Annotated in this window: 63 protein-coding genes and 1 pseudogene (2 of these 64 only partly in view); 54 read left to right on the forward strand and 10 right to left on the reverse strand. The window is 67.8% G+C overall.

Annotation, left to right across the window (positions count from 1 at the left end):
* From rplW to ACOQPE_RS06435, 27 genes and pseudogenes are all read left to right on the forward strand, one after another.
* On the forward strand, nt 1-125 hold the 3' end of the coding sequence (rplW, locus tag ACOQPE_RS06305; RefSeq protein WP_420610997.1) for a 50S ribosomal protein L23. The gene continues 166 nt to the left of window position 1, outside the view; the window shows 125 of its 291 coding nt (coding positions 167-291); its start codon lies beyond the left edge, outside the window; its stop codon occupies nt 123-125.
* A 10-nt stretch (nt 126-135) separates the two neighbouring features.
* Complete coding sequence (rplB, locus tag ACOQPE_RS06310) at nt 136-972, forward strand: 50S ribosomal protein L2 (protein ID WP_420610998.1); 837 nt, start codon at nt 136-138, stop codon at nt 970-972.
* A gap of 4 nt (nt 973-976) precedes the next feature.
* Nucleotides 977-1255, forward strand: coding sequence for a 30S ribosomal protein S19 (rpsS, locus tag ACOQPE_RS06315; RefSeq protein WP_323671047.1), 279 nt, complete (start codon nt 977-979; stop codon nt 1253-1255).
* 61 nt (nt 1256-1316) lie between these two features.
* On the forward strand, nt 1317-2027 hold the full coding sequence (gene rplV / locus ACOQPE_RS06320; RefSeq protein WP_420610999.1) for a 50S ribosomal protein L22: 711 nt from the start codon (nt 1317-1319) through the stop codon (nt 2025-2027).
* Nucleotides 2028-2029: 2 nt separating this feature from the next.
* Complete coding sequence (gene rpsC, locus ACOQPE_RS06325; protein WP_420611000.1) at nt 2030-2917, forward strand: 30S ribosomal protein S3; 888 nt, start codon at nt 2030-2032, stop codon at nt 2915-2917.
* Nucleotides 2917-3333, forward strand: a complete 417-nt coding sequence (gene rplP, locus ACOQPE_RS06330) for a 50S ribosomal protein L16 (protein ID WP_323671046.1) — start codon at nt 2917-2919, stop codon at nt 3331-3333. Before rpsC ends, rplP begins: the two co-directional genes overlap by 1 nt.
* The gene (rpmC, locus tag ACOQPE_RS06335) at nt 3333-3722 is read left to right on the forward strand and encodes a 50S ribosomal protein L29 (protein WP_420611001.1); all 390 of its coding nucleotides are present in this window, start codon (nt 3333-3335) and stop codon (nt 3720-3722) included. Before rplP ends, rpmC begins: the two co-directional genes overlap by 1 nt.
* On the forward strand, nt 3719-3997 hold the full coding sequence (rpsQ, locus tag ACOQPE_RS06340; protein WP_419854743.1) for a 30S ribosomal protein S17: 279 nt from the start codon (nt 3719-3721) through the stop codon (nt 3995-3997). The genes rpmC and rpsQ overlap by 4 nt, the downstream gene beginning before the upstream one ends.
* An 18-nt stretch (nt 3998-4015) precedes the next feature.
* The gene (rplN, locus tag ACOQPE_RS06345) at nt 4016-4384 is read left to right on the forward strand and encodes a 50S ribosomal protein L14 (RefSeq protein ID WP_419854742.1); all 369 of its coding nucleotides are present in this window, start codon (nt 4016-4018) and stop codon (nt 4382-4384) included.
* 43 nt (nt 4385-4427) lie between these two features.
* Nucleotides 4428-4736, forward strand: a complete 309-nt coding sequence (rplX, locus tag ACOQPE_RS06350) for a 50S ribosomal protein L24 (protein ID WP_420611364.1) — start codon at nt 4428-4430, stop codon at nt 4734-4736.
* Nucleotides 4737-4813: 77 nt separating this feature from the next.
* The gene (rplE, locus tag ACOQPE_RS06355) at nt 4814-5371 is read left to right on the forward strand and encodes a 50S ribosomal protein L5 (RefSeq protein ID WP_419856423.1); all 558 of its coding nucleotides are present in this window, start codon (nt 4814-4816) and stop codon (nt 5369-5371) included.
* A gap of 45 nt (nt 5372-5416) precedes the next feature.
* The gene (locus tag ACOQPE_RS06360) at nt 5417-5602 is read left to right on the forward strand and encodes a type Z 30S ribosomal protein S14 (RefSeq protein ID WP_323671042.1); all 186 of its coding nucleotides are present in this window, start codon (nt 5417-5419) and stop codon (nt 5600-5602) included.
* Nucleotides 5603-5615: 13 nt separating this feature from the next.
* Nucleotides 5616-6020 (forward strand): 30S ribosomal protein S8, encoded by a 405-nt coding sequence (rpsH, locus tag ACOQPE_RS06365; RefSeq protein ID WP_419854741.1) that lies wholly within the window; start codon nt 5616-5618, stop codon nt 6018-6020.
* Between the two features lie 9 nt (nt 6021-6029).
* Complete coding sequence (rplF, locus tag ACOQPE_RS06370; RefSeq protein WP_420611002.1) at nt 6030-6611, forward strand: 50S ribosomal protein L6; 582 nt, start codon at nt 6030-6032, stop codon at nt 6609-6611.
* Nucleotides 6608-6961, forward strand: coding sequence for a 50S ribosomal protein L18 (gene rplR / locus ACOQPE_RS06375; RefSeq protein ID WP_419917198.1), 354 nt, complete (start codon nt 6608-6610; stop codon nt 6959-6961). The genes rplF and rplR overlap by 4 nt, the downstream gene beginning before the upstream one ends.
* Nucleotides 6962-6971: 10 nt before the next feature.
* The gene (rpsE, locus tag ACOQPE_RS06380; protein WP_420611003.1) at nt 6972-7697 is read left to right on the forward strand and encodes a 30S ribosomal protein S5; all 726 of its coding nucleotides are present in this window, start codon (nt 6972-6974) and stop codon (nt 7695-7697) included.
* Nucleotides 7694-7936: a 50S ribosomal protein L30 gene (gene rpmD / locus ACOQPE_RS06385; protein WP_420611004.1), complete on the forward strand. Its 243-nt coding sequence runs from the start codon at nt 7694-7696 to the stop codon at nt 7934-7936. Before rpsE ends, rpmD begins: the two co-directional genes overlap by 4 nt.
* Nucleotides 7920-8411 carry a 50S ribosomal protein L15 gene (gene rplO / locus ACOQPE_RS06390; protein ID WP_420611005.1) on the forward strand — a complete coding sequence of 164 codons (492 nt, stop codon included), beginning with the start codon at nt 7920-7922 and terminating at the stop codon, nt 8409-8411. Before rpmD ends, rplO begins: the two co-directional genes overlap by 17 nt.
* A 9-nt stretch (nt 8412-8420) precedes the next feature.
* A complete protein-coding gene (gene secY, locus ACOQPE_RS06395; protein ID WP_419863534.1) occupies nt 8421-9749 on the forward strand; it encodes a preprotein translocase subunit SecY in 1329 nt (442 codons plus the stop codon).
* Complete coding sequence (locus ACOQPE_RS06400) at nt 9749-10309, forward strand: adenylate kinase (protein ID WP_420611006.1); 561 nt, start codon at nt 9749-9751, stop codon at nt 10307-10309. Before secY ends, ACOQPE_RS06400 begins: the two co-directional genes overlap by 1 nt.
* Before the next feature lie 72 nt (nt 10310-10381).
* Nucleotides 10382-10495, forward strand: a complete 114-nt coding sequence (gene rpmJ / locus ACOQPE_RS06405; protein ID WP_323671035.1) for a 50S ribosomal protein L36 — start codon at nt 10382-10384, stop codon at nt 10493-10495.
* 18 nt (nt 10496-10513) lie between these two features.
* On the forward strand, nt 10514-10891 hold the full coding sequence (gene rpsM, locus ACOQPE_RS06410) for a 30S ribosomal protein S13 (protein WP_323671034.1): 378 nt from the start codon (nt 10514-10516) through the stop codon (nt 10889-10891).
* A gap of 58 nt (nt 10892-10949) precedes the next feature.
* Entirely contained in the window at nt 10950-11345 is a 396-nt protein-coding gene (gene rpsK / locus ACOQPE_RS06415) for a 30S ribosomal protein S11 (protein WP_419917202.1), read from the forward strand.
* Between the two features lies 1 nt (nt 11346).
* Nucleotides 11347-11964, forward strand: coding sequence for a 30S ribosomal protein S4 (gene rpsD, locus ACOQPE_RS06420; RefSeq protein WP_420611007.1), 618 nt, complete (start codon nt 11347-11349; stop codon nt 11962-11964).
* Between the two features lie 59 nt (nt 11965-12023).
* Nucleotides 12024-13025 (forward strand): DNA-directed RNA polymerase subunit alpha, encoded by a 1002-nt coding sequence (locus ACOQPE_RS06425; RefSeq protein ID WP_420611365.1) that lies wholly within the window; start codon nt 12024-12026, stop codon nt 13023-13025.
* Between the two features lie 2 nt (nt 13026-13027).
* Nucleotides 13028-13378, forward strand: a pseudogene (rplQ, locus tag ACOQPE_RS06430) (50S ribosomal protein L17); the annotation flags it as partial.
* A gap of 24 nt (nt 13379-13402) precedes the next feature.
* Nucleotides 13403-14122, forward strand: coding sequence for an RraA family protein (locus ACOQPE_RS06435; RefSeq protein ID WP_420611008.1), 720 nt, complete (start codon nt 13403-13405; stop codon nt 14120-14122).
* Nucleotides 14123-14163: 41 nt separating this feature from the next.
* Here the strand turns inward: ACOQPE_RS06435 and ACOQPE_RS06440 are convergent, their stop codons facing one another.
* The 4 genes from ACOQPE_RS06440 to ACOQPE_RS06455 all read right to left on the reverse strand — a co-directional run bounded on the left by ACOQPE_RS06440 (nt 14164) and on the right by ACOQPE_RS06455 (nt 16918).
* Nucleotides 14164-15102 (reverse strand): acyl-ACP desaturase, encoded by a 939-nt coding sequence (locus tag ACOQPE_RS06440; protein WP_420611009.1) that lies wholly within the window; start codon nt 15100-15102, stop codon nt 14164-14166.
* A 122-nt stretch (nt 15103-15224) separates the two neighbouring features.
* Nucleotides 15225-15560, reverse strand: coding sequence for a transcriptional regulator (locus tag ACOQPE_RS06445; protein ID WP_420611010.1), 336 nt, complete (start codon nt 15558-15560; stop codon nt 15225-15227).
* Nucleotides 15554-16186 carry a hypothetical protein gene (locus ACOQPE_RS06450; RefSeq protein ID WP_420611011.1) on the reverse strand — a complete coding sequence of 211 codons (633 nt, stop codon included), beginning with the start codon at nt 16184-16186 and terminating at the stop codon, nt 15554-15556. Before ACOQPE_RS06450 ends, ACOQPE_RS06445 begins: the two co-directional genes overlap by 7 nt.
* A gap of 111 nt (nt 16187-16297) precedes the next feature.
* Nucleotides 16298-16918, reverse strand: a complete 621-nt coding sequence (locus tag ACOQPE_RS06455; RefSeq protein ID WP_420611012.1) for a superoxide dismutase — start codon at nt 16916-16918, stop codon at nt 16298-16300.
* 259 nt (nt 16919-17177) lie between these two features.
* Here ACOQPE_RS06455 and ACOQPE_RS06460 point away from each other — a divergent pair, with 259 nt between their 5' ends.
* Nucleotides 17178-20195, forward strand: a complete 3018-nt coding sequence (locus ACOQPE_RS06460) for a M16 family metallopeptidase (RefSeq protein WP_420611013.1) — start codon at nt 17178-17180, stop codon at nt 20193-20195.
* Here ACOQPE_RS06460 and truA read toward each other — a convergent pair.
* Nucleotides 20152-21036, reverse strand: a complete 885-nt coding sequence (gene truA / locus ACOQPE_RS06465) for a tRNA pseudouridine(38-40) synthase TruA (protein WP_420611014.1) — start codon at nt 21034-21036, stop codon at nt 20152-20154. The two genes, ACOQPE_RS06460 and truA, sit on opposite strands and share 44 nt — an antisense overlap.
* A gap of 103 nt (nt 21037-21139) precedes the next feature.
* Between truA and ACOQPE_RS06470 the strand changes: the two genes are divergently transcribed.
* The 15 genes from ACOQPE_RS06470 (at nt 21140) to guaA (ending at nt 39046) form a co-directional block, all read left to right on the forward strand.
* Nucleotides 21140-22861, forward strand: a complete 1722-nt coding sequence (locus ACOQPE_RS06470; protein WP_420611015.1) for an N-acyl-D-amino-acid deacylase family protein — start codon at nt 21140-21142, stop codon at nt 22859-22861.
* Between the two features lie 117 nt (nt 22862-22978).
* Nucleotides 22979-23425, forward strand: coding sequence for a 50S ribosomal protein L13 (rplM, locus tag ACOQPE_RS06475; protein WP_420611366.1), 447 nt, complete (start codon nt 22979-22981; stop codon nt 23423-23425).
* A 58-nt stretch (nt 23426-23483) separates the two neighbouring features.
* Nucleotides 23484-23876, forward strand: coding sequence for a 30S ribosomal protein S9 (gene rpsI / locus ACOQPE_RS06480; protein WP_420611016.1), 393 nt, complete (start codon nt 23484-23486; stop codon nt 23874-23876).
* A gap of 6 nt (nt 23877-23882) precedes the next feature.
* Nucleotides 23883-25301 carry a phosphoglucosamine mutase gene (locus tag ACOQPE_RS06485; protein ID WP_420611017.1) on the forward strand — a complete coding sequence of 473 codons (1419 nt, stop codon included), beginning with the start codon at nt 23883-23885 and terminating at the stop codon, nt 25299-25301.
* Between the two features lie 202 nt (nt 25302-25503).
* Nucleotides 25504-29160 (forward strand): SIS domain-containing protein, encoded by a 3657-nt coding sequence (locus tag ACOQPE_RS06490; protein ID WP_420611018.1) that lies wholly within the window; start codon nt 25504-25506, stop codon nt 29158-29160.
* A 12-nt stretch (nt 29161-29172) separates the two neighbouring features.
* Nucleotides 29173-29541 (forward strand): holo-ACP synthase, encoded by a 369-nt coding sequence (locus tag ACOQPE_RS06495; RefSeq protein ID WP_420611019.1) that lies wholly within the window; start codon nt 29173-29175, stop codon nt 29539-29541.
* A gap of 27 nt (nt 29542-29568) precedes the next feature.
* On the forward strand, nt 29569-31104 hold the full coding sequence (locus ACOQPE_RS06500; RefSeq protein ID WP_420611020.1) for an NAD(P)H-hydrate dehydratase: 1536 nt from the start codon (nt 29569-29571) through the stop codon (nt 31102-31104).
* Complete coding sequence (alr, locus tag ACOQPE_RS06505) at nt 31101-32282, forward strand: alanine racemase (RefSeq protein ID WP_420611021.1); 1182 nt, start codon at nt 31101-31103, stop codon at nt 32280-32282. Before ACOQPE_RS06500 ends, alr begins: the two co-directional genes overlap by 4 nt.
* Nucleotides 32283-32294: 12 nt before the next feature.
* Complete coding sequence (gene tsaE, locus ACOQPE_RS06510; protein WP_420611022.1) at nt 32295-32798, forward strand: tRNA (adenosine(37)-N6)-threonylcarbamoyltransferase complex ATPase subunit type 1 TsaE; 504 nt, start codon at nt 32295-32297, stop codon at nt 32796-32798.
* Between the two features lie 31 nt (nt 32799-32829).
* Nucleotides 32830-33522: a tRNA (adenosine(37)-N6)-threonylcarbamoyltransferase complex dimerization subunit type 1 TsaB gene (tsaB, locus tag ACOQPE_RS06515; protein WP_420611023.1), complete on the forward strand. Its 693-nt coding sequence runs from the start codon at nt 32830-32832 to the stop codon at nt 33520-33522.
* A complete protein-coding gene (rimI, locus tag ACOQPE_RS06520) occupies nt 33519-34151 on the forward strand; it encodes a ribosomal protein S18-alanine N-acetyltransferase (protein WP_420611024.1) in 633 nt (210 codons plus the stop codon). Before tsaB ends, rimI begins: the two co-directional genes overlap by 4 nt.
* Nucleotides 34148-35155, forward strand: coding sequence for a tRNA (adenosine(37)-N6)-threonylcarbamoyltransferase complex transferase subunit TsaD (gene tsaD / locus ACOQPE_RS06525; protein ID WP_420611025.1), 1008 nt, complete (start codon nt 34148-34150; stop codon nt 35153-35155). Before rimI ends, tsaD begins: the two co-directional genes overlap by 4 nt.
* 178 nt (nt 35156-35333) lie before the next feature.
* A complete protein-coding gene (gene groES / locus ACOQPE_RS06530; protein ID WP_419863559.1) occupies nt 35334-35624 on the forward strand; it encodes a co-chaperone GroES in 291 nt (96 codons plus the stop codon).
* A gap of 34 nt (nt 35625-35658) precedes the next feature.
* Nucleotides 35659-37308, forward strand: coding sequence for a chaperonin GroEL (groL, locus tag ACOQPE_RS06535; protein ID WP_420611026.1), 1650 nt, complete (start codon nt 35659-35661; stop codon nt 37306-37308).
* 160 nt (nt 37309-37468) lie between these two features.
* Nucleotides 37469-39046 (forward strand): glutamine-hydrolyzing GMP synthase, encoded by a 1578-nt coding sequence (gene guaA / locus ACOQPE_RS06540; RefSeq protein ID WP_420611027.1) that lies wholly within the window; start codon nt 37469-37471, stop codon nt 39044-39046.
* A 150-nt stretch (nt 39047-39196) separates the two neighbouring features.
* On the opposite strand, the gene ACOQPE_RS06545 is transcribed toward guaA, so the two are convergent.
* Nucleotides 39197-39487 (reverse strand): helix-turn-helix domain-containing protein, encoded by a 291-nt coding sequence (locus ACOQPE_RS06545; protein WP_420611028.1) that lies wholly within the window; start codon nt 39485-39487, stop codon nt 39197-39199.
* A gap of 441 nt (nt 39488-39928) precedes the next feature.
* Here ACOQPE_RS06545 and ACOQPE_RS06550 point away from each other — a divergent pair, with 441 nt between their 5' ends.
* Both ACOQPE_RS06550 and ACOQPE_RS06555 read left to right on the forward strand, forming a co-directional pair.
* Entirely contained in the window at nt 39929-40180 is a 252-nt protein-coding gene (locus ACOQPE_RS06550; RefSeq protein ID WP_420611029.1) for a hypothetical protein, read from the forward strand.
* Nucleotides 40181-40386: 206 nt separating this feature from the next.
* Nucleotides 40387-41745 (forward strand): hypothetical protein, encoded by a 1359-nt coding sequence (locus ACOQPE_RS06555; RefSeq protein ID WP_420611030.1) that lies wholly within the window; start codon nt 40387-40389, stop codon nt 41743-41745.
* A 70-nt stretch (nt 41746-41815) separates the two neighbouring features.
* On the opposite strand, the gene ACOQPE_RS06560 is transcribed toward ACOQPE_RS06555, so the two are convergent.
* Entirely contained in the window at nt 41816-43075 is a 1260-nt protein-coding gene (locus tag ACOQPE_RS06560) for an ATP-binding protein (protein WP_420611031.1), read from the reverse strand.
* Nucleotides 43076-43176: 101 nt separating this feature from the next.
* Here ACOQPE_RS06560 and ACOQPE_RS06565 point away from each other — a divergent pair, with 101 nt between their 5' ends.
* From ACOQPE_RS06565 to sucD, 5 genes are all read left to right on the forward strand, one after another.
* Nucleotides 43177-43320: a hypothetical protein gene (locus tag ACOQPE_RS06565; RefSeq protein WP_420611032.1), complete on the forward strand. Its 144-nt coding sequence runs from the start codon at nt 43177-43179 to the stop codon at nt 43318-43320.
* Between the two features lie 125 nt (nt 43321-43445).
* A complete protein-coding gene (gene argJ, locus ACOQPE_RS06570) occupies nt 43446-44642 on the forward strand; it encodes a bifunctional glutamate N-acetyltransferase/amino-acid acetyltransferase ArgJ (RefSeq protein WP_420611033.1) in 1197 nt (398 codons plus the stop codon).
* Nucleotides 44643-44715: 73 nt separating this feature from the next.
* Nucleotides 44716-47073 (forward strand): ATP-dependent helicase, encoded by a 2358-nt coding sequence (locus ACOQPE_RS06575; RefSeq protein ID WP_420611034.1) that lies wholly within the window; start codon nt 44716-44718, stop codon nt 47071-47073.
* A 63-nt stretch (nt 47074-47136) separates the two neighbouring features.
* Complete coding sequence (gene sucC, locus ACOQPE_RS06580; protein WP_420611035.1) at nt 47137-48285, forward strand: ADP-forming succinate--CoA ligase subunit beta; 1149 nt, start codon at nt 47137-47139, stop codon at nt 48283-48285.
* Between the two features lie 13 nt (nt 48286-48298).
* Nucleotides 48299-49183 (forward strand): succinate--CoA ligase subunit alpha, encoded by an 885-nt coding sequence (gene sucD, locus ACOQPE_RS06585; RefSeq protein ID WP_420611036.1) that lies wholly within the window; start codon nt 48299-48301, stop codon nt 49181-49183.
* 43 nt (nt 49184-49226) lie between these two features.
* Here sucD and ACOQPE_RS06590 read toward each other — a convergent pair whose 3' ends face one another.
* The gene (locus ACOQPE_RS06590; protein WP_420611037.1) at nt 49227-50486 is read right to left on the reverse strand and encodes a glycosyltransferase; all 1260 of its coding nucleotides are present in this window, start codon (nt 50484-50486) and stop codon (nt 49227-49229) included.
* Between the two features lie 164 nt (nt 50487-50650).
* Between ACOQPE_RS06590 and ACOQPE_RS06595 the strand changes: the two genes are divergently transcribed.
* Both ACOQPE_RS06595 and ACOQPE_RS06600 read left to right on the forward strand, forming a co-directional pair.
* Entirely contained in the window at nt 50651-51646 is a 996-nt protein-coding gene (locus ACOQPE_RS06595; protein WP_420611038.1) for a lysylphosphatidylglycerol synthase transmembrane domain-containing protein, read from the forward strand.
* A gap of 78 nt (nt 51647-51724) precedes the next feature.
* Nucleotides 51725-52252, forward strand: a complete 528-nt coding sequence (locus ACOQPE_RS06600) for a pyridoxamine 5'-phosphate oxidase family protein (protein ID WP_420611039.1) — start codon at nt 51725-51727, stop codon at nt 52250-52252.
* A 53-nt stretch (nt 52253-52305) separates the two neighbouring features.
* Here ACOQPE_RS06600 and ACOQPE_RS06605 read toward each other — a convergent pair whose 3' ends face one another.
* Nucleotides 52306-53526, reverse strand: coding sequence for an aromatic ring-hydroxylating oxygenase subunit alpha (locus tag ACOQPE_RS06605; RefSeq protein WP_420611040.1), 1221 nt, complete (start codon nt 53524-53526; stop codon nt 52306-52308).
* A 47-nt stretch (nt 53527-53573) separates the two neighbouring features.
* Here ACOQPE_RS06605 and ACOQPE_RS06610 point away from each other — a divergent pair, with 47 nt between their 5' ends.
* Nucleotides 53574-54056: a VOC family protein gene (locus ACOQPE_RS06610; RefSeq protein WP_420611041.1), complete on the forward strand. Its 483-nt coding sequence runs from the start codon at nt 53574-53576 to the stop codon at nt 54054-54056.
* Between the two features lie 4 nt (nt 54057-54060).
* On the opposite strand, the gene ACOQPE_RS06615 is transcribed toward ACOQPE_RS06610, so the two are convergent.
* A complete protein-coding gene (locus tag ACOQPE_RS06615; protein WP_420611042.1) occupies nt 54061-55698 on the reverse strand; it encodes an aromatic ring-hydroxylating oxygenase subunit alpha in 1638 nt (545 codons plus the stop codon).
* A 90-nt stretch (nt 55699-55788) separates the two neighbouring features.
* On the opposite strand from ACOQPE_RS06615, the gene ACOQPE_RS06620 reads away from it, so the two are divergent.
* A protein-coding gene (locus tag ACOQPE_RS06620) for an NAD(P)/FAD-dependent oxidoreductase (RefSeq protein WP_420611043.1) crosses the window boundary here: on the forward strand, nt 55789-55823 show its start. Its footprint extends 1300 nt past the window's final position; the window shows 35 of its 1335 coding nt (coding positions 1-35); its start codon is at nt 55789-55791; the stop codon falls past the right edge of the window.

Consider the following 55823-nt stretch of genomic DNA (forward strand, 5'->3'; position numbering starts at 1 on the left):
CGATGAATCGCAAGGGCAAGAAGCGGCGCAATCGGCGCAACAACACCGTCGGCAAGCGGCCGGACACCAAGCGGGCCATCGTCACCCTCGTCGAGGGCGACTCGATCCAGATCTTCAATTCCTAGGCGGGGCGTCATGGGCATTCGAGTACGCAAGCCGACCAGTCCCGGCCGAAGGTTCCAGACGGTCTCGGATTTTGCCGACATCACCGCGACCAAGCCCGAGCGCTCGCTCATCGCCAAGCAGCACTCCACCGGCGGCCGCAACAACTACGGCCGCAAGACCTCTCGCCACCGTGGCGGCGGTCACAAGCAGCGCTACCGGGTGATCGACTTCCGGCGCAACAAGGACGGTGTGCCCGCCACGGTCGCCACCATCGAGTACGACCCCAATCGCAACGCGCGCATCGCGCTGCTGCACTATCACGACGGCGAGAAGCGCTACATCCTGGCGCCGGCGGGGCTGGAGGTGGGCGACAAGCTCGCCAACGGTGCGGGGGCGGAGGTGCGTGTCGGCAACGCCATGCCGCTGCGGTACGTGCCGGTCGGCACCACCGTGCACAACGTGGAGCTCAAGCCGGGCGCCGGCGGCCGCATGGCCCGTTCGGCCGGCGCCAGTGTGCAGCTCGTGGCCAAGGAGGGTGCGTACGCCACCTTGCGCCTGCCGTCCACCGAGATGCGCCGGGTGCCGATCGACTGCCGCGCCACCATCGGCTCGGTGGGCAACGCCGAGGCCGACCTCATCAAGATCGGCAAGGCCGGCCGGAACCGCTACAAGGGCGTCCGGCCCCAGACCCGTGGCGTGGCCATGAACCCGGTCGACCATCCCCTCGGCGGCGGTGAGGGCAAGTCGTCGGGCGGGCGTCATCCGGTGTCGCCGTGGGGCAAGCCTGAAGGCCGCACCCGCTCCAAGAACCGCAAGTCCAACGACCTCATCGTCCGCCGCCGCCGGACGCGCGGGTCCCGGAGGTAGAGCGATGCCGCGCAGTCTCAAGAAGGGCCCGTTCGTCGACGACCACCTGCTCTCGAAGGTGGACGAACTCAACGAGAGCGGCGAGCGCAAGGTCATCAAGACGTGGAGCCGGCGCTCCACGATCATCCCCGAGATGATCGGTCACACCATCGCGGTTCACGACGGGCGCAAGCACCTGCCGGTGTATGTGACCGAGTCGATGGTGGGCCACAAGCTCGGCGAGTTCGCCCCGACGCGGACGTTCAAGTTCCACGCCGGCCAGGAACGTGGAGGCAGGCGATGAGCGGGTTCGCCCCGACGCAGACGTTCAAGCCTCGCGCCGGACGAGAGCAAGGCAGCGGGCGATGAGCGGGTTGATCGACCTCGACGTCATCGCAGGCGCCAAGGCGACGCACAAGTACGCACGCCTGTCCGCGTCGAAAGCGCGGGTGGTGCTCAACCTCATCCGCGACGAAGACTTGGCGCTCGCCCGCGACCGCCTGCGCTTCTGCGAGCGCGGCGCCGCCGAGGTGGTGTCCAAGGTGCTCGAGAGCGCGGTGGCCAATGCCACCAACAACGAGCAGCTCGACGCCGACGAGTTGTACGTGGCTGAGTGCTGGGCCGACGAGGGTCCCGTGCTCAAGCGCTGGCGCCCGCGAGCACGGGGCCGCGCCACCCGCATCTTCAAGCAGACCAGCCACATCACCGTGATCGTGGCTCAGCTCAGCCCCGAGGAGCTCGAGATGCGCGAGGCCCGCTTGGCCGCCTCGGGCTCTCAGACCGCCGCAGCCGCGCGTGCGGCCCGCGTGGCCGCCAGCCGCGCCGCCCCGGACACCGACGAGGCTGACGAGGTTGCGCCAGAAGACATCGACGCCGGAGACGACATCGACGCCGCAGCCGATGAGGTCCCGACCGGCGATGCCGAGGAACAAGGCGACGCAGTCGAACCAGACGACGAGTCTGGGGACATCACGGCCGCCGCAGCCGACGAGGCCGAAGCAGCCGATGAGAACGGCGAAGCCAGCGGGGACGATGCTGCCGACCCCGAAGCTGCCGACCCAGAGGAACGGAACTGATCATGGGTCAGAAGGTCAACCCGTACGGTTTCCGCTTGGGAATCACCACCGACTGGAAGTCGCGTTGGTACGCCGACAAGGAGTACCAGGACTATCTCATCGAGGATTGGAAGATCCGAGACTTCCTGCGGACTGAGCTGCCGCATGCCGCGATCAGCCGCATCGAGGTGGAGCGAACCCGAGATCGCCTGCGCGTCGACGTGCACACGGCCCGGCCGGGCATCGTCATCGGCCGCCGGGGCAGCGAGGCCGATCGGCTGCGCACGAAGCTCGGCAAGATCTCGGGCAACCCGAAGGTCCAGCTGAACATCCAGGAGATCAAGCAGCCCGAGCTCGAGGCGGCGCTCATCGCACAGGGCGTTGCGGATCAGCTCGCCGGCCGCGTCGCCTTCCGGCGGGCCATGAAGCGTGCCGTGCAGAACGCCCAGAAGGCCGGCGCACTCGGCATCCGCGTGCAGTGCTCAGGCCGGCTCGGCGGCTCGGAGATGGCCCGCACCGAGTGGTACCGCGAAGGCCGTGTGCCGCTGCACACGCTGCGCGCCGACATCGATTACGGCTTCCGCGAAGCCCGCACCACGGCGGGTCGCATCGGCGTGAAGGTGTGGCTCTACAAGGGCGACATCCTCCCGTACAAGGTGTCGTCCGACGAGCGCATTCACCGCGAGGCGGCCATGGCCACAGGCCAGACGTCGGGCGACGGTGCACCTCCAGGAGGTGTGGTGTCTTCAGCCGGTCGCCGGAGCGATCTCGAGGATGTGCCCGAGGAGCCCGTGCCGCTGCTGCGCGAGGCCGATCCCGAGTTCGAGCGCCTGCTCGAGGAGGAAGAGCAGATCGAGCGGGCCACGCGCGATCAGTCCCAGACGCCCAACTTCAGGCCGGGAGACGACTGATGCTGATGCCTCGCAAGGTCAAGCACCGCAAGGCGCATCGCGGTCGCATGAAGGGCCGCACCAAGGGCGGCACGGCCGTGCACTTCGGCGACTACGGCATCCAGGCGCTGGAACCCGGCTGGATCACGGCCCGCCAGATCGAAGCGGCCCGCATCGCCATGACCCGTCACGTGAAGCGCGGCGGGAAGGTCTGGATCAACATCTTCCCCGACAAGCCGGTGACCGCGAAGCCTGCGGAGACCCGCATGGGCTCGGGCAAGGGAAATCCGGAGAAGTGGGTGGCCGTGGTGAAGCCCGGCCGTGTGATGTTCGAGCTGGGCGGCGTGAACGCCGAGCTGGCCCGCGGCGCCATGGAGCGCGCTATCCAGAAGCTGCCCATCCGGGCACGGGTGATCTCCCGAGAGGAGGCCATCTGATGGCGAAGGCCGCGACGCTCCGGACCCTCTCGGACGATCAGCTGTTTGATGAGTTGGACAGTGCGAAGAAGGAGCTGTTCAACCTGCGCTTCGCGTTTGCAACCGGGCAGCTCGACAACTCGGCGCACGTGGCTGCCACCAAGCGCGACATCGCCCGTATTCACACCGTGCTGCGCGAGCGTGAGATCGCAGCGGCCGATGTGCTGCTGGACCCATCGGCTGGCCCAGTGCAAGGCTCGGCTGCTGGTCTGGCTGGCCCGTCGAATGACCCAGTGCAGGGCTCGGCCGCTGGTCTGGCTGGCGCCTCGCAGGGCTCGGCCGCTGTGCCGGCCGGCGCTTCGCAGAGCTCGGCCGCGGACAGCGCAGCTTCCACAGGAGATCCGTCATGAGCACCGAGACTGCCGAGACCGTCGAGCGCAACCGGCGCAAGGTGCGCGAGGGCATCGTCACCTCCACCAAGATGGACCGCACGGCGGTCGTCTCGGTGACCGAGCGTGTGCGCCACCCCCGCTACTTCAAGACCGTTCAGCGCACCAAGAAGCTGTACGTCCACGACCCCGCTGGAGACACGCGTCCGGGCGACCGGGTGCGCGTCATGGAAACCCGGCCGATCTCGAAGACCAAGCGCTGGCGCTTGGTGGAGATCATCGAACGGGCCCGATGAGCTGAAGGCAGCGAGGTCATGATCCAGCAAGAGTCCCGACTCAAAGTCGCCGACAACTCCGGCGCCCGCGAGGTGCTGTGCATTCGCGTGCTCGGCGGCACGGGTCGGCGCTACGCCTCGATCGGCGACGTTTTCGTTGCCACTGTGAAGGACGCCATCCCGGGCGCAGCGGTGCGCAAGGGCGACGTGGTGCGCTGCGTCGTGGTGCGCACGCGCAAGCAGCGCAGGCGTCCCGACGGCAGCTACATCCGCTTCGACGAGAACGCCGCTGTGCTCGTCGACGACAACCGCCAGCCGCGTGGCACCCGCATCTTCGGCCCCGTCGGCCGCGAGCTGCGTGACAAGCGCTTCATGCGCATCGTGTCGCTCGCCCCGGAAGTTCTGTGATGGGGGTGACGTGATGGCACGCCAGAAGAACCAGCTGCCGCGGCTGCGAGTCCGCAAGGGCGACACCGTGCGCGTTGTCTCCGGCCCTGACAAGGGCAAGGAAGGCGAGGTCGTGTCGGTGGATCTGGCGCGCCGCCGCCTCACGGTGGAAGGCGTGAACGTGGGGCACAAGCACCAGAAACCCTCCCAGCAGAACCAGGAGGGCCAGATCATCGACTACCTGCTGCCGGTCGACGTGTCGAACGTGGCGGTGGTGTGCCCGCGAACGGGCCAGCCAGGTCGGGTCGGTTTCCGCTTCGAGGGCGGCCGCAAGGTGCGTTACCACCGAGTCTCGGGGGAGGAACTGCCATGAGCGTGACCGAGGCCCAGACCGACGCCCCCTCCCTCGCTTCGTCCGACACCGGCGGCAACGAGCGGCCCGAGCCTCGTATGCCTGAGCCCCGTATGAAGGTGCTCTACCGCGACACCGTCCGCGCGCAACTGCTCGACGAGCTCGGGCTCGCGAACGTGATGCAGGTGCCCACGCTGACGAAGATCAGCGTGAACATGGGCGTCGGCGCTGCGCTGACGAACCGGGGCCTGCTCGAGGGCGCCATCGACGACCTCAGCCGCATCTGCGGTCAGCGGCCGGCGATCACCCGGGCGAAGCAGTCCATCGCAGGGTTCAAGCTGCGCGAGGGCAACGCGATCGGCGCCCGCGTCACTATGCGCCGTGACCGGATGTGGGAGTTCTACGACCGTCTCGTGTCGTTGGCCATCCCTCGTATCCGCGACTTCCGGGGTCTGTCGCCGCGCAGCTTCGACGGCCACGGCAACTACACGTTCGGCCTCACCGAGCAGCTGGTCTTTCCCGAGATCGACTACGACAGCGTCAACCAGATCCGCGGCATGGACATCACGCTCGTGACGTCAGCCGTCGACGACGAGGGCGGGCGTGCCCTGCTGGTTGCGCTCGGCTTTCCATTCCGCCAACACCCAACGACCTAGCACCCGGCTAACTCACCAGGCCCCGATTCAACAAAGGCAGTACCGATGGCCAAGAAGGCACTCGTCAACAAGCAGCAGCGCACCCCCAAGTTCAAGGTGCGCGCCTACACGCGCTGCCGCGTGTGCGGCCGACCGCGGTCGGTATACCGCAAGTTCGGGCTGTGCCGAGTGTGCCTGCGAGAGATGGTCCATGCCGGCGAGGTGCCCGGCGTGACGAAGGCCAGTTGGTGAGGGAGGTGCGCACATGTCGATGACCGACCCCATTGCGGACATGCTCACCCGCATTCGCAACGCCAACATGGTGTTCAAAGACGAGGTGGCCATGCCGTCCTCCAAGCAGAAGGAGCGCCTGGCGGCGATCCTCAAGCGCGAGGGCTACGTGAGCGACTACCAGGTGAGCGACGGCACCGACGGCCCCGCCCCGACGCTCACCATCAACCTGAAGTACACCGGTGACCGCGACCGCACCATCTCGGGGCTGCAGCGCATCTCCAAGCCCGGGCTGCGGGTGTACACCAAGTCCGACAAGGTTCCCCGCGTGCTCGGCGGCCTCGGCATTGCCGTGCTGTCGACGAGCCGGGGCCTGATGACCGACCGCGAAGCTCGCCGTAACCGCATGGGCGGCGAGATCCTCTGTTACGTCTGGTAGGAGGCGGCGATGTCACGCGTGGGCAAAACGCCCATCTCGATTCCCGACGGGGTGACGGTGACGGCCGAACCAGCCCCCGATGTCGCCGGTTCCGTGGCTGGCGACGTGGTGACCGTCAGCGGTCCTGGAGGCGAGCTCCAGCGCGAGCTGGCCGCGGGCATCCGTGCGCGCGTCGACGACGGGGAAGGCGGCAGCCAGGTCGTCGTGGAGCGCGCCGATGACAGCCGCTCGCAGCGGTCGCTGCACGGCCTGAGCCGGGCGCTGGTCGCCAACATGGTGCAGGGCGTGTCGCAGGGCTTCTCCAAGGAACTGCAGATTGTCGGCGTGGGATACCGCGCAGCAGCCAGCGGATCATCGGCGCTCGAGCTGTCGCTGGGATTCAGTCACACCGTGCCGGTGACGGCACCCGACGGCATCAGCTTCGAGGTGCCGAGCCAGACGTCCATCATCGTGAAGGGCATCGACAAGCAGCTCGTCGGGCAGGTCGCGGCCAATATCCGTGCGCTGCGCAAGCCCGAGCCCTATAAGGGCAAGGGCATCCGTTACGTCGACGAGCGCGTGCTGCGCAAAGCCGGAAAGGCGGCGAAGTGAGTGCTCCCACGAGGGCGGCCCGGCGTGATCGGCGCCGCCGTCGCGTCCGCAAGAAGATCACCGGCACCGCAGCGCGCCCGCGCCTGGCGGTGCACCGGTCCAACCGGCATATCAGCGCCCAGCTCATCGACGACGAAACCGGCCGCACAGTGGCTGCTGCGTCGTCGCGCGAGGCCGGCGTGACCGGTGGCGGCAACATCACAGCCGCTGGCGAGATCGGTCGGCTCATCGCCGAGCGGGCTCGGGCGGCTGGCACCACCACGGTCACCTTCGACCGGGGCGGGAACCGCTACCACGGCCGCGTGGCGGCCCTTGCAGATGCTGCCCGTGCGGGCGGCCTGGAGTTCTGAGGGAGGACTCGTGACAGACGCACCAACCTCACAGGCCGGCCCTTCTCAACCGCGCAGCGGCCCCGAAGAGCGCAGCGGCAATGAACGCGGCGGCGGCAACGAGCGCGGCGGCAACGAGCGTGAGCGGGGCGGCCGTCGCCCGCGCGACCGCCAATTCGACAACCCCCGCAACAGCGGTGACGACGGTCTGCGTGAATCGCGGGTCATCGACATCAACCGTGTGGCCAAGGTGGTCAAGGGCGGCCGCCGCTTTTCGTTCTCCGCACTCGTAGTGATCGGCGACGGCGCGGGCCGGGTCGGCTTGGGTTACGGCAAGGCCAAGGAAGTGCCGTTGGCGATCCAGAAGGGCACCGAAGAGGCCCGCAAGAGCCTGTTCGAGGTGCCCCTGGCCGGCTCCACCATCGTCCACCCCGTGCTGGGAGTGATGGGTGCTGGCAAGGTGCTGCTGCAGCCGGCGGCCCCCGGTACCGGCGTCATTGCCGGCGGTGCCGCCAGGGCGATCCTCGAGGAGGCGGGCATCAGCGATGTGCTGGCCAAGTCGCTCGGTTCCTCCAATCACATCAACGTGGCCCGAGCCACGATCGCGGGCTTAGCGGCCCTCAAGCGTCCCGACGAGGTGGCCAAGCTGCGCGGGCTGTCGCCCGAGGAGTGCATTCCCGCCGGTCTGCTCGAGGCATACCGCGAGACAGAGCGCACGCGCAAGCTGAGCGATGCCTCCGCAGGGGCCTCATCATGAGCGCGCCGAGTTCGAACCAGCATGGCACCAGCCAGATCGTGGTGACCCAGGTGCGATCGGGCATCGGGGCCAAGCCCAAGGCACGCGGTGCGCTGCGGGCGCTCGGTCTGGGCAAGATCGGCCGCAGCCATACCCTGCCGGATCGACCCGAGATCCGCGGCATGCTGCGCAAGGTGAGTCATCTGATCACTGCTGAATTTGTTACAGCTCAGGAGGTCAGCGATGCTGAGACTGCATGATCTGGCCCCGCCGCCGGGATCGAAGCGCAAGCGCAGGCGGGTAGCGCGCGGCACCAGCGGCAAGGGCGGCAAGACCGCAGGCCGCGGCACCAAGGGCACTCGTGCCCGCGGCACCGTTCCCGTCTGGTACGAGGGCGGCCAGCTGCCGCTGCAGGTCCGCATTCCCAAGCGCAAGGGCTTCAAGAACCCGTTTCGCGTTGAGTACCAGCCGGTCAATCTCGACACCCTCGAAGACTGCGGTCTCGACGAAATCACACCCGCCGAACTTCTGGCCCGCGGCTTGGTGTCCAAGGGCGCCATGGTCAAGATCCTCGGGCGTGGCGAGATCACCCGATCCGTCGCGGTGAAAGCCCACGCCGTGTCCGGCTCGGCCCGCGCAGCCATCGAGAGTGCCGGCGGGAGCATCGAGATCCTGCCGCCCATGTTCGGCGGTCCCCGGCCACCCGCCCGGGGCAACCAGCACACCAATCGCTAGGGGCTTGTCGTGCTCGGCCACATGCGCAACATCTTCCGGATCGCAGATCTGCGCCGGAAGATCATGTTCACGCTGTTCATCATTGCGGCGTACAGGCTGGGCTCCCAGGTGCCGGTGCCGGGCATCGACTTCGACGCCATCGTGTCGCTGCGCGAGCAAGCCAGCTCGACCGGCGGCGTGCTGGCGCTGCTGAACCTGTTCTCGGGCGGCGCGCTCACCAACTTCGCGATCTTCGCGTTGGGCATCATGCCGTACATCACGGCGTCGATCATCATCCAGATCCTCACCGTCGCGATCCCGCGCTTCGAGCAGCTCCAGCAGCAGGGTGCGGTGGGGCAGCGGAAGCTGACGCAGTACACCCGCTACCTGACGCTGGGCATCGCCTTCGTGCAGGCCACGGGCATCACGTTCATCTTCGGGCGGGGCCAGGGCACCGCCTTGGGCAACACCGCCGGTGTCATCGTCATCCCCGACTTCACGTTCAATCGCGTGGCGCTGGTGATCCTGTCGCTGACGGCGGGCACGGCGCTGCTCATGTGGATGGGCGAGCTGATCAGCCAGCGCGGCGTGGGCAATGGCATGTCGCTGCTGATCTTCGCCTCGGTCGTGTCCACGATCCCGTTCGACGGGGCCCGCCTGCTGGCGGTGCAAGGCACGGTGTACCTGGCGGCCGCGGTCATCGTGGCCACGGGAATGATGGTGGCCATCATCTTCATCGAGCAGGGCCAGCGTCGCATCCCGGTGCAGTTCTCCCGCCGGCAGGTGGGCCGCAGGCTCTACGGCGGGCAGAACACCTACATCCCGCTGAAGGTCAACCAGTCGGGCGTGATCCCGGTGATCTTCGCCAGCTCGATCCTGTTCCTGCCGGTGCTGCTGTCGAACGTGGCGAACTGGGGCTGGCTGCAGACCGCTGTCGACGAGTACCTGACCCAGCCCGACAACATCGCCTACATCCTGTTCTTCGGCGGGCTGATCGTGGGCTTCGCCTACTTCTATACGGCCATCACATTCGACCCGGTGCGCCAAGCCGACAACATCCGCAAGCAGGGCGGCTTCATTCCCGGCATCCGGCCCGGGCCGCAAACCGAGCGGTATCTGGCCAGAGTGCTGAACCGCATCACGCTGCCGGGCGCTCTGTTCATTGCCTTGGTGGCGCTGCTGCCCAGCGTGCTGCTGTCGCTGACCAGTGACCTCGATGCTCTGGGCAGCGGCGGCGCCGGTGCAGCCATCGGATTCGGCGGTGTGTCGATCCTGATTGCCTCCGGTGTGGCGCTGGAGACGATGAAGCAGGTCGACAGCCAGTTGCTGATGCGCAACTACGAAGGGTTCTTGGCCTGATGAGCACGCGACGGCTGGTCATCTTGGGCAAGCAGGGAGCTGGCAAGGGCACGCAGTGCGAGCTGCTGGTGGAGCGCTATGGCATCGCCCACATTTCGACAGGCGACATGCTGCGCGCCGCCGTCGCTGCGGGCACCGAGCTGGGCCGGCAGGCCAAGGCCGTCATGGACGCAGGTGACCTGGTCAGCGACGAGCTGATCCTGGGCATCGTGGCTGAGCGGCTCACCGAACCGGATACCGCTGCCGGTTTCCTGCTCGACGGCTTCCCTCGCACTGAGGCCCAAGCCGACGGTCTATTTGCACTGCTGGCGCCGAGCACGGTGGAACGGGCGATCGACTTGGATGTGCCGGACGAGGTGGTGACCCAGCGGATGCTGGAGCGGGGCCGAGCCGACGACACGCCGGAGGCGATCTCCCGGCGGCTGGAGCTGTACGAAGCCGAGACAGCGCCGCTGCGGAAGCTGTTCGCCGACCAGGGAGTGCTGGTCTCCGTTGACGGCCTCGGAACCCCCGCCGAGGTCCATGGGCGCATCGTGGCCGCCATTGAGGCGGCACGATGAGGCCAGTGGCCGCCATCGAGGCGGCACTGTGACCCCTATACTTGCTCGCTCGTCTACAGCGCAGGTCACCCGATGAAAGTCCGTCCGAGCGTCAAGAAGATCTGCGACAAATGCCGCGTGATCCGCCGTCACGGGCGGATCCGGGTGATCTGTGAGAACCCGCGACACAAGCAGCGGCAAGGCTGAGACAGGAGTTCTGTATCGATGGCCCGAATCGCCGGCGTCGACATACCGCGTGAGAAGCGTGTGGAGATCGCGCTCACCTACATCTACGGCATCGGTCGTTCGGCCAGCCAGCAGATCTGCGAAGACCTGAACATTGCCGAGCGCACGCGCGTGCGTGACCTGACCGATGCCGAGGTGGCGCGCATCCGCAATCACATCGACGCCAACCTGGCGGTCGAGGGCGACCTGCGGCGCGACGTCGCCCAAGACGTCAAGCGAAAGATCGAGATCGGCTGCTACCAGGGCGTCCGTCACCGCCGCGGGCTTCCGGTACGGGGCCAACGCACGCATACGAACGCACGCACCCGCAAGGGTCCGCGCAAGACCGTCGCGGGCAAGAAGAAGGTACGCAAGTGAACGTGCGCGGCCGATTTCGTCGGCAACGAGAGACCGGACGCATGAGAGGCGGGCGAAAGTGAACCAGCAGCAGCAGCCTCGCCGCGGGCGGCGCCGGGAGCGCAAGAACGTCGGCGACGGCGTGGCGCACATCAAGAGTTCGTTCAATAACACGATCATCACCTTCACCGACCTGCAGGGCAACGTGGTGTCGTGGGCCTCGGCCGGGAATGCCGGTTTCAAGGGCTCCCGCAAGTCGACGCCCTTCGCCGCGCAGCAGGCCGCCGAGCAGGCCTCCGAGCGCGCCATGGAGCATGGAGTGCGCCGGGTGCATGTGCATGTGAAGGGTCCCGGCTCGGGCCGCGAGACCGCGATCCGCTCCATCCAGAATTCCGGCATCGAGATCAAGGGCATCCGCGACATGACGCCCGTGCCGCACAACGGCTGCCGCCCCCCGAAGCGCCGGAGGGTCTGAGATGTCTCGCTACACGGGTCCCAAGGCGCGCGTCTCGCGGCGGCTCAACACCAATATCTGGGGCACTGAGGGCGAGACGAAAGCGCTCGACCGGCGTCCCTACCCGCCCGGTGAGCACGGCCGCGGTCGGCGACGCAGCCAGAACTCGGAGTTCTTGCTGCAGCTGCAGGAGAAGCAGAAGTGCCGCTTCACCTACGGGATGACAGAGCGGCAGTTCCGCAACGTCTACGAAGAGGCTGCCCGCCAGCGCGGGGTCACCGGCGAGAACCTGCTGCGGCTGCTCGAGCTGCGGCTCGACAACATCGTGTACCGGGCCGGTTGGGCGGCGACGCGCCCGCAGGCTCGCCAATTCGTGAGCCATGGCCACATCGACGTCAACGGACGCCGGGTGAACATTCCCAGCTTCCGGGCCCGCAAGGACGACGTGGTCGAGTTGCGGACCAAGGCCCGCGAGATCGTCACCGTCCGCTGGAATCTCGACGTGCTGGACCGCACCCCACCCCCGTGGCTGGAGGCGAGCGACGGAGGCCAGCGAGTCACCGTGCGCGAACTGCCGATCCGATCCCAGATTGAGATCCCGGTTCGCGAGCAGCTCATCGTCGAGCTCTACAGCAAATAGTCCTGTCAACATCTGCCGCCCACGAAGGGGTGAACGTGTCCATCTCCGACACCTTGGTCATGCACCGACCGACGATCGACATCCTCGGCGAGCCCGAGGGCAACCGCCAGCGCTTCGCTATCGGCCCGCTGGAGCCCGGATTCGGGCACACGCTGGGCAACTCGCTGCGCCGCACGCTGCTGTCGTCGATTCCCGGCGCAGCGATCACCCAGGTGCGCTTCGACGACGCGCTGCACGAGTTCACGACCATTGAGGGTGTCGTCGAAGACGTCACTGACATCATCCTGAATCTCAAGGACGTGGTGCTGAGGTGCCACACCGACGAGCCCGTGGCGGTGCGCCTCGATGAGCGGGGCGTGGGCCCGGTGCTGGCGGGGCACGTGGACTGGGGCATCGACGTCGAGTGCCTGACACCCGACCTGCACATCGCGACGCTCGGCGAGAGCGCCCGCCTGGCGATGGACCTCACTGTGGAGCGCGGCTGGGGCTACGCAGCGCCCGAGAGCGAGCGTGCCGGCAGCACGATCGGCGTGATCCTCGTGGACGCGCTGTTCAGCCCGGTGCGTCGTGTGGCGGTGGAGGTCGAGCCGGTGCGCGTCGAGCAGTCCACCGATTTCGACCGGCTTGTGCTCGACATCGAGACCGATGGCGCGATGACCCCGCGCGAAGCGCTGTCGTCGGCGGGCGACACTCTGTGCCGGCTGATGCTCATGATTGCCGAGCTGTCGCCGGAGCCCTTGGGCCTCGACATCGCCGAGGTGGCGGTCGGCGGCGGCCGGACCAGCGATCTCGAACGTCCCATCGAAGACTTGGGCCTGTCCGAGCGTGCCCGCAACTGCCTCAAGCGTGCACAGTTCAACACCATCGGCGAGCTGCTCGACCAGTCGGTGGACGAACTCATGACCGTGCCGAACTTCGGCCAGAAGTCGCTTGACGAGGTCATCGAGAAGCTCGACGAGCGGGGTCTGGCGCTGCGTGGCATGAGCCCGTCGTCCGAGGCTGAGTCTGAGGGCGAGACCGAGGCAGAAGCCGAAGAGGCCACGCCGGCGGCGGTCAGCTGATCATGCCCACGCCCACGAAGGGCCGACGCCTCGGCGGCAGCGCCAGTCACCAGCGCTCCATGCTGGCCAACCTGGCGGCGTCGTTGTTCGCTGCGGAAGCCATCGAGACCACCGAGGCCAAGGCCAAGGCGCTGCGGCCCTACGCCGAGAAGCTCATCACGAAGGCGCGCAAGGGCGGCCTGGCACGGCATCGCCAGATCATCGCCAGCCTCAACGGCGACCAGGAGATGGCCCAGAAGCTCATCGACGAGATCGGTCCGCGCTACGAGGGACGTCCGGGCGGCTACACGCGCATCTTGAAGCTCGGACCGCGCCGGGGTGACAACGCCCCCATGGCGCTCATCGAGTTGGTCTAGCTCCTCGCGGCACCCCGGCACATGAGCACCGATGTCCCATTGAGCGCTGGGCCGTTGAGCCTTGGCGTGCTCGACGCACTTCGGGAATTGGACACCCCGACCGTCTGCAACGCGCTCGAGGTCGTGGCTCCGCATCGCCGCGGCTACGGATACACCACCTCACCGTTGGTCTGTCCCGACCCGGACACCGTCATGGTCGGCTACGCCCGTACGGCCACGATCCGCGCCAATGCGCCATCGGGCCGATCCCGTGACGACGACTTGGCAATGCGGGTCGGCTATTACCGGCACATGGCCGAAGGCCCGCAGCCCACGATCACGGTGATCCAGGACACTGACGCCTCACCCGGCTTCGGCGCTTGGTGGGGCGAGGTGAACAGCAGCATTCACGCCGGACTGGGTTCGCTCGGCGTCATCACCAACGGCTCGATCCGTGACCTAGGGGAGTGGGCGCCGGGCTTCGGCGCTTTGGCCGGCTCGATCGGCCCATCCCACGCCTGGGTGCACGTCGTGGAGTACGCAGTGCCGGTGACGGTGCACGGCATGTCGGTGCGCCCCGGCGATCTCATTCACGCCGACCGTCACGGAGCGGTCGTGGTGCCTGCTGATGCAGCGGCCGATGTTCCCGCAGCGGCCGCCAAGATCGCCGCTGCCGAGCGTGTGCTCATCGACGGCGCCCGCAGCGAGGACTTCTCCATCGATCGGCTGACCGCCCTGCTCGACCCCAAGGGCGACCACTAGTCCCTCGCCGGCCTGCGCGGCTGTGGGCGCAGTTGCGGGGTCTATCGCACGAGTGCCGCGTTGCGGCGCAGTGTTTCGCGTGCCTCGGCGTAGCGCTCGGCGAGACGCTGACCGACGCGCCCAATCCGGTCGATCATCTTCATGAGGCGGTCGCGCGCCGCTTCCGCGATGCTGGACAGCTCTGTCAATCCCGGCAGATTCCAGTCGCGCAGCACGACGGGCTGCAGGATCTGGTCGTGGTGGATGGCCAGGTCGTAGATCCCGGCTTCGGCGATGATGCGGGAGTGGGTGTCGAAATCGGTGATGCCCACCCCGGGCATCGCGAAGCTCTTGACTTGGTTGGCGATCGCCACCACTGCGCTGGAGGGGTCGATCTCGACAGCGGCGCTCATCACGTCGCGGTAGAACAGGAAATGCAGGTTCTCATCGAAAGCGACCCGCCGCATGATGGCCTTGCCGGCGGGGTCGTCGATGTGGCGCCCGGTGTTGAAGTGCGCGATTCGGGTGGCCAACTCCTGCAGCGTCACGTAGGCAAGGCCTTCCAGCAGGCTCGGCGGCTGGGGTACCTGCCCGCACTGCACCTGCGCCATGCGCGCCCGCTCCAGTGCCACGGGGTCGAGGGCGCGGGTGACCGACAGGTAGTCGTAGATGACCCGGCCGTGGCGCCCCTCTTCCGCCGTCCAGCGGCGAACCCACTCGCCCCACGCGCCGTCGCTGCCGAACAGCCGCTCGCTGTCACGGAAGTAGTACGGCAGGTTCTCCTCGGTGAGCACGTTCACGAAGAGGGCGCTGCGAGCCTCAGGGGTGAGGTTGGCTTCCTCGGGTGACCATTCGTAGTCGGGCGCGAAGTCTTCACCCCGGCTCCAGGGCACGAGCGCGTGGGGGTGCCATTCCTTGGTCTGCCGAAGATGGCGCGCGAGGAGTCGCTCAACCTCTGGCTCCAGATCGGCGAGCGTCCGGGCATCAGCCTCTACCGGCATCGGGCATCGCCAATCACCATGCGAGATGGAGCCTAATGATGTAATCCCACCGTTCAGGACGTGCCGAGCCATGAGCATGTCGCGCCGATGTCAACCGTCTGGCGCAATGGGTGATCGCGTCGTCAGGAACTGGTGCGCACGCCGAGGGCCCGCTCGAGGTTGACGAGGTACCCGGCAAACGCTTTGCGTCCTGTCACCGTGGCTTCGATCCAGGTGCGCGGCTTGGCGCCGCGGAACTCCTTGGTCGTCGCCACATAGTCGGCGTTTTCCAGCTTGCGCAGGTGCGTCGTCAGGTTGCCCGGCGTCAGGCCCAGCTGCTTCTGCACGAATCCGTAGGCGAGCCGGTCCCGCTCGTCGAGTGACACGAGCAACGACATGATCTGCAGGCGCGCCGGCTGGTGGATGATCTCGTCGAGGTCGATGGCACCGCCGTCGGGCACGGCGCTGGGATCTACCATTCGCCGGTCCTGCGCACCCACATGGCGATGGTTCCGAGCAGTCCGAGCATCGCGAAACCCGACACTGCTGGTGCGATGTCATCGAACAGGTAATGCGGAACGTAGAAGGCCGCGGCCATGCCCACGCCGAAGGCGGCGATCACGGTCCGGTTCAGGATTCCGAAGAGCACGTAGCCGAGCGCGATGACGCCCATCAAGACGAAGGGGATCTTCTCTGCGCCGGACTCGTTCCACAGGCCCGCCGCGCCTGGGAGCAGTCCAGCGGCCGCAGTGACGGTCATCCAGTAGGCGAACACGCGGATCCCGGCGTGTTGCATGGCGAGGCCCGGCGACAGGGCACGGCCGGCGCGATGGCCGATGGTCATGCTGCCGATGACTCCGAAGGACGTGATGATCGCCCACAGTGGTCCCGGGAACCACGGGTAACTGTCGGCGAAGTCGGTTGCGAACGTCGACACGGCGTACTGGGCGAGGTAGGCGATCGTGATGACGCCCGCCCACAGCAGCAGGATCGCCGTGCTTCCGGCTGTGTACATGGCGCTGCGAGCGCCCTGCATGGTGCTGAGAACGGTCTCCCAGCTCTCGTCGGGATTGAGAGCTGTCGATTCGCCGGTTTCTGTCGACATCACAACCTCCTAGGTCCGCGATGCAAACTAGTTTGTAATACAAACTATACAGGGACGCAAGCGGATGCAAGCGCAATCGGGGGCTGGCTGTGTGGTGGCCGTGCTCTTGGGCTAGGCGTGGGCGTCGAGCGCGGCGCGGTAGTTGGCTGCGGCGAATTCCCAGTTGATCAGGTGCTCGACGAACGCATCCACGTAGGCAGCCCGGGCGTTCTGGTAGTCGAGGTAGTAGGCGTGCTCCCACACGTCGATCACCAGCAGCGCTCTCAGGCCGTCAGTCAGGGGCGTCTGGGCATCGTCGGTCTGGACGATGCGCAGCGAGCCCTCGCCGTCGCCGCCCGAACCGTCGATCACGAGCCAGCCCCAGCCCGAAGCGAAGTTGCCGACCGCTCCGGCGGCAAAGTCGGCCCGGAACGCGTCCACGCCACCGAAGCTTGCCTCCAGCGCCGCCGCCAGGTCGCCGTCGGGCTCGCCGCCGCCACCGGGCGACATCGACTGCCAGTAGAAGTTGTGGTTCCACGTCTGAGCTGCTGCATTGAACAGCCCGCCTGCGGGCAGCGAGCACACCAGATCTTCCAGCGCCCGGCCTTCATTGGGCGTGCCGGCGATGCCGTTGTTCACTGCAGTGACATAGCCAGCGTGATGCTTGCCGTAGTGGAAGCTGATCGTGCGCTCGCTGATGTGCGGCGAGAGCGCATCGGGTGCGTAGGGAAGGTCTGGCAGCTGGATCGTCATCTGAGTCCCACGTGGTCACCGGCCCGGGCGAGTATGCCAGCGGAAGTCAGAACTTCAGCGTCGCCCGGGCATGCAACCCGCGGCTTCGAGTGCGCGGGCAGCTCTTGGAGCGACTCAGCGCACGCTGAGATTGCATGAGAACTTGTCCCGCGACCGCGGCCGCGGGCAGGTGATCGGCGAGTACCGTCCGATGCCGCACGCTGTCGGCCGAAAGGCGGGTCCGTCGATGAAACCAGCCCTCTGGCGCAAGCTTCTGGCCGTGATCTTCGCGACCGCCCTGCTCGCGGCTGCGTGCGCTCCCGACGAACATGACGCGGTCAGCGAACCCGAAGCGGCCGACGACGAGACGCCCGAGGTTCACACCGAGGAACCAGACGCCGTCGAAGCCGACGCGGAGCCCGAAGCGACCGACGAGCCCGAGCCCGCCGACGAACCTGAGCCTGCCGACGAACCTGAGCCTGCCGACGAACCTGAGCCTGCCGAGGAGCCCGCCGACGAGCCGATCGGCGACCCCGTCGATCTGGGCGAGTTCAACGATTACGAGCCCGGTGATCCGGACGCAACCCTGCTGCCGGTGGACTCGGAGGTGCTGATCGGCCAGCTCCCCAACGGCCTCACCTACTACCTGCGCTCGAACGACTCGCCCGGCAAGGCGATCATGATGCACTTGGTCGTCAATGCGGGGGGCGTCCTCGACCCCGACGGCGCAGAGGGCGCAGCGCACTTCCTCGAACACATGATGTTCAACGGAACTGAGCGCTTTTCCAAGAACGAGCTCCTCCAGGTGCTCCGCGACTTCGGCACCGATTTCGGCCCCGATTTGAACGCATACACCAGCCCCGATGAAACCGTCTACATCCTCGATTTCAAGCTCGATCACCCCGGTGCAATCGGCCTCGGCTTCACGGTGCTGTCCGAATGGGCATCAGCGGCCACGCTCCTGCCTGACGATGTCGATGCCGAACGGGGGATCGTCCTTGACGAGTACCGCCTGCGTGATGAGTCAGCGTCGGGAAGGATCTCGAACTTCCTCGACGCCATCTACTACTCCGGAACCGTCTATGAAGGCATGCTCATCGGCGGCAGCGAGGAATCCAATCTGTCCATGACCGCTGAGGTCTTGCGCGAGTTCTACGACACGTGGTACCGACCGGACAACATGGCAGTGGTGGTCGTGGGCGACCTGGCTGTCTCCGAGATGGAAACGCTGGTGGAGCACTACTTCGCGGAGCTCGCGCCGCGTACACCGACTGCCCCGGCGCAGCCCGACCGGTCTGCCTTCATTGCCGACTTCGTGGACGAGCCGGTGACCGATGTGGTCACGCACCCCGACCACGGCCCCATCTACATCTCGCTCGACTGGCAGCTGCCCGCGTGGCCCGCGGGGACGGTCGGGGGTGAGCGGCTTCGGTTCATGGAGGACCTGATCGCTCGCATGCTCGACATCCGGCTCGATGCCGCATTCCGGGCCGGTCAGCTGTCACAAACCACAGAACCGCACTTCAGCGCGTTTCCGGCTGCGCGCGGTTTGCGCCTGTATGGCACGAACTACCAAGGCCCGGATCTCAACCAGGCAACCACCGACTACATCTCGGTGGTGCATGGCGCGGCCCACTTCGGTTTCACCCAGGCAGAGCTCGACCAGGCGGTGAGCGCGTTTCGTACCTCGCTCGAGTTCCAGCTCGAGAGTGACGAAACCCGGCAGGACCGGGAGTACTCCTTCGGCTACGCAGCGCATTTCCTGAGCGGCGCCGATGTCTCATCGACGCCGGATCGGGTGGCCCGGTTGACCTCGCTGCTCGACACATACACGGTCGAAGAGCTGACCGCACATCTGCGTTGGCTCTTGGAGATTGCGCCGCCGCTGGTGGTGTCGATCGGACCCGACCCGGCTGACGTGCCGACCGCGGAGGAACTGCGTGCCGCGGTAGACGCGGCGGTTCCGCTGGCACCGCCGGCGGCGCAGGAGGCCATCGACGCACTCATGGCACGGCCGGATCCGGCCGCACCCGCCGCCGAGCGACCAGTTGGCCTGTTCGACGACGCCTACGAGTGGGAATTCCCCAACGGCGCAACGGTGGTGTTCGCGCCGTCGGACATCGCGGCCGGCGAGGTGACGGTGGTAGCGGAGAGCCTGGGTGGCTGGTCGTCACTGTCAGTGGGCGATTCGGCCCTGGTGCGTCATGCAGTCGGCGCGGTCGCTTCGAGCGGCGTCGGTGACGCGACAGCCACCCAGCTCGACGAGTATTTGGCCACCACGACGGCCCGGGTCAGCCCATTCATCGGCGAGCACTCCGAAGGCTTCTCGGGCGCTGCGGGGGCGGGCGACCTCGAAGCACTCTTCGCCCTGCTGCACCTGTATGTCACTGAGCCGCGCATCACCGAGGTGGCGGTCAACGAGCAGATCCAAGCGATGCAAACCCGCCTGGCGAACGCCGAGACCTTCCCTCTGTGGATCTCCGAGCTGCAACTGCTGGATGCGCTTTTCCAGGGCAGCCCCTGGTACCAGTTCATTGCCACTCAGGATCAGATCGACGCCACCACCGCCGACGTGCTGCTCGGCCTCTATCAAGCACGGCTGAGCAATGTGGACGATCTGATGGTGGCAGTTGTCGGCGACATCGACCGGGCCACGGTGGCGGACTTGGCGGCGCGCTACATCGGCACGCTGCCCGCTGGTGCGGAAGACACCTTCACCGACCACAACCCGGGCTTCCCGTCGGGTATTCAGCGCATCACGATTCCAGTCGAAGCTGACTCCGGCTCGGCGGGGCTCAACATCGTGTTCGGCGCCCCCACAACGCTCACCGTCAAGACCCTGGTTCTCAGCGATGTGGCCGCGGCGGTCATCAACGATTTGCTCGACGGTCGAGTACGCGAGCAGCTCGGCGAGACCTACTCGGTCAGCGCGTTTGTGTCGCCCGACGACGCGACGGGCAAATGGACGGCACGCATCAACGCCACCGGGCCGTCGGATGGGCTTGAGACGAGCCACGCCGCCATCGTGGAGATCGTGGCGGAGCTGATTGCCGATGGTCCGACCGATCGCGACTTGCAGCAGGCAATCTCGGTGACGCGAGACAACTACGTGCTCGAGTCGAACTCCTCGATTGTCAACCCGCTCTTGCGGCGCCACCACGCCGACGACAGCAGCGTCGGCACACCTGCTCAGCGACGCGCAGTTCTCGACGAGATCACGGCCGCCGAGGTGCAGGCACACATCGCACTGTGGTTCAACCTTGACAACCGCATCGAGGTGTTCCGCTCCGAGCAGTAGCTGCCCGGGCGGCTGTCGCCGCCGTGCCGATTGTCGATGAACTGTCTGCGTAGCGGACGGCGACGAGCGTCAACCCGTGTGGCGGCGCGATTGTCGCCGCCGCGTCTCGGCTGCGTGCAGCCAGCACAGCGGGCACGTCGCCGGCTGCCCGGTCGCCGCGCCCCACGGCCACGCACTGGCCCACGATGGCCCGCACCATCTGGTGACAGAACGCGTTGGCCTCGATCTCGAACAGCCACTGGGCACCCTCAGCCGACCAGCGCGCCCTCGACACGGTGCGCACCAGCGACGCGTCGGGACGATCCTTCGGTCGCCGGCAGAACGAGGTGAAGTCGTGCTCGCCCACGAAGTGACCTGCGGCGGCATTCATCTGACCGATGTCGAGCGGAGCCGCAACGTGCCATTCGAGGTCGGCGCAGCGGGGATCGGGATGGGTGGCGTTGCGAATGCGGTATTCGTACGCACGGGACGTTGCCGAATGGCGCGCATCGAAGCTGTCGTCGGCGAACGTGGCGGCTGCGACGGCGATCTCGGGGTTCAGCAAGCGGTTGAGCGCGGACGCCAAGCGCGAGGGGCCGGCTGAGTCGAGCCGCCGCAGCCCCTCGCCGCCGATCCGGAACGACACGACCTGCCCGGTGGCGTGAACGCCTGCATCGGTGCGGCCGGCCACGGTCAGCACGGGCGCTTCGCCCAGGATGCGCTCGAGCCCGGCGGCCAGCTCGCCAGCCACCGTGCGAACGCCTTCATTGGCGGCGAAGCCGCGAAAACCCGTGCCGCGGTACGCCACATCCAACCGCACTGTTCGCTGCGGGTTTCCGCAGGGCGCCTCATGCTCGTTCACCGCTGGCACGGTAACTTCGCTGGGAGCGGTGCAGTCACGGCCAATCGTTGACCCGGCTGCATCGGCTCGGCCGCATCGGCCAGGTCACAGGGGGATACCGCACATGCTCGATACCAGGATTGCGGGCGGCACGATCATCGACGGCACGGGGACGCCGCGGGTCCAAGGCGACGTCGGCATCTCCGACGGTCGCATCGTGGCCGTCGGCGACGAGGCCACGCAGGCGGCAGGTGCCGCCAAGCGCACCATCGACGCCTCCGGCATGGTGGTCGCGCCCGGCTTCGTCGACATCCACACCCACTTCGACGCCCAGGTCTTCTGGGACACCACCCTGTCTCCGTCGCCATTGCACGGCGTGACCACAGTGATCGGCGGCAACTGCGGCTTCACCATCGCCCCGCTGGCACCCGACCACGGCGATTACCTGATGCGGATGCTCGCCCGGGTGGAGGGCATGCCGCTCGAATCGCTGCAGGAGGGTGTGCCGTGGGACTGGCGCAGTTTCGGCGAGTACCTCGACTCGATCGACGGCACGCTGATGCCCAACGCCGGGTTCCTGGTGGGACACTGCGCGCTGCGGCGGATCGTGATGGGGGAGCGCTCGGTGGGCCACGAGGCCACGCCCGACGAGCTCCAGGCCATGAAGCAGCTGCTGGCCGAGAGCATCGCCTCGGGCGGGCTGGGCTTCAGCTCGTCGTGGGCCAAAACGCACAACGATGCCGCTGGCGAAGCTGTGCCCTCGCGCCACGCTTCGGCCACTGAGCTCATCGAGCTGTGCTCGGTGCTGCGGTCGAGTCCGGCGGTGGCTCTCGAGTTCATCCCGACCATCGAGCGCTTCGACACCGACGTGTACCAGCTGCTCGCCGACATGTCGGTGGCGGCGGACCGGCCGCTCAACTGGAACGTGATCTTCGCCAACGGCCGGCATCGAGATGTCATCGCCCAGAAGCTCGAAGCCAGCAACTTCGCCGCTCGCCAGGGCGGGCGCGTGGTGGCGCTGACCGCCCCGATGCCAGCGGTCAGCCGCCTGTGCTTCGAGAGCGGATTCCTGCTCGACACGCTGCACGGCTGGGCCGAGCCCATGGCGCTGCCGCCGGCGCAGAAGATGCAGCTGCTGGCCGACCCGCAGCGCCGCGCCGAGCTGAACGATCTCGCCCAGCAGCCGAGCGCGTTCCGGGGCGTGGCCCGCTGGGAGCGTCTTACGGTTGGCGAGGTCACCAAGCCCGAGCTCACGCACTTCGAGGGTCGCACGATCGGCGAGATTGCCGACGAGCAGGGCATCACACCGTGGGATGCGCTGTGCGACTTGGTCGTTGCCGATGATCTCAAGACCGGCCTGTACCCGCGTGCCGCTGGCGACGACGACGACAGCTGGGCGCTGCGCCAGGAGCTGTGGAACGACGACCGCTGCGTGATCGGCGCGTCGGACGCTGGCGCACACCTCGACTTCCTGGCCACGTTCAACTACTCGACGTACCTGCTGGCCGCAGCCCGTGACCGCCAGATGCTCGAGCTGGAAGATGCCATACACAAGCTCACCGACGTTCCGGCCCGCCTGTACGGCCTCGCGGACCGCGGTCGTTTAGCGGAGGGCTGCCATGCCGACGTCGTGGTGTTCGACCCCGACGGCGTGGCGCCGAAGCCGATCGAGGTGCGCGAGGACCTGCCCGGCGGCGCGTGGCGCCTGTACGGCGAGGCCGACGGCATCGACACGGTGCTGATCAACGGCCAAGTCGCCGTGAGCGGCGGCGAGTTCACCGACGCGCGACCGGGAACCCTGTTGCGTGCCGGGCGTGACACGGTGCCGGTGACAGCGGTCGGCTGACACTTCGAAACAGCACCTGCAGCGGTGCCGCGACTGCTGGTGCCCTGCAGCGTGGTGGCTACTGCCCGGTAGCCTCTTGGGGTCTGTCTCGCAGTCGACCCCATGCGGAGTTCCAGCGTGCGCACCTATGCCCCCAAAGCATCCGAGATCGAGCGCTCGTGGTTCGTTGTCGATGCCGAGGGCATGGTGCTGGGCCGCATGGCGACCGAGGTGGCCAAGATCCTGCGGGGCAAGCACAAGCCCACCTTCGCCCCCTACATCGACGGCGGCGACCACGTTGTCGTGGTGAACGCCGACAAGGTGGTGCTGACCGGTGACAAGGCCACGAAGAAGCTCGTGCACCGCCACTCGGGTTACCCCGGCGGTCTGCGCAGCGAGAAATACGGCGACCTGCTGGCCCGCCGGCCGGCCGACGCGGTAAGGCGCACCATCCGCGGCATGCTGCCGCACAACCGTCTGGGCCGGGCCCAGCTGCGCAAGCTGAAGGTCTACGCCGGGCCCGACCATCCCCATGCCGCTCAGCAGCCTCAGCCGCTGCCATTGCCTCACGCCATGGCGCGCTGAGGCGCTGTTCCGAACGTCGTAGTCGATACGCCGTACCTGACGAGAAAGACCCCGATTCGTGCCCGTTCCGCTGACGCAGACCACTGGCCGCCGCAAGCGTGCCGTCGCCCGGGTGAGGTTCGTGCCCGGCAGCGGCAACATCTCGGTGAATGGTCGCCCGTTCGACGAGTACTTCACGTCGTCGGTGCACCGCATGGAGATCACCGAGCCGCTGCGTCTCACCGAAGCCGCTGAGAGCTACGACGTCAGCGCCACCGTGGACGGTGGCGGCGTGGCAGGTCAGGCCGGCGCGTTGCGCCTGGGCATTGCTCGTTCGCTGCTGGTGCTCGACCCTGAGGTGCGGCCGACGCTGAAGTCCGCCGGCCTGCTGCATCGCGACGACCGCAAGAAGGAATCCAAGAAGTACGGCCTCAAGAAGGCCCGCAAGGCGCCCCAGTACTCCAAGCGCTAACCCGGCGTGGAACCCACCTTCGGAACCGACGGCGTTCGAGGGCGGGCCTTCGACGAGATTGACGAGATTGTCGCGCACGCGCTCGGGCGCGCGGCGAACCGGGCGCTGTTCGCAGGCAATGAGGCTGCGCGCTGGGCGGTTGGCCGCGACACACGCGAATCGGGTCCCACGCTGGCGCGAGCGCTCGCTGCCGGCCTGCGAGCGACCGGGGCTGAGGTCATCGACCTCGGCGTCGTGCCCACACCCGTCGTGGCATTTGCGGCCCAGCACCTTCACACGGCCGGTGCCGTGGTTTCGGCATCCCACAATCCGTGGCACGACAACGGCGTCAAGCTGTTCGCAGCGGGCGGTACCAAGCTCAGCGATGCCGAGCAGGCTGCCGTCGCCCACTGTCTCGACGAACTGCGGCTGACGCACGGCGACCGACCGTCCGCGGCTGAGATCGCACGCCGGCTGGATGCTGTACCCACTGCTGGCGCGGTCGAAGCTCAGGCGGCTGCGCCGAACGAGATGCACCGAGTGCTGGATGCCTATGAGCGCTCGCTGCGCGCCGCCATCGACGGCCGCACACTCGACGGTCTGCACCTGGTGGTGGACGGCGCGAACGGCGCCAGCGCATCGCTCGCACCTGCGGCGCTGCAGCGGCTGGGGGCGCAGGTCACCGCACTGTTCTGCGAACCCGACGGACGCAACATCAACGACGGCTGCGGATCGGTGAACCCTGGCGCGCTCGGGGCGGCGGTGCTCGACGTCGGCGCAGATCTGGGCGTCGCGTTCGACGGTGACGGCGACCGGATGATTGCGGTGGACTGCGAGGGGCAGGTCATCGACGGTGATCGCCAGATGGCACTGTTCGCCGTCGACCTGGCTGCGCGGGGCCTGCTCACCGGCGACACGCTGGTCGTGACGGTCATGTCCAACGCGGGGTTGCGCCGGGCCATGTCCGAGGCCGGCATCGAAGTGGTCACCGCCGCAGTGGGCGACCGTGCCGTGCTCGAGGCACTGGAGGCGGGCGGTCACTGTCTCGGCGGTGAGCAGTCAGGCCACGTCGTCTTCCGGCACGAGGCCACCACCGGCGACGGGTTGCGCAGTGCCGTGCACCTTGCCGACCTTGTTGCCCGGCGGGCAGCGGGCGATTCGGCGCTCACAAGCGCTGAGCTTTCCTTGCAGGCGATGCAGGTCTCCCCGCAGGTGCTCCGCAGTGTGCCCTTGGGCTCAGGAACGCTCACCGACGAGATTCAGCGTGCGGTCGACGACATCGCCGCTGGGGCAGGTCGGGATGTGCGGGTGCTGGTGCGTGTCAGCGGCACCGAACCGGTCATCCGCATCATGGTCGAGGCCCCGACCGAGCGCGAGGCGAGGGATCTGACAGACCGCCTCGCCGACGTGATCGTCGAGGGCGTCGGCGCGGCCGGCACCGCCTAGTCACGCGCCCGAATGCACCATCGAGCCATGCGCCTGGCTGGTGCCGCCCAGTGGTGATGCGCCCGAGTCAACGGGCTGCACGGAGTGGCGGACTGTCTCATGGCGGACCTGTTGCTTTCCGCTCTTGTTCGCTGCGCTCACGGGCCGCTCGGGCCACGGCTTCGCCTCGGGGGGCCGTCGGGTGCTCGGTACCCTCGCTGTTGTGTGCGGGATTGTGGCCGTCCTCGGCCGCCGCGACGACCGGGTTGCGCTGGAGGCGTCCGCGGTCGTCCCGCGGCTGCATGAAGCCGCCGACCTGCTTGCCGCCGCGGCGTCCGGGGGCAGCTCCGACACTCCCTTTGACGCTCGTGACCTCCTCGAACGGCTGGAAGCGGCAGCCACGGTGCTGCGTGGCGCCGACGAGGCGCTGCGATCGTTGCCCGGAGTCCGCCTGCTGGTATCCGACCCGAAGTGCGTGCTCGACATCGAGACCGCCTTGGCGACGATGGATGCAATCGTCGATCGCATCAACGGGGCCGTTGATGCGGGCGACGTGCTGCCCGGCGACGAGAGCGCCCGAATCGAGCAGATCAATGCCTGCCTGAGCGAGCTAGCCGACCACGCATTCGCATTGCGTCGAGACCGTCTGCGGATGGCGCGAGAAGTCGTCGGACTCTGGGGCGCCACGCCCCCGCCGGCGGCCGTTGGAGGACTCTGGTCGATCCAAGTGGCGCTGTCCGCACTCGATCGTCTCGAGGTTCGAGGGCGGGACTCGGCCGGGCTGCAGGTACTCGTTCACGGGGCGCGCCTCGACGCCGATACCGGCAGCGGCGGCGGCGCGCACGGCGGACGGCTCACTGACCCACTCTTCGGCGCCGGTGCGGCGCGGGACACCGGCAATGGGCTGGCGTTCGTGTACAAGACCGCATCGGAAATCGGAGAGCTCGGCGACAACACGGCGGCCCTGCGATCGCAGATCTGCCAGGACAGCTTGCTGCGCTGGGCGCTGTGTGCCGACGGTGCCGAGACAGTCGTGCTGGGCCACACGCGGTGGGCCAGCATCGGCATTGTCTCGGAGCCCAACACCCATCCCCTCGATGCGTGGGATCCCTCCGCACCAGGCACGGAAGGCGCTGATCTAGTGCACATCGCCGCTGTGCTCAACGGTGACGTGGACAACTACGCCGACCTGATCGCGCAGCGACGGCTTCAGATTGCACCGGAGATCACCACTGACGCCAAAGTCATCCCGACGATCCTGCGCCAGACGCTCGCGGCAAGCTCGAACGGCGGGCATTCCGCAGGCAGTTCAGAACAGCTTCGGCAAGCCTTCGCTGATGCCGTCAGCAGCTTCGAGGGCTCGGTGGCGATTGCGGCGCATGTCTCTGCGATGCCCGACGTGGTGGCGCTGGCGTTGCGGGGGAGCGGGCAAGCGCTGTACGTGGGTGCAACAGGCGCGTCGTATGTCGTCGCCAGCGAGCCGTACGGCTTGGTGGAGGAATGCCGCCAGTACGTCCGTCTCGATGGGGAGACCCCGTCCGATCCGGCGAACCCTGTGGGCAGCCGCGGTCAGATCATGCTGGTCGGTGCGCCCACTGGCGCGGTAGCCGAGCTCACCGCGCTGCGGCGCTGCTCCTACGACGGTACGGAGTTGCCCGTCGAAGCCAGTGACATCGTCACCGCCGAAGTCACCACCCGTGACATCGACCGGGGCGACTACCCGCACTTCCTGCTGAAGGAGATCGGCGAGGCCCCCCGGTCGCTCCGGGCCACATTGCGCGGTCGCATTGACACCGCCACAGACACAACCCCGGCCGGCCCGTGGCGGCACGCCCGGCTTGGGCCCGACGCCCTGCCCGCCGACGTCCGCTCCCGGCTGCGCGACGGCTCGATCCGTCGCATCGTCGCCATCGGCCAAGGCACAGCAGCGGCCGCGGCATCGTCGCTCCCTCATTTCTTCGAAACCCTCCTAGAGCCGTCGCGCACGCTGCGCAGCGTTGAGGCGACGGCGCCCCTGGCGACTGAGTTCAGCGGCTTCGGCCTGCATGCCGACCTGTCCGACACGCTGGTCGTGGCTGTCAGCCAATCCGGCACCACCACCGATACCAATCGCACGGTCGACCTCGCTCGCGCCCGGGGGGCGGCCGTGGTCGCCATCGTCAACCGGCGCGGCAGCGACCTGACCGACCGGGCCGACGGCGTGCTCTACACCTCCGACGGCCGCGATGTGGAGATGTCGGTGGCCTCCACCAAGGCCTTCTACGCACAGGTTGCGGCGTGCGCGCTGCTTGCTTCCGCCATCGCTGCCGACATCCGCCCGGACGACGCCGCGACGACCGCTGCCGTCAGCGATCTGCTCGGCGCACTGATCAAGCTGCCCGCCGCACTCGAAGCCGTGCTCGCATCGCACGACGAGATCGCCCGGATAGCCCGGCGCCACGTGGGCGCCCACCGCCACTGGGCCGTGGTGGGCAATGGCGCCAACCGGATCGCGTCCCGTGAGATTCGCATCAAGCTGTCCGAGGTCTGCTACCACGCCGTCGCCGAGGACGGGACGGAGGACAAGAAACACATCGACCTCTCGTGCGAGCCGCTCATCTGGGTGTGCGCGACAGGCCTCACCGGCTCCGTCGCCGACGACGCCGCGAAGGAGGTGGCGATCTACCGGGCGCACCGGGCAACTCCCATCGTGGTGGCCTCCGCCGGCGCCGGCCGCTTCGACGCCGCCGCGGAGCTGCTGGAGGTTCCCGCCGTGCATCCGGCAGTGGACTTCATGCTGGCCACGGCCGCTGGTCACTTGTACGGCTACGAGGCGGCGCTGACGATCGACGCACTGGCCGATCCGCTGCGCGAGATGCGTGCCAGTACGGAATCGCTGCTCGCGGTTGCCGGCAGCGACGGGTCGCTGCCAGCGGCTCGCGATCAAGCTGGCGCTTCGCTCGCGGCCCCCGGCCGCGAGGGGGACCTGCTGGCCGTGCTGGCCGAGCGCCTGCGCGCCCCGGCCAATCGCTTCCGCGACGGCGTGCGCGCAGGCAGCTACGACGGGCACCTGCGGGCAGGCACTGCGGCTCGCCTCGGAGCGGTGCTGCGGTACGCGGTGGGCATGACGCCGCTGGAGATGTACCAGGCGGACATCGGCAAGGTGGGGCTGCCCTCGGTCGTCATTGACGACTTCACCGATGCCCTGAATATCGCCATCGACGAGCTCACCCGGCCGGTCGACACCATCAAGCACCAGGCCAAGACCGTCACCGTCGGCATCTCGCGCGCCGACGAGACGCTGCTCGACTCGATGCTGGTGGCAGCAGCGCTCGAAGCCGGCGCGCCGAGGGATCGGCTGTCGTATGCGGCCCTGCGCACCCTGGCTGCGCTCGACCCGGCAGTGGCCGAGGTCACCGGCTGGTCGCGCTACCGCATCGAGGGCCAGGTGGCATCGGCCAGCAGCCCGGAGATCACGATCTGGCTGACCGATCGCGGCGGCACGGCGCTCGGTATCGAATCGCGCACGGTGACCAACCCGCAGCTGCGCGGCAGCAAGCACCGTGCCGCCTACGAGCGGGAAGTCACCGTCGCCCGCGGCAGCGACGGCCGCACGGTGCTCCACATCCCCGAGACCAAGGACGGAACGACCACCGGGCTCACGCTGCTGCACTGCCGCTTCGTCGAGCGATTGCGTGCGCCTGCGATGCGGGCGGTGCTGATGGGCTATCGCGGTCGATACGGGGCGCTGGCCGACGCGGTCACGGAAACGCTGCCATGGTTCCGCGACGATCTGCTCGGCACGCTCGACGTCTTCGATCTGCTGACCCGACCGGTGTACGTGCTGGCCGAGCATTGGCTGGGCGCCGCGGCCCCGCCGGGCGACGAGCCGCGCGAGTAAGGCCGTGGGCGCGTGAGCACCTCGATCGGGCTCGACATGGTGGACGTCCAGCGATTCGCCGCAGTGCTCGAGCGACGCAGCGGCATGCGCACCCGCCTGTTCACCCCCGCCGAGCTCGCCTACGCCATGGGAACGGTCGATCCCGACACCCGCCTCGCCGCCAGATTTGCTGCGAAGGAGGCCGTGATGAAGGTGCTGGGCATCGGCTTGGGGGCGTGCAAGTTCCGCGATATCGAAGTGGCACGCCATCTCGGCGGCCGACCCGAACTGGTGCTCCGGGGCCTCGCGGCCGAACGGGCGGCGGCCGCCGGTCTGTCTGAATGGCAGGTGACGCTCACCCACACCGACTCGGTGGCGGCCGCCATGGTGCTGGCGCAATAGGCCTGGGACGAAGCGGTGATCCCAATCGTGACGCCGGCTGAGATGGCGGCAATCGACGCGGCCGCGCCCGAGGGCACCGACGTGCTGGTGGCCCGTGCTGGCGCGGCTGTCGCCATCGCAGCCCGACGGATGATGGGTGGCACCTACGGGCGGCGGGTGCTTGTGGCCGCAGGCAAGGGCAACAACGGCGCGGACGGCCGGGTCGCAGCGGCGGCGCTGGAGCGATGGGGCGTGCGTTGCCGAGTCGTGACCCCACCCGAGGCACTGGAGCTCGTCCGCAGGGCCAATTCCGAGAGGCTGAGCCGGCAGGCGAAGCCGTGGCCTGAGCGGCCCGTGAGCGCAGCGAACAAGAGCGGGAAACGAGAGGCAACGAAACCGGAAGGTTCACCAATCCGCGCAGGCTCGAAGATGCCCACGTCGGCGGCATGGGACCTCGTCATCGACGCGGCGTACGGAACCGGGCTGCGCGGATCGTGGGGTGCGGATCGAGCACCGGCAGCACCCGTGCTGGCGGTCGACATCCCCTCCGGCATCGACGCGCTGACCGGTGAGGACCACGGTTGCTGGCCTGCGGCATTGACTGTGACCTTCGGGGCGCTGAAGCCGGGCCTGCTGCTGCACCCCGGGGCGGCTGCCGCTGGCGAGGTGGAGCTCGCCCCGATCGGGCTCGACGCCAGCGGGACGATGTCGTGGCTCGTGACCGATGCCGATGCCGACGCCTCGTTGCCGACCGCTGAGCCGGCGGCTCACAAGTGGCGCCGGGCTGTGCGGGTCATTGCAGGCTCGCCCCAGATGCGCGGCGCCGGACATCTCGTGTGCGCGGCCGCCCAGCAATCGGGCGCCGGCATGGTGGTGGCGAGCTCGCCAGGCGTGCGAGCGGCCGATGTCGCTCGACCGGCCGAGGCGGTGGCGCGCGACCTCCGGCCCACCGAATGGGCCGGACCCGCGCTCGCGGACATCAAACGCTTCGACGCTGCCGTCATCGGACCGGGGATCGGCACCGACCCCACCGCCTTGGCCCAGACAGCCCGCTTCATTGCCGACTGTCCGGTACCGCTGGTTGTCGACGCCGACGGCCTCACGGCACTCGCGGACCATCCCGAGTGCCTGCATGAGCGGACAGCGCCGACCGTCCTCACGCCTCACGACGGGGAGTTCGCCAAGCTCACGGGCAGCCCGCCGGCGGCCGATCGGTTCGAGGCCGTGCGACGTGCAGCGGATGAGTTCAATGCTGTCGTCCTGCTGAAAGGACCGACGACGCTCGTGGCTGCCCCAGCCGCCGTGCTGGCGGCCGCTTCGGGGACGGCTCGCTTGGCGACCGCTGGATCGGGCGACGTGCTCTCGGGTGTGATCGCCGCAGTTCTGTCCGCCGGTGCAACCGAGCCGAACGCCGTGCTGTCGCAGACCGCCGCCGCTGCGCACTGGCATGGTCGCACCGCCACCTTCGGCGGTCACGACCCCGCATCGGCCTTGACGCCGCTGACTGCGATGCACCAAGTCGAACTGCTGGGGGCGGTGCGAGCTGGCCTCGCTGCCTCGGCTGCCGAAACGAACGGCACATGACCGACGCATCGCAGATGCGTCCGACTTGGTGCGACATTGATCTCGACGCGCTCGACCGCAACTTGGCAGCGATCCGCCGACATGTCGGCGGGGCCGAGGTGGTGCCGGTGGTCAAGGCCAACGCCTACGGCCACGGCATCGCGCAGATCGGGCTGGCGCTGCAGGCTGCCGGGGTGTCGTGCGTGAGCGTCGCCTATGTCGAGGAAGCGCTGGCGCTGCGCAATGCCGGATTGACCATCGACATCCATGTCCTCGGCGGCGCGGTCGAGCGCCAGATTCCCCTCTTCCTTGCCCACGACCTGATCCTCACGGCGCCGTCGATCGACAAGCTCCGCCAGATCGACGCAGCAGCTGCCGCTGCAGGCACCACCGCACGGGCGCATCTCAAGATCGACACCGGCATGGAGCGCATCGGCGTTCACCACTACAACGCCGAGGGGCTGTTCGCCGAATCGCTCCGCTGCCGCTCGGTTCGCGTCGAGGGCGTGTTCAGCCACTTCGCCAACGCTGACAGCGGTGATCTGTCCGATGCGCGCAGGCAGCTCGATCGGTTCAGCGAGGCACTGGGCTTCTACGAACGCCATTCGCTGCCCACGCCCGTCCGGCACATGGCGGCGTCCGCGGCCATTGCCCGCCTGCCCGAAGCCCACCTCGACCGCGTCCGCCCGGGCATCGTGCTGTACGGCGTGGCTCCCAAGCCCGAGATCGCGGCCGCCCTGCCGACCGAACCGGTGCTGAGCTGGCACAGCGAGGTCGTCTATTTCAAGGTGGTGCCCCGCGGTGCATCGGTCGGTTACGGCAGCACGTGGACCGCAGACCGTCAGACCCGGGTGATCACCCTGCCCGTGGGGTACGCCGACGGCTACGCCCGTTCCCTGGGCACGGGTCCGCAGCAGGGGCCAGCGCAGGGACCGGCAAACGTGCTCATCGACGCTGCGCCGCACCCCGTGGTGGGCCATGTCTGCATGGATCAGACGATGGTCAACATCGGCGATGGCAGCGCCTACAACGGAGACCGGGTCACTCTCGTCGGCCGGCAGGGCGACGAGAGTGTCACCATCACCGATCTGGCCGATTGGTCCGGTCGCAGCCCCTACGAAGTGCTCACCGGAATCTCGCTGCGCGTCCCTCGCGTCTACCGCCGGGCAGAGGCGCTGGGCTGCGGCTCAGCACGCTAGACAAGCTCCGTTATGCGGTTCCGCACCACGAGCGCCGACGGGACGCGAGCCGTCGCGGCGGCGCTCGCCCCGCTCTTGCGCCCTGGCGATGTGCTGCTGCTGTCGGGCGACCTGGGCGCTGGCAAGACGGTGTTCACGCAGGGGCTGGCGGCCGCACTCGGGGTCGCCGAGCCGGTGACCAGTCCCACCTTCACGCTGGCGCAGAGCTACCAGGGCCGCTTGCGACTGCACCACCTCGACGTGTACCGGTTGGAGAACCTCGGCGAGGTGCTCGACCTGGACCTGCCCGAGCTGCTCGACGACGATGCGGTGGTGTGCGTGGAGTGGGGCGAGGTGGTGATCGGCGAGCTGCCACGCGATTTCCTGCGCGTGCGCATCAGGCTTGCCGACCCCGGCGAATCGCCCGACATTCGCATCTTCGAGGCCGACCTCGTCGGTCCGAGCTGGCACGCTCGCGCCGACTCGCTCGCCGCGGCGTGGCACTTCGCCGACAGTTTCCCGGTGCCGCCGTGTTAGTGCACCTCTGCGCGGAGGCAGCGCAGTGCTAGTGCTCGGCATCGAGACCGCGACGCCCCAGGTCGGCGTGGCCATCGGCGGGCATGAGGGCATCATCGCTTCGTTCCACACCACCCGCGACCGGCGCCACGCCGAGACGCTCGTGCCGGCGATCCAGTTTCTGTGCGAGCAGGCGCAGATGAAGCTGTCGCAGATCGGCCTGGTGGCCGTCGATGTCGGCCCGGGCCTGTTCACCGGCTTGCGCGTGGGCCTGGCGACGGCGAAGTCCATCGCGCATGCCTGCCGGGTACCGATGATCGGCGTCTCCAGCCTCGACCTCACGGCATTCCCAGCACGCTTCAGCGATCGGCTCATCGTCTCCACCGTCGACGCTCGCCGGGGGGAGATTTTCTACGCCACCTATCGCCGGGCGCCTGGGGGCATCCAGCTCATGAGTCCGCCGGCCGTAGATCAGCCCGCCGACGTCGCTGCGCAGCTAATGGCAACGGGCGCGGAAACGCTGATCGTCGGCGACGGTGCCGAGCGCTATGCCGAGGTGCTGGGCGACGTTCGGGGAGCGGAGATCGGCCGGGAGGGACTGCGCCATCCCAATGCCGGAGCGCTGGTGGAGCTGGCACACGCCCGGGCGCTGCGCGAGGAGTTCGTGAGCCCGTCCGAGATAGCACCGATGTACCTGCGCGCTCCCGACGCCCGCATCAACTGGCAGCAGCGGGAGCGATCGTGAGTACAGCGCATACAGCGGCGGCCCCTGCAGGCCGGCGGCGTGCTCCGGCTGCGCCTGGCCCAGCGCCGATCATCGTGCCGATGCGCCGCAAGCATCTGCGCGAGATCCGTCGCATCGACAAGCTGGTGTACCCGAGGCCCTGGTCGATGGCCCTGTACCTGGACGAATTGCAGCGGGGCGGCGAGCGGGTGTACCGCGTGGCCTGCACGCCGGGCCCAGACGGCCGACCCGCCGGCGTCATCGGCTACGGCGGCTTCATGATCGTGGCCGGTGAGGGGCACATCACCTCCGTGGCGGTGCATCCCCACTGCCAGGGTCACCGCGTGGGCGCACGGCTGATGCTGGAGCTGCACCGCGAGGCCCGACGCATCGATGGGCTGGAAGCGCTGACGCTGGAGGTGCGTTCCTCCAACACTGCGGCCCAGCGCCTCTACCGCTGGTTCGGCTATGCGCCCGTCGGCAGCCGCAAGAACTATTACCGGGGCGGCCCTGGCGGAAAGCGAGAGGACGCATTGGTGATGTGGTGCCACGACATCGGCAGCGACGAGCACAGCACACGGTTGGATGGCATTGCCACGGCCCTCGGCATTACCGAGGGCGCATCAGATACAGCCATGGGGGTGCAATGACGACCATCCTCGGCATCGAGACTTCCTGCGACGAGACGGCCGCAGCGGTCGTGGACGACGGCCGCGACGTGCGCTCCAGCATCGTCAGCAGCCAGGTGGATCTCCATGCCCGCTATGGCGGCGTGGTTCCCGAGATCGCTGGCCGGGCCCACGAAGCCCTCATCACGCCTGTCGTGGCCGAGGCGCTCGTGGAGGCCGGCGCTGCCGACAACGACATCGACGTCGTGGCGGCCACCTGCGGTCCCGGATTGGTGGGCAGTCTGCTGGTGGGGGTGGCCGCTGCCAAGGCGCTGGCGCTCGTGTGGGACGTTCCCTACATCGGCATCAACCACCACGAAGCCCACCTGTACGCGGCGCTGCTCGATGAGCACGACGCCGAAGTGCAGTTCCCGCTGGTCACCCTGCTGGTCTCGGGCGGACACACGATGCTGATCTCGTTCGAAGGCCACGGCCGCTACCGCCTGCTGGGTGCCACCCGTGACGATGCCGCCGGGGAGGCCTTCGACAAGGTGGCCCGCTACCTGGGGCTCGGTTACCCGGGCGGTCCCGTCATCGACCGGCTGGCGTCCGAGGGCGATCCCACCGCGGTACCGCTCACCAGGGCCATGCTCGACGACGGCTACGACTTCTCGTTCTCCGGCATCAAGACGGCGGTAATCAACTGGGTTCGAGCCCACCCCGAGGTCGCCACCGCCGACGTTGCGGCGTCGTTCCAGGCCTGCGTGACCGACGTGCTCACCCACAAAGCCCGCAAGGCGGCCCGCGAGATTTCCGCAGCGGGCATCTGCCTGGCAGGCGGTGTGGCGGCCAACAGCGCGCTGCGGGAGCGAACGCTCGACATCTGCATGGAAGACGGCATCAACGCCTACCTGCCGAGCCGGGCCATGTGCACCGACAACGCCGCAATGATCGCCGCGACGGCCTGGTACCGGTTGGCCAGCGACGGTCCTTCCAACCTCGACGGCGGCGCCGATCCCAACCTGCGCATCGACTTCCTCAACTAAGCCGCGGCGGGCTCGTTCGCAGCCAAGAATGCGAGCCCGGATCGGGGCGCGGCGAGGTTGTGGCCGCTCACGCGTGCTCGTATCGTTAGCACTCGCCCGGTGAGAGTGCTAAGTGCCGCCGGGCAGTTCCATGACACGCCCCAGACAGGGCACAGCGCCACAGGAGGCACTGCCGACCATGAACCTGAAGCCACTTGAGGACCGCATCGTCGTGCGTCCGAGCGACGCGGAGGAAACCACCGCCAGCGGCCTGGTCATCCCCGACACCGCCAAGGAAAAGCCCCAGCAGGGCGAGGTACTTGCGGTCGGCCCCGGCAAGCGTTCCGACCAGTCGGGCGAGATCATCCAGATGGATGTCGGCGTCGGCGACACCGTCGTGTACAGCAAGTACGGCGGCACCGAGATCACGGTGGCCGGCGAGGACCTGCTCATCCTGAGCGCCCGCGACGTCCTGGCCATCGTGGCCTGACGCTGAGCGCGCCGAGGGGAAAGAGAACCAACACATGCCCAAGATCCTGAAGTTCAGCGAGGAGGCCCGGCGTGGCCTCGAAGCTGGCGTCAACAAACTGGCCGATGCGGTCAAGGTGACCCTGGGGCCCAAGGGCCGCAATGTCGTGCTCGAGAAGTCATTCGGGGCACCCACGATCACCAACGACGGCGTGAGCATCGCCCGCGAGATCGAGCTGGACGACCCGTTCGAGAACATGGGTGCTCAGCTCGTCAAGGAAGTGGCCACCAAGACCAACGACGTCGCCGGCGACGGCACCACCACCGCCACCGTGCTGGCCCAGGCCATGGTCCGTGAGGGCCTGCGCAACGTGGCCGCCGGTGCCAACCCGATGGAGCTCAAGCGGGGCATCGAGACCGCTGTGGCTGCCGCGGTGGACGAGATGGTCGACATGTCGACCGACGTCTCCGACGACAAGGACAAGATCGCCAGCGTCGCCGGGATCTCCTCAGCCGACACCACGATCGGCGAGACGCTCGCCGAGGCGTTCGACAAGGTCGGCAAGGACGGCGTCATCTCGGTGGAGGAATCCAACACGTTCGGCGTCGACCTCGAATTCACCGAGGGCATGCAGTTCGACAAGGGCTTCCTGTCGCCGTACTTCGTGACCGACCCCGATCGCCAGGAAGCTGTCTTCGACGACCCGTACCTGCTGTTCGTGAACGGCAAGATCGGCGCGGTCGCCGAGATGGTGCCGGTGCTCGAGAAGGTCATGCAGACCGGCAAGGGCCTGGTGATCATCGCCGAGGACGTCGAGGGCGAGGCGCTGGCCACGCTCGTGGTCAACAAGATCCGCGGCACGTTCTCATCGGCTGCCGTGAAGGCGCCTGGCTTCGGCGAGCGACGCAAGGCGATGCTGGCCGACATGGCGATCCTGACCGGCGGCGAGGTCATCTCCGAAGAGGTCGGCCTGAAGCTCGACAACACCACCCTCGACCTGCTGGGCACCGCCCGCAAGGTGATCATCACCAAGGACGAGACCACGATCGTGGAGGGCGGCGGCGACAGCGGCGACGTCGACGGGCGTGTCGTCCAGATCAAGCGTGAGATCGACGACACCGACTCCGACTGGGACCGCGAGAAGCTGCAGGAACGGCTGGCGAAGCTGGCCGGCGGTGTTGCGGTGATCCAGGTCGGCGCGGCCACCGAGGTCGAGCTGAAGGAAAAGAAGCACCGCATCGAGGACGCGGTGTCTGCGACCCGTGCCGCCATCGAAGAGGGCATTGTGCCCGGCGGCGGCACAGCGCTGCTGCGGGCCCGTGCTGCGGTGGCAGCGCTCGACCTCGACGGCGACGAGGCCACCGGGGCTCGCATGGTGCATCGTGCGCTGGAAGGCCCCAGCCGCCAGATCGCGCAGAACGCCGGCTACGAGGGTGCTGTCATCGTGCAGCAGATCGAGCAGGCCGACGGCAACACGGGCTTCAATGCCGACACCGGCAAGTTCGAGGACCTGGTGTCAGCCGGCGTCATCGACCCGGCGAAGGTCACCCGTGCGGCGCTGCAGAACGCAGCGTCGATCGCGGCACTGCTGCTCACCACCGAGACGCTGGTGACCGACAAGCCCGAGGAAGCCGACCCCGCCGCTGCCGCTGCGGCTGCTGCTGCCATGGGCGGCGGCATGGGCGGCATGCCCGGGATGATGTAGCTCCCGCTCCACCTCCTCCCAAACAGGCGCAGGGCCGGCGTTCGCGCCGGCCCTGTGTCGTTGCCGGACGGCACCCGGATGCCAAAACCCGCAATGCCGCTGGGACCCAGCGGTACCCTCGTTGTTTTCCCCAACGTGGCGCGGCTGCGGCGCCGGACTTATGCCCCCACACTCCCCGGCGGCCGCCCCGGTCGCCCACCCAACGGTCTTGGTGGTGGACTTCGGCGCGCAGTATGCGCAGCTGATCGCCCGGCGGGTGCGTGAGGCGCAGGTCTATTCCGAGATCGTTCACCACACGGCCACTGCCGCCGAGTTGGCCGAGCGCTCGCCCGCGGCGATCATCTTCAGCGGCGGGCCGGCATCGGTGCACGTCGAGGGCGCCCCGGGCATCGACCCCGCCGTGTACGAGCTCGGCGTGCCGATCCTGGGCATTTGCTACGGGTCGCAGCTGCTGGCCCGCGACCTGGGTGGGCAGGTGGATCGCAGCGGCCGGGGCGAGTACGGCCGCACCACGATGACGCACGCCGGAGTGCCCTCCGAACTCCTTGGGGAACCCGGCGACGGCGTCGGCTCCACCGAGCCCGTGTGGATGTCGCACTTCGACGCCGTGGTCAAGCCGCCCGGGGGCTTCACGGTCACGGCGTCCACCGCCGACAGCCCTGCTGCTGTCATCGAAGACCCGCAGCGCTGCTTCTACGGGGTGCAGCACCACCCCGAAGTCGCGCACACGCCGGGAGGGCAGGCCCAGCTCGAGCGATTCCTCCACGGCATCTGCGGGATCAACTCCGAGTGGACGATGGCCAACGTCATCACCGAGAGCATCGAGGCCATCCGGGTCCAGGTAGGCAGCGCACGGGCCATCTGCGGGCTGTCGGGCGGGGTGGACAGCGCCGTGGCCGCCGCGCTGACACAGCGGGCCATCGGCAGCCAGCTCACCTGCGTGTTCGTGGACACCGGGCTCATGCGTGCCGGCGAGGGCGAGCAGGTCACCGACACGTTCCGGCGCACCCAGGGGATCGAACTGATCCATGAACGCGCCGCCGACGAGTTCTTCGCGGCACTGGCCGGCGTGACCGACCCCGAGGACAAGCGCAAGATCATCGGCGAGAAGTTCGTGCGCATCTTCGAGCGCGCCGCGGGCGGCATCACCGACGCCCGCTTCCTGGTGCAGGGCACGCTGTACCCCGATGTGATCGAGTCGGGATCGCCGACCGCGGCGAAGATCAAGAGCCACCACAACGTGGGCGGGCTGCCCGAAGACATGTCCTTCGAGCTGGTGGAGCCGCTGCGGAACCTGTTCAAGGACGAGGTGCGGGCCGTCGGCGCCGAGCTGGGATTGCCGCCCGAGATCGTGCAGCGCCAGCCGTTCCCCGGGCCGGGCCTGGGCGTAAGGATCGTGGGCGAAGTCACGCCCGAGGCTGTCGAGACAGTGCGAGCGGCCGACGTCATCGTGCGTGACGAGATCGCCAAGGCTGGCCTCGACGGCGAGGTGTGGCAGGGATTCGCCGTGCTGGCCGACATCCGCAGCGTCGGCGTGATGGGCGACGAGCGCACCTATGCCCGCCCGATCATCGTGCGCGCCGTCACCAGCGAGGACGCCATGACTGCCGACTGGGCCCGCCTGCCCCACAACCTGCTCGAGTTGATCTCGTCACGGATCGTCAACGAAGTGCCCGGCGTCAACCGGGTCGTCTACGACATCACCTCCAAGCCGCCCGGCACCATCGAATGGGAATAGCCACCGGTGTGACTGCGCGCAATTGAGTGGCAGTGATGGCAAAGATGTTGCGCCATTGGCGTACGGGAGCCGTTGATTCATCCGTAGCAGCGCGTGAAGCACCCGAATAGCGCGACGCATCCCCGTGGCGGAGACTGCAGCCTTTCCGCGTCAGGAGTGGGTGCGGGCAACGAGGCACACATCGGCTTCGAGGGCATCCGCGATCCGCTGCAGGGTGCGTGCAGTCGGACTGGTGGAACCCCGCTCGATCCGGCTGATGTCGGCTTGGCTCATCCCGCAACGCTTAGCTAGCTGCGACTGGGTCAGACCGTGCTTGTTGCGCAGATCCATGACCTGCATTGCAATCTTGTATGCCTGCGCGAAGACTTCGCCTTGCGTCACCGCATCAGCGCCAAGCCGTGCTCGGCGCGAGGCGACCACCTCGTCGTATGCGAGTGACATCTGAAGCTCCACTTCGCCCAGCACTATAGGAAATTCACCATAGAGCGTCAACGGCCGCGTCGTCGCCCACGCTTGGAGACCTGCCCTCGAACACCCCGACGGTCTCGAGCGCTTCGTGTCGAATCCGGAACTTGTGAAGACGCTCACCGAGCGGTCTGAGGTCGGAATAGTCGTTTCGGGTACGGTCGCCTCAAGTTGTAGGGGGCTCATGGCGCAGTCGATGGCGAACTTGGCGGTGGAGACGCTTATCGCCAACGGACTCGACATCACCTTCAAGCCGCCCGGCACCATCGAATGGGAATAGGCCAATGGCAATAGGCGACGATGTGGCGCAAGCCTGACCTGTCCGATGAATCGCTGGGTCCAACGTGGAGCGGCATTCGAACGGTCCTGAGCAGCCCCGAGCGCCGCAGGCGCATTCTTCGCTGGGGCGTCGTCTCTGTGGCGGCAGCCGTGGTCGCCTCAGTCGTTACCTTGATCCTCGTGCCGGGCGGCCCGTCCGTCAATTCATGGCCCTTCGTCGCGGCCGCCGCGGTCGGTGCCATCACCATCGTTCTGTGGCTTGCGAGGCTGATGTTGGAGAGCCTCTTCCCGTTCAAGATGGGACGAGGCGTGTATCGCTGGATTGCCGAGAAGCGCCGTCATCGAGCCTGGTCAAAGGAAGCCGCCCAACGAGACCTGTTCAAGCGGTGATGGTGCGCATCGGGCACCGGAACGAGTGTCATCGGGGCTGGAACACCTAGCGTCGATGCCCAACGCGGATCACGTGAGCCACTAGACGATCATCGAACACGTCGTGCAGAGTCCGGTAGATGCCGACGCAACCCATATAGCAAGTGCCCGTACCGCACCCCGAGACCTAGGATTCGAACTCGCGCCTGAGACCGAAAGAACGCACGATGCTTGACGACAACCACCAAGTCCGGCTGTTCTCCGTGGCAGGGGTGAAGGGCCAGCAGGAAGCCGAGCAACGAGCCACCGCAGCTTTATTGTCGGTGCTCACGATGGTCCGGCCGCTTTCCCGACGTCTGCTGGGGCCGCTCGGAGCAAGCAAGGCGGACAGGGCGACAGTCGAGGCATGGACCGAAGTGCCTTACAAGACGGCCGACGGCGAAACGCTGCGGCCCGATGGCGTGATACGCGTGAGTTCCGGTAAGCACACGTTCACCGCTTTGGTCGAAGTGAAGACTGGCGACAGCCCGCAGGAACTCAGCCAGATCGAGAAGTATCTGAAGCTTGCTCGTGCCGAAGGTTACGACTGCCTGATCACGATCTCCGGCGAGGTCGCCCCCTTCGACGGTGCCCATCCGACGCCGCGGGCGGATTCACTGCGCGTCGGCTCGGTCAAGCTCCATCACCTCTCGTGGACGCGGATTCTCGCAGAGGCGGTTCAGCAGGTCGCTCATCACGGGGTCGAAGACGAGGAACAGGCATGGATTGCCGCAGAGCTCATCCGCTACTTGGAGCATCCCAACAGCGGCATCGCTCAGGCCAGCGATATGGGCGAGCACTGGGTCAGCGTGAGGGACAAGGCACGCGACGGGCTGCTCGGCAAGCCAGGCCCTGAGGCGCTGGACGTGTGTCGCCGTTGGGATCAACTCCTTCACACGACAGCAATGCGCCTCGGCGCCGAACTCGGGATCGATGTGCGTGAGGTGATCCCGAAGGCGCAGCGCGACGATCCGAGCCAGCGCATCAGGTCTCTTGCTGCGGAACTGTGCGATAACGGCCTGCTCCAAGGCCGTTTGCGCGTCCCAGGAGCGGTTGGCGACATCACGGTCACCGCCGACATGCGAGCTGCCCGCACAGTCGTCGCCGTCGAGAGTCCGGCTCCGCTCGACAAGGGCGGCAAGGGGCGCATTGGCTGGCTTGTACGGCAGCAGCTACGCGACGCGCCAAGCAGCATCACCGTCGAGGCGTTCACGCGCAGCAGTCGCGTGGCCGAAATCGCCTCCCTCGCTGACCTGCGCGAGGACACGGCGGTGATACTCCGGTCTCGGGACAAGCCGCCTGTCAAGTTTCGTGTGTCGCATCGCACCGAGACTGGCCAAGGCCGACGCACCCGTAACGTCCGCACGCTCGGTTTCGCCGACTCGGTGGTCGATGCCATCGACGACTTCTACCGCAACGTTGTGCAGCACATGCGCAGCCCGACGCCGGTTCCACCGAAGATGGCTGCGGCGCCCACAATCGACGAGGCTGCTGATTCGGAATCCGGCGGAGCACCTACCGAGTCAAACGCTCTAACTCCTGGCTGACCGACTTCGCCTCTGGCGCATCCGCGATCCGCTGGGAGGTGCGTTTGCCGTGACGCTCGGCAGCGCGACGTCAGGACGTTGCAAGCGGTGGTTGCCAGAGGGTGCTGATGGGCAGGGCCCAGATGCGGTCGTCGAGTTCGAAGGGCCATCGGCCCGCGTACAGCACGGCGCCCATCTGGAATGCATCCCCGGTGATGTCGCGGAGCCACATCAGTCCCCGGGCATCGCGGCGGCCGACATTCTCGGACGACTTGACCTCGAGTCCGACGATCTTGCCGTGTCGTTCGAGCACGAGGTCGACTTCCTTGCCGTCGGTGCCGCGGGCGTGGAAGAAGCCGGTCTGCACTGCTGAAGCCTGCAGGTGCGGCAAAATTTCGGTGACGACCAGCGTCTCGAAGAGCTGTCCGACGAGTCGTTCGGAGAGGCTCAGCGCACGCGCATCCGCGCCGAGCAGGTGCGCAGCGAGACCCGGGTCCATCACATGCACCTTCGGCGAGCGCGTCAGCCGCTTGACACGCTGGGTGTGCCATGCCGGGATGCGCACGACGACCGACAGATCCTCCAGCAGCGAGACATGCGCGTCAGCAGTGCGGACGTCTACCGCGGAGTCGCGTGCCACCGCCTGCTTGTTGAGCAGCTGACCCGTTCGCGCGGCGCACGAATCGAGTACAGCCCGGAGCTTCGGCGATTGCGGTGATCGTGAGGTCAGCTGCGCGGCATCGCGTTCGGCCAACTGTTCGACGTAGCTGGCGAACCAACGGCCGCGAGCAGCGCCGTCGAACCGCATCGTGCCCGGGAATCGGCCGCGGACGATGGTTTCGCTGTAGTGGGCGCGGTCCCATTCCGAACGCGTGTAACCATCGGTGTCTCCCGCAAAGAACCGAGCGACGGGATCGTAGGCGTCGGTTCCTTCCATCTCGGTGTGAGTGAGTCCATACATCCGCACCCGGATGAGCCGACCGGTCCCGGGCCACGTCGCGGCCTGGTGCGCGGCGCGCACCGATCCGGCAATGACAAACCGGCCCGGTGTGGCTTCGAGGTCTCTGTCGACAGCACGCTTGACTGCTCCGAGAATCTCTGGAGCCTCTTGCCACTCGTCGATGAGCACGGTTCCGTGCGAGGCTGCCAGCAGACCGTCAGGACTCTCCATGGCAGCGCGGCGTGTTCCCGGCTCGGAGAGGTCCAGCACCGCATCTGCAAACCGGGTCGCGGACGTCGTCTTGCCGCAACCGCGCGCCCCGACAAGATGGACCGCCGGGAAGGTCGGCAGGAGCTCGTCGCTGAGGAGTCGTTCGACGATTCTCCGGTAGCGGGATCCGCTGTCAGTCACCAGTGCCCACTCCCTGATCTCCGTCGCTCTAAATGCATGATCTGCTGGTATTAAAATACATGATTTGCAGAATCCAAAATGCTTGAATTGCAGCCGGAGGCATGAGGCTCATGCCGTACAACATCAACTTCTGCCAAGACCAGGTCACCGCCGACGGTGCCACCGACGTGCCGCTCAGCCCGCTGCCGTTCCCGTGGCCGTACATCATGCGGCCACCGATCCGCGGCCAGCAGCCAGGCCGCTAGCGCCCGTGCCCGACAGCGATCGCTGAGCCAGAACGCGAAATTGGAGGAGGCTCCCGGCACAACCGCAACTACCTTGGCCCCACAGCCGCGGCAGGGCCGCGGGAAGCGTGTGACAAGGGCTGATCATGACTTCAGCAGGGGCCGCGAATGCGGCTGCATCGGTGGACTTGCCGGCGGGGTTCGCTTGCCATGTGGGCAATATCGGCATCAAGGACGACACCGACGATGTGATGGTGCTGGCGGCTGATCGGGTGGCGGCCGCAGCCGGTGTGTTTACCAAGAGTCTTTTCTCGGGGGCCAGCGTGCGTCGCAGTCAGGCCAACGTTGCCGACGGGCGAGTGCAGGCTGTGGTGGTCATATCGAAGAACTCGAACGTGGCAACTGGCGCGCAGGGTGAGCGAGACGCAGCGAACCTCGCGAATCGGGTCGCGGAACTGGTGGGTTGCGAGCCCGGCCAAGTGTTGGTCGGCTCCACCGGCTTGATCGGCGTGCCCTACCCCGAAGGCAAGATCGACACGTACTTCGACCGGTTGATCGCAGGCTCAGAACCAGCGCTCGACAGCAACGATGCCGTTGCCGCTGCGACGGCGATCATGACCACCGACACGCATCCCAAGACGGCGAGCGCCTCAGCAGGTGCCGCCACGGTGGTGGGCATCGCGAAGGGCTCGGGAATGATCGAGCCCGATATGGCCACGATGATCTCGGTGATCATCACCGATGCCGAGATCGCTCCAGAACGGCTCGACGTCATGCTGCGCCGGGTCTGCGATGTGACCTTCAACGCGCTTAGCGTCGACACCGACACATCCACCAGCGACATGGTGGTGATGCTGGCCAACGGCGCCGCGGGGCCGGTCGACGAGGCTGATCTGGAGGCCGCCCTCGGCGCCGTCAGCCTGGACCTGACACGTCAACTCGCGTTCGACGGCGAGGGAGCGGAGACCCTGATCGTGGTGTCGGCGAACGGCGCTCGTGACGACGCCCAGGCCAAGCGGGTCGCCAAGGTCATCGTGAACTCGCCGCTGGTGAAGACGGCCGTGCATGGCCGCGATCCCAACTGGGGCCGGGTCGCGATGGCGATCGGCAAGTGCAGCGACGAGACCGACATCGACCCCGACCGCGTCAGGATCCGTTTCGGCGACCAAGAGGTGTACCCCACGCCCGCGACGCCCGAAGCCCTCGCCGAGCTTGAGGCGTACTTGGCGTCGGACGAGGTGCTGATCTCGGTGGACTTGGGCATCGCGGATGGCTCGTTCACCGTGTACGGCTGCGACCTCACCGACCAGTACGTCCGCATCAACGCCGATTACACGACGTGAGCCGACGCGCGCTCGTCCCTCGCCCGTGGCGCAGCCCGCGCCGACCGAACGACAACCCGTGAGCCCGCAGCTCATGAGCGCCGAGCCGATGAACCCAGGCGACGATCCGATCCTGGCGCCGCTCAACGCTGGTCAGCGGGCCGCCGTGCTGCACGGTGATGGTCCGGCGCTGGTGGTGGCCGGGGCCGGATCGGGCAAGACGCGTGTGCTCAGTCACCGCATCGCCTACCTGCTGGCCCATCGGCAGGTCAGCCCGTTCGGCCTGCTGGCCATCACCTTCACTAACAAGGCGGCGGGGGAAATGCGCGAGCGCATCGGCAGCCTCGTCGGTCCCGTGGCGCAGCGGATGTGGATCTCCACCTTCCACAGCGCCTGCGCTCGCATCCTGCGCAGCCATGCAGATGTGCTCGGCTACCCCGGCACCTTCAGCATCTACGACCAGGCCGACTCGCGGCGGCTCACCCGCTATGTGGTGCGCGACCTCGACCTCGATGCCAAGCGATTCAACGAGCGCGCCGTGCACGCGGCGATCTCGACGCTGAAGAACCAGCTCACCACGCCGCCGCAGGCTGCGGAGCGGGCCGAGTCGCCCGATGGCGGCGGGCCGTTCAACCGTGAAGTGGCCCGCGTCTACTCCGAGTACCAGAAGCGGCTGCGGCGCGCCGGCGCCATGGACTTCGACGACCTGTTGATGCTGGGCGTGGAGCTGCTCAGTGCCCATGACGATGTGGCCGAGCATTACCGGCGGCGCTTCGAGCACATTCTCGTCGACGAGTACCAAGACACGAACCTGGCGCAGGTGCGCCTGATCGGCCTGCTGAGCGGGCCCGCCCAGAACGTCTTCGTGGTCGGCGACTCCGACCAGTCGATCTACGCGTTCCGGGGCGCCGACATCACCAACATCCTGGAGTTCGGCGCCACCTTTGATGACAGCTCGACCTACGTGCTGGATCAGAACTACCGCTCCAGCCAGGCGATCCTCGATGCCGCCAACTCGGTAATCCGCAACAACTTCGGACGGCCGCCGAAGAACCTCTGGACCGATCAATCCGGCGGTGCCAAGCCGATCCGCTACCGCGGCACGAACGAGGAAGACGAGGCGCACTACGTCTGCGCGGAGCTGCGCCGCCTGCACGGCGACGGCCGGATCGACTGGTCTGACGCTGCGGTGTTCTACCGGTCCAACGCCCAGTCGCGCGTGATCGAAGAGGAGCTCGTCGCCAACGACGTGCCGTACCAGATCATCGGCGGCACTCGCTTCTACGACCGGCGCGAGATCAAGGACGCGCTGGCCTACCTGCGGGCCGCAGTCAACCCGTCTGATGAGGTGTCGCTCAAGCGGGTCGTGAACCTGCCCGCCCGCGGCATCGGCGACCGAACGATTGCCAAGCTGGACGATGCGGCCGCACGGGGCGACACATCGCTTGCCGAGGTGATCGACCGTATCGAATCGCTGGGCGTGCGCGGCACCGCCCGCGGCGGCCTGCAGCAGTTCCGCGAGCTGATGAGTCGTGCTCGGGCACGCATCGACGAGGGTCCCGCCGCCGTGCTCGAAGTGGCGCTGAACGAATCGGGCTACATCCAGGCGCTGCACGATGAGGGCACCGTCGAATCCGACGGCCGGCTGGAGCACCTCGAAGAACTCGCGGGCGCCGCCGCTGAATTCGAGTCGTGCGACGAGTTCCTGGAGCAGGTGTCGCTGGTCAGCGACGTGGACGAGATGACCGATGCCTCTCAGGTTTCGCTGATGACCCTGCACTCCGCCAAGGGGCTCGAGTTCGACATCGTGTTCGTGACCGGTATGGAAGACGGCATCTTCCCGCACCACCGCTCGATGACCGATCCCTACGAGCTGGAGGAAGAGCGACGGCTGGCGTACGTGGGCATCACCCGGGCCCGTAAGCAGCTCTACCTGACGCACTCATGGAGCCGGATGCTGCACGGTCAGACCAGCTACAATCCGCCCAGCCGCTTCATCGACGAGATCCCGGCGGACCTGCTGGACGACCGCTCCGACGACACCCAGCGGCTCGGCAGCTCGTGGCGGCCCGTCACCAGCGACTGGGGCGCCAATCGGCGGGCCAGCGAGCCCAGCGAGTACAGCCAACTCAGCGAGACGGAGCTGGCGGGCCGGAGCCAGCCCCGCAGCGATCCCGCCCGCCACGACGACAGCGCGGCGAAAGGCCGCGAGTCGCGGCGGGAGGAGGCCCGCCGCCGGGTGGCCGCCCGGATGGGCGAGCCGAAGCCGGCTCCCTCGACCGACCTCGGGTACGGCGTCGGCGATGACGTGTTGCATGACCGTTTCGGTGCCGGCGTCGTGCAGGACGTACGGCCCGACGGCGACGACTGGGAGGTCACTGTCCACTTCGCCGACCTCGGCACCAAGACCCTCGTCGCCAGCTTCGCCAACCTCCGCCGCATCCGCTCCTAGGCAGCCGGAGCCCCCTGCTGTGTTCGCAGCGGGCGGCAGGGCTCCGCTCCTATGCTCCCCGCCGTGGATCTCTTCGAGTATCAGGGCAAGCAGTTCTTCAAGGGCTACGGCATACCGGTATCCGACGGCGAAGTCGCCTTCAGCGTCGACGAAGCAGTAGCCGCCGCGGAGCGCTTGGGCACGCCGGTGATGGTGAAGGCGCAGGTGCACACCGGCGGGCGCGGCAAGGCGGGAGGCGTGAAGTTCGCCGCTTCCGTCGACGATGTGCAGACCCACGCGTCCAACATCCTGGGACTCGACATCAACGGCCACATCGTGCGACGGCTGTGGATCGAGAAGGCGTCGGACATCTCCGAGGAGTACTACGCCAGCTTCACGCTGGACCGCTCGGCCAAGAAGCACCTCGGGATGCTGTCGGCCGAGGGCGGCGTGGAGATCGAGACCGTTGCGGCCGAGAATCCCGACGCCATCAGCAAGGTGCTCGTGGACCCCGCCGAGGGGCTCACCGAAGAGGCCGCCCGAGCGTGGGTGGAGGGCGCCAACCTCAACCCCGCTGCCACCGATCAGGCCGTCGAGATCCTGCGCAAGCTCTATGTGGCCTACACCGAGGGTGACGCCGACCTCGTCGAGATCAACCCGCTGATCCTCACGCCCGAGGGCCGGGTGCACGTGCTCGACGCCAAGGTCACCCTCGACGCCAACGCCGTGTTCCGCCACGAAGACTACGCGCAGTACGACGAGACCCAGCCCCGCGACGAGCGTGAGGAGGCGGCCCACGCCAAGGGCCTGCAGTATGTGGGCCTGGCCGGCAGTGTGGGCGTGATCGCCAACGGCGCCGGGCTGGCGATGAGCACGGTGGACGTGGTGAATCAGGTGGGCGGTAAGCCGGCCAACTTCCTCGACATCGGCGGCGGCGCCAATGCCCAGGTGATGGCCAATGCGCTCGAGGTCATCAACAACGACCCCGACGTGCGGGCCATCTTCATCAACATCTTCGGCGGGATCACCCGCGGCGAGGAAGTGGCCAACGGCATCATCGGGGCGCTCGGCGCGGTCGACATCGAGGCGCCGATCGTGCTGCGCCTGGACGGCACCAACGCCGCGGAGGGGCGCGAGATCCTCGCACCGCACCTCAACGAGAAGCTGGTGATGGAACCGACCATGCTCGACGCTGCCCGTCGAGCCGTCGCGATGGCCGCGGCTGCGAGCTGAACGGGAGCTTCAGATGAGTGTTTTCGTCAACAAGGACACCAAGGTCGTCTACCAGGGCCTCACCGGCTCGCAGGGCCGGTACTACGGCATGCTGAACCGCGACTACGGCACCAACGTGGTGGCGGGCACCAACCCACGCAAGGCCGGCACCGATGTGGAAGGCGTGCCGGTGTTCGCCAACTGCACCGAGGCGGTCGCCGCCACGGGCGCCAATGCTTCCTGCATCTTCATCCCCGCGCCCGGCGTGTTCAGCGCCGTGATGGACGCCGCCGAGGCGGGGATCGAGTTCGTGGCCTGCATCACCGAAGGCGTGCCGGCCCACGACGAGGCCCGCTTCTTCAACATGCTGAAGCGCGACTACCCCCACGTCCGGCTGCTGGGCCCGAACTGCCCGGGGATCATCACGCCGGGGGAGTGCAACATCGGCATCACCGCGGGGCACATCGCCAAGCCGGGCGGCCCGGTGGGCATTGTCAGCCGGTCGGGAACACTGACCTACCAGGCGCTGTACGAGCTGCAGCAGAAAGACATCGGCGTCACCACCTGTGTGGGCATCGGCGGCGACCCGGTGCCGGGCACGTCGTTCATCGACTGCCTCGAAGCCTTCGAAGCCGATCCCGACACCAAGGCCGTGATGATGATCGGCGAGATCGGCGGCTCGGCCGAGGAAGAGGCTGCTGCGTTCATCAAGGACAACATGTCCAAGCCGGTGTCGAGCTACATCGCCGGGGTGACTGCGCCTCCGGGCAAGAAGATGGGCCACGCTGGTGCCATCGTGTCGGGGGGCAAGGGCACTGCTGCGGCCAAGATGGATGCGCTGCGCGACGCCGGCGTGCGGGTTGGGCTGAATCCCACCGAGGCCGGCGAGCTCATGGCCGAGATCGTCGCCGAGCTCTAGGAGCTACATCTGCTTGTTGCGCCCGGCCTGTCGCCTCTCGGGGCTAGCGCTGGCTGAGCGTCGCGTAGAGCTCCAGCAGTGCTTCGGCGTGGGCCTCAGGGCTGAATGGTGCCGGCGCCGCAGCGCTTGATGCGGCCGAGGCGGCGAGGTTTGACTGCAGGGCCTTGGTGAGCGCCTCCGCAAGAGCGTCGGCGTCGTCGGTTGGCACCAAACAGCCATTCACGCCATCGCTGATCAGTTGAGGCGCAGCGCCCACGGCGGTGGCGACTACGGGTCGGCCTGCAGCGAGAGCCTCCGCGGTGATCATGCCGAAGCCTTCCCGCCGGCTCGGCACGCACACCAGTCGGGCCCGCCGGTACCACTCGCCGACCTCGCTAGGCGCCACGGCTCCAGTGAAGGTTGCCTTCACGTCGCGTCGCAGTGCCAGCGCCTCGAGCAGAACGCGATCGGGTCCGTCGCCCACGATGGCCAGCTCGGGTCGTTCGGATGGCGGCATGAGCGCCACAGCCTCGATCATCACATCGAAGCCCTTCTCGGCCATGAGACGGCCGAGGGCGACGATTGGCCCGTCAGCCGGTGTCGGCGTAGCCGGCCCGAGCCGGTCGACGCCCACCGGCATCGACACAACCTGCAGCAGCGGTGCCGATGGCCGTACCGCTCGTGCGATGTCGGACAGCGGCTGTAACACCCTCGATCGCGTCGGGGGTCGCTCGGCGCCGTCGTCGGCGCGAGACCGGGGCCGCCCCCCACCGCGTCGCTGCACCAGCGACGACGCCCAGTCACTCAGCTGCGCGGACACCGTGACCACAGCACTTGCGTGGCGCAGCACCCGCCGCGCCAGCCACCGGTGGACCGCGTTCGTAGTGACTGCAGCGTCGGAGCCGTGGACGTGCACCACGCTGGCCGTCTGCCGTCCCGCAAGCGCAGCGGCAGCAACGGCCACCAGCCCGCAGGGAAACCACCAGTGGCCGTGAATCACTGCGCCGGTACCCGAGCGGCGACGTGCCTGGCGTGCTGCGGCCAGCGTCAGCCGGGCGATCATCGGGACGACCCACAGCGCTGACAATCCGGAAAAGACCCGGTAGCTCTCGCCTAGCGCTACCCGTGCTTCGATCCGGCGGGGGGCGAAGCGCACTCTGTGCACCTCGATGTCGCCCACCACGTGGCGGCGCGGCGCATCGGGGTGAGCGGGGCACACCACCGTCACCTCGGCACCTGCACTGGCCAGCGCCCGTGCGTGATCGAGCAGGAAGGGCTTGTGATGATCGTCCAGCGACGTCGGAAACCCCGGTGCAACCAACACCACACGCACCCGCCCAGTCTCGCAGCGGTCCTGCTTGGAGCCGTTCCGTCGACGCTCCGGGTGGCTCGCTGGGACCCCGGTACGCTCGGCGGGATGCCGGCCGGGTGCCAGATGTGCCGGGAACGCCGGACCTGGCTGATGCGCAGCATCACGAGCGTGCAGCCGTGAGCGGATCGAACGGCAGCATCGCCGAACGGCAGCGATCCGGCACTGCCGTAAGGTGGACGCTGAGCTTGGCGACTGCGGCGATGATCGTCTGGCTGGCCGTCCGCTACTGGGACGACCTGCGCCAGATCGACCTACAGGTGGATGCCATCGGGCTGGTGGCCGCTGTCATCGTGTCGATGACCGCAACCTGGTGCCTGGCACTCGGATGGCGGGAGCTCATCGGCGGCTACGGCACGCCGCTGACGCAAGGCCCGGCGCTGCGCGTCTGGATGCTGTCCCAGGCAACGCGCTACCTGCCGAGCGGGCTGGTGCCAGTGGTCGCCCGTGCCGGCCTGGCCGCCCCGCTGGGCGTGAACCGGGCCGCAGCCGGCGCGTCGGTGATCGTGGAAACAGCCACGCTGGTTGGCTGGGCGGCAGTCTTCGCTGCGCTGTGGGCACCGGCCGACTGGCTGGGCACTGCAGGGGGCTGGCTCGCACGCATCGTGATCGGCGTCGGCGCAGCCGCCGGCCTGGTGACGCTGCCGTGGACATTGGCGGGCGCTGGGGGGTGGTGGCGCCGCATCGACGGACTGATGCAGCGGGTGGTTGTGCTGCGATGGCTGTCGGGGCGGATGCAGACCGACGCGCTCAACGCCGAGCGGCCAGCCGTGTGGCGAGCCGTATTCATCTACGGACTGGCAGTGGCGCAGCGTCTCATGGCCTCGGTATTGCTCGCCGCTGCGCTGCTTGCCGCCGGCGGCGCCGACATCTGGCTGATTGCCGGGGCGACCGCGGCAGGCATCGTCGTGGGCATGGTCGGCATCACGCCGGCAGGGCTCGGCGTGCGCGAGGTCGTGGTTGCGGCACTGCTGGCCGAGCGCTTCGGGGTCGGCGATGCCGCGGCCTTCGCCATTGCAGTGCGGGTGCTGGAGTTCGCCCATGAACTGGTGATGCTCCCGCTCGCGGCCGCGGCCGGTCGACGGCGTGGCTCCGATCATGCCGAACCGTCGTGAGGCGGCGACGCGCACGACGAGCTGATCCTGTACGAATGGACACAGGCGGCCGATGCCGCTGCCGAACGGAGTCACGCCATGCCGGAGCCATCGTCGGAGGCCCACCCCGAGGAGAACTACGAAGACGTCACGGTGTACGACCTCGACGCCGACGTCGAGGAACAGCTGCTGCTGGCGCACAACGAGTGCACTTTCATCTGGGCGAACCGCGAGGGCTGGCCCGTCGGCGTGATCATGTCGTACGTCTGGCGCGACGGCCGCTTCTGGCTGACAGCGTCGAGCCAGCGAGCGCGCATCAGTGCTGTGCGACGTGATCCGCGGGTGTGCGTCGTGGTCACCAGCACCGGCTCGCCGATGCCGCGCAACAAGGCGATCACGTGGAAGGGCACATGCACGGTCCACGACGACGCCGAGACCAAGGCTTGGTTTTATCCGGCGCTCGCCGAGGCGCTCTGGCCGGGCAACGAAGCGGGCCAGGCCGCGTTCGTCTCGTTCCTCGACTCGCCCCGGTGGGTGATCCTCGAGGTGGAGCCGACCCAGCGCATCGGCTACGACGGCTCGAAGATGGCCAAGGCCACCTCCCGCTGGCTCGCTTCGCGCAGCTAGCGCTGACTGTGCTGTCGCTTCCAGCCGTCGCTGACTGTGCTTGATGGTTCCAGCTAACGCTGGAACGAAGTCTCCGCACCGGTGAAGAGGTTGGCGAAATCGTCGTCGGTCTCTGCGGCCACGAGGCGATCGACCCAACCGTGGAACCGCTGACCGCCGGCCTCGTTGCGACCGAAGAAGAACTCGGTCTTGGCGCCGGTCTTCACGGCCCGCTGGATCCGGTTGCCGTTGTAGTAGTCCTCGTCGCGCACCACGTGCAGCAGGAAGGCCTTCTGGGCGTCGATCAGTCCTTCGAGCTGCTCGGAGAGCTCGAATGCGGCGAGGAAATGCTGGACCGTGCGAGACGTGTCGGGAGTGTCGCCGGGGAACAGCGTCGAGATCATGTACATCCGCCCGCCGCCTGGGACTTCGTCGGCGCCCACACCGAACCCGGCGACCGAGGCGTGCGGGAAGATCGTCCACACGCCGTCGGTGAGCAGGTCGGCGGGCCAATCGTCCTCGGGGAGGCTGTCGAGCGCCAGGAACCGGCGGTCGGGCGAGGTCACCCGCTGGTGCGGACCCCACGCGTCGTAGATGGCCTTGTTGGAGTAGCCGGGCCCGAACGTTTCGCGGTGCAGGATCGGCAGGTGATAGAAGTCGAGATAGCCGTCGTAGGCCACCTTCCAGTTCGGCCCGTCGACGGCTTGGCTGCCCACGTAGGCACAGCTCGCGAATTCATGATGGGCCAGCATCTCGCCGTAGCCGCAGAGGTAGGCGTCGATGTCGAAGGGCGCCCCCGGGGTCAAGGCGCCGAAGATGATGCCGGCTCGCTCGGCGACGGGCAGCGGCGTGAGGCCGTGGCAGTCCGGGTCGAGGTCGCCGAATTCCTCACGGTCGAGAATGCCGACCAGCCGACCCTCGCTGTCGTAGCTCCACGCGTGGTACGGGCAGGTGAAGCGGCGGGCTGTGCCGGTTCCTTCCGGCACGACGATCGAGCCGCGGTGGCTGCACATGTTGACGAACGCGCGCATCTGGCCGTCGGCGCCGCGTGACAGCAGGACAGGCACGCCCGCTACCTCCAGCGCCTTGTAGTTGCGGCGCTCGGGCAGCTCGCAGGTGAAGCCCAGCGCCAGGGGAGTGCGCTTGAACACCCGCTCCATCTCGAGTTGCCAGCGATCGGGGTCGTAGTAGTTGGATGCCGGCACTCGGCCGATGCCGCCGGCCAACGGCACCGTTCCGGCGCGGGCGTGCCGGAGCGTCCTGCGTGTGAGTTCGACAAGCGTCTCGCGGCTCATCCGGACACCCCCTGCGCGAGTATGGCCGCGTTCGGGAGGATTGACCGATGATCGACTACCAGCGGCTCTTCCACACGGGGATCCGGGTGCCAGACCTCGATGCGGCGATGGCAGAGATGGGCGACACGCTGGCCGTGAGCTGGGCGTCGGTGCAGCACAACGCAACGCAGCAGGTGTGGACGCCGCAGCAGGGCCTCCAATCGGTCGAGCTGACCTTCACCTACTCGTGCGAAGGGCCCCAGCATCTTGAGCTGCTGCAGGGCGAGCCGGGCACGATCTGGGACGGCTCGGACGACCCGGGGGTCCATCACGTGGGCGTGTGGGTCGACGACGTGGCTGCGGAGACCGAGCGCTGCCTGGGGGCCGGCTGGCACGTTGCAGCAGCGTCCGCGCCGCCCGACGACGGCTACGGCGTGTTCTCCTACGTCGTGCCCCCGAGCGGGCCGATAGTCGAGCTGGTCTGGTCGGCGATCGAGCCGCGCTTCGAGTCGTGGTGGTCAGGCGGAAGGCTCGGCAGCGAGCGCGACTGAGAGCTCAGTCAGCGCTGCCGTTCTCGCGCGTGCCCACGCCCGCGGCGCCCTCCGATGCAACAGCCACCGCACCCGTCGAACGGTCGATGCGCGGCCCCAACCTGTTGAAGTACAGCTCGTAGAAGTGGCGGATCTTGGTCTCCTGGTAGGAGGCGAAGATCACCTCCTGCTGCTCTTGTGCGCGCAGGCCCCGTTGCACCTGCGGCAGGTTGAGCGAATCCTGCTGGAAGATCTTGGACAGCGGCCCCAGCTCGGGCGCCAGCGTCCAGTCGTCGTCGAAGCCGAGGTGACGCACCTGCGCCGGTGTCGGTCGATCGGCCGGATCGGGCGGGGCCAGCGGAAACAGCATCACCTCGAAGATGCACTCCTGGGGGTTGTCGCCGTTCGGCCGGAACCTGTACATGATCGGGTTGAAGCAGCCCCACGGCGACCAGTTCGGGAACACCGAGAAGAAGATCGAGTCGATGAGCTCGGCGTCGCTGACAGCCTCGACGTCGACGGCGTCGCCCACCTGCCGTTGCACCTGGGCCCGCTTGCGGTCTGCCAGCCAGCCGCGCACGTTGGTCACCTCCGGCGGGGGATGGGGCGTCATCAGCGGCATCTCTTCCAGGCCCGGCGGCAGCGGGCCGCCAATCCACTTGCACAGGTGCGGGTCGGCCTGGGTCTGCGCACCGTCGATGTGGTTGCCGTGCTCGTCGAAGGTGCTGATGTTGCCGTCCAGGTCGGTGACGGCCACCTGCCCCTTGGCGTTGCGCTCGTAGATGTGCCCGCTCAGCGGGTGCCGCCAGCGGCCGTACTCCTTGCCGTCGTCGATGCGCTCCCATCGGGCCTGCCCGTCGAGATGCGGGCTGGGCACGCCGGTTGCGGTCATCGCCCGGCTGTAGTTGCCGAACGTGTCGTAGCGGCTGTTGGCGTCGCCGAGAGATTCCATCAGCGTGGGATGGGTCGCCACCACGTGGTAGCTCTCCATGAAGGCCTCTTGGCAGGTCTTCCAATTCATCGGCATGAGCTTGGAGACGTGCGCTGCCTTGTACCGGCGCTCGAACGGCACGAACTCGAAGTGGTCGGCTAGGTCGCCTAGGTAGTCGGCCAGTGGCGCGGCGTTCCGGTCGGGGTTGATGAACACGAAGCCGTGCCAGGTGTCGACCAAGGCCTCGGGCAGCCCGTAGTCGGCCATGTCCACATCGGGAAAGTCCCACTGGCAGGGGATCTCCCGCAGCGAGCCGTTGAGCTCCCAGCACCAGCCGTGGAAGGGGCAGCGAAGGCTGGACGCGCCCCGCCCGTGGTGCTCGCGCAGCTTGCGGCCCCGGTGCAGGCAGGCGTTGCGGTAGGCCTTGATCTGGTCGGGGGCGGTGCGGACAATCAGGAACGACAGGTGCGCGATGTCATAGACGTGGTAGTCGCCGACCTCGGGGATCTCTTCCTCCAAGCAAGCGAGCTGCCACACGCGGCTCCACAGCCGCTCGACTTCAAGGTCGTGGACGTCTTGCGCGTAGTACACCCGGGCCGGCACCCGCGTGTTGCCCGGCAGGTGCTCGCCGACTCGCCGCAGGACGTCCGATACCGGATGCGTGTCGTTGTCGAACAGCTCGTCATAGCTGATCCCAGCCGAGCGATCGGTGCCCGTCAGCGTTTCGGTCATGGGTGCAAGCTAGATGCTGAATCCCGGGCCTGAGCAGGGCGACGGCGCGCTGCGCGAGCGATCCGGTGCTGGCGGCGGCAGGCTGTAGCGGTGCCGCACCGGGACATGATCGTGATCGGGGCTGG

Origin of the sequence: Candidatus Poriferisodalis sp., assembly GCF_965219595.1 — a bacterium.
Lineage (GTDB): Bacteria > Actinomycetota > Acidimicrobiia > Acidimicrobiales > Poriferisodalaceae > Poriferisodalis.

Excerpts from the sequence above, each read along its gene's own strand:
- ACOQPE_RS06400 (WP_420611006.1), top strand. The coding sequence starts at position 9,749 with ATGAGCACGCGACGGCTGGTCATCTTGGGCAAGCAGGGAGCTGGCAAG.
- ACOQPE_RS06360 (WP_323671042.1), top strand. The coding sequence starts at position 5,417 with ATGGCCAAGAAGGCACTCGTCAACAAGCAGCAGCGCACCCCCAAGTTC.
- ACOQPE_RS06425 (WP_420611365.1), top strand. The coding sequence starts at position 12,024 with ATGCACCGACCGACGATCGACATCCTCGGCGAGCCCGAGGGCAACCGC.
- ACOQPE_RS06575 (WP_420611034.1), top strand. The coding sequence starts at position 44,716 with ATGAGCGCCGAGCCGATGAACCCAGGCGACGATCCGATCCTGGCGCCG.
- rpmD (WP_420611004.1), top strand. The coding sequence starts at position 7,694 with ATGAGCGCGCCGAGTTCGAACCAGCATGGCACCAGCCAGATCGTGGTG.
- sucD (WP_420611036.1), top strand. The coding sequence starts at position 48,299 with ATGAGTGTTTTCGTCAACAAGGACACCAAGGTCGTCTACCAGGGCCTC.
- ACOQPE_RS06600 (WP_420611039.1), top strand. The coding sequence starts at position 51,725 with ATGCCGGAGCCATCGTCGGAGGCCCACCCCGAGGAGAACTACGAAGAC.
- ACOQPE_RS06610 (WP_420611041.1), top strand. The coding sequence starts at position 53,574 with ATGATCGACTACCAGCGGCTCTTCCACACGGGGATCCGGGTGCCAGAC.
- ACOQPE_RS06615 (WP_420611042.1), bottom strand. The coding sequence starts at position 55,698 with ATGACCGAAACGCTGACGGGCACCGATCGCTCGGCTGGGATCAGCTAT.
- rpmJ (WP_323671035.1), top strand. The coding sequence starts at position 10,382 with ATGAAAGTCCGTCCGAGCGTCAAGAAGATCTGCGACAAATGCCGCGTG.
- ACOQPE_RS06545 (WP_420611028.1), bottom strand. The coding sequence starts at position 39,487 with ATGTCACTCGCATACGACGAGGTGGTCGCCTCGCGCCGAGCACGGCTT.
- ACOQPE_RS06450 (WP_420611011.1), bottom strand. The coding sequence starts at position 16,186 with ATGTCGACAGAAACCGGCGAATCGACAGCTCTCAATCCCGACGAGAGC.
- ACOQPE_RS06605 (WP_420611040.1), bottom strand. The coding sequence starts at position 53,526 with ATGAGCCGCGAGACGCTTGTCGAACTCACACGCAGGACGCTCCGGCAC.
- tsaD (WP_420611025.1), top strand. The coding sequence starts at position 34,148 with ATGACGACCATCCTCGGCATCGAGACTTCCTGCGACGAGACGGCCGCA.
- ACOQPE_RS06440 (WP_420611009.1), bottom strand. The coding sequence starts at position 15,102 with ATGCCGGTAGAGGCTGATGCCCGGACGCTCGCCGATCTGGAGCCAGAG.
- ACOQPE_RS06455 (WP_420611012.1), bottom strand. The coding sequence starts at position 16,918 with ATGACGATCCAGCTGCCAGACCTTCCCTACGCACCCGATGCGCTCTCG.
- ACOQPE_RS06445 (WP_420611010.1), bottom strand. The coding sequence starts at position 15,560 with ATGGTAGATCCCAGCGCCGTGCCCGACGGCGGTGCCATCGACCTCGAC.
- ACOQPE_RS06470 (WP_420611015.1), top strand. The coding sequence starts at position 21,140 with ATGCTCGATACCAGGATTGCGGGCGGCACGATCATCGACGGCACGGGG.
- ACOQPE_RS06555 (WP_420611030.1), top strand. The coding sequence starts at position 40,387 with ATGCTTGACGACAACCACCAAGTCCGGCTGTTCTCCGTGGCAGGGGTG.
- rplE (WP_419856423.1), top strand. The coding sequence starts at position 4,814 with ATGCCTGAGCCCCGTATGAAGGTGCTCTACCGCGACACCGTCCGCGCG.
- rplF (WP_420611002.1), top strand. The coding sequence starts at position 6,030 with ATGTCACGCGTGGGCAAAACGCCCATCTCGATTCCCGACGGGGTGACG.
- argJ (WP_420611033.1), top strand. The coding sequence starts at position 43,446 with ATGACTTCAGCAGGGGCCGCGAATGCGGCTGCATCGGTGGACTTGCCG.
- groES (WP_419863559.1), top strand. The coding sequence starts at position 35,334 with ATGAACCTGAAGCCACTTGAGGACCGCATCGTCGTGCGTCCGAGCGAC.
- rpsC (WP_420611000.1), top strand. The coding sequence starts at position 2,030 with ATGGGTCAGAAGGTCAACCCGTACGGTTTCCGCTTGGGAATCACCACC.
- rplP (WP_323671046.1), top strand. The coding sequence starts at position 2,917 with ATGCTGATGCCTCGCAAGGTCAAGCACCGCAAGGCGCATCGCGGTCGC.
- rpmC (WP_420611001.1), top strand. The coding sequence starts at position 3,333 with ATGGCGAAGGCCGCGACGCTCCGGACCCTCTCGGACGATCAGCTGTTT.
- rpsS (WP_323671047.1), top strand. The coding sequence starts at position 977 with ATGCCGCGCAGTCTCAAGAAGGGCCCGTTCGTCGACGACCACCTGCTC.
- rplN (WP_419854742.1), top strand. The coding sequence starts at position 4,016 with ATGATCCAGCAAGAGTCCCGACTCAAAGTCGCCGACAACTCCGGCGCC.
- ACOQPE_RS06435 (WP_420611008.1), top strand. The coding sequence starts at position 13,403 with ATGAGCACCGATGTCCCATTGAGCGCTGGGCCGTTGAGCCTTGGCGTG.
- rpsD (WP_420611007.1), top strand. The coding sequence starts at position 11,347 with ATGTCTCGCTACACGGGTCCCAAGGCGCGCGTCTCGCGGCGGCTCAAC.
- groL (WP_420611026.1), top strand. The coding sequence starts at position 35,659 with ATGCCCAAGATCCTGAAGTTCAGCGAGGAGGCCCGGCGTGGCCTCGAA.
- alr (WP_420611021.1), top strand. The coding sequence starts at position 31,101 with ATGACCGACGCATCGCAGATGCGTCCGACTTGGTGCGACATTGATCTC.
- rpsM (WP_323671034.1), top strand. The coding sequence starts at position 10,514 with ATGGCCCGAATCGCCGGCGTCGACATACCGCGTGAGAAGCGTGTGGAG.
- rpsH (WP_419854741.1), top strand. The coding sequence starts at position 5,616 with ATGTCGATGACCGACCCCATTGCGGACATGCTCACCCGCATTCGCAAC.
- ACOQPE_RS06565 (WP_420611032.1), top strand. The coding sequence starts at position 43,177 with ATGAGGCTCATGCCGTACAACATCAACTTCTGCCAAGACCAGGTCACC.
- guaA (WP_420611027.1), top strand. The coding sequence starts at position 37,469 with ATGCCCCCACACTCCCCGGCGGCCGCCCCGGTCGCCCACCCAACGGTC.
- rplB (WP_420610998.1), top strand. The coding sequence starts at position 136 with ATGGGCATTCGAGTACGCAAGCCGACCAGTCCCGGCCGAAGGTTCCAG.
- rplO (WP_420611005.1), top strand. The coding sequence starts at position 7,920 with ATGCTGAGACTGCATGATCTGGCCCCGCCGCCGGGATCGAAGCGCAAG.
- tsaE (WP_420611022.1), top strand. The coding sequence starts at position 32,295 with ATGCGGTTCCGCACCACGAGCGCCGACGGGACGCGAGCCGTCGCGGCG.
- rplV (WP_420610999.1), top strand. The coding sequence starts at position 1,317 with ATGAGCGGGTTGATCGACCTCGACGTCATCGCAGGCGCCAAGGCGACG.
- rpsQ (WP_419854743.1), top strand. The coding sequence starts at position 3,719 with ATGAGCACCGAGACTGCCGAGACCGTCGAGCGCAACCGGCGCAAGGTG.